Here is a 54996-nt window from a genome sequence, read left to right on the forward strand (position 1 = left end):
ATCGCTTCAGCTTTCTCACGCGCTTTTTTCTCGGACGGTTTCTCGAAATGCTGCTTGAGCTTCATTTCACGGAAAACGCCCTCGCGCTGGAGCTTCTTCTTCAGGGCACGAAGCGCCTGATCGACGTTGTTGTCGCGAACACTAACCTGCATGTGGTTTTCACCACCTTTCTAAGTTGGAGTTGCAAGGAATTGCAGGAAGCCGCCGTATAGCAAAGTGTCGCGATATTGTCTAGTAGGGTGTGAGGACGCTGCCAGCGGGAGGGTGAGATGAGCCAAGACCACGATCACGCACAGGATCACGCCGAGGGAGACCTCAAGGAAAAACTGCTGGATGCGGCGCTGTTGCACGTGCCGTTCGATGGCTGGTCCGAGGCCACCTTCCGCGCCGCCTGCCGGGATGCGGAGGTGCCGGAGGTGCTGGCCCATGCGGTCTGCCCGCGCGGCGGCGTGGACCTAGCGCTGGCCTATCATGCGCGCGGCGATTCGGCGATGCTGGCCCGGCTTGCGACGGAGGATCTGTCGGGGCTGCGGTTTCGCGACAAGGTGATCGCGGCGGTGCGCTTCCGGTTGGAGGCGGTGGACGACAAGGAGGCGGTGCGGCGTGGCACCACGCTGCTGACGCTGCCGCAATATGCGCCGGATGGGGTCAAGGCGATCTGGGGCACCTGTGATCTGATCTGGGAAGCGCTGGGCGACGGCTCGGACGATCTCAACTGGTACACCAAGCGCGCGTCGCTGGCCGGGGTCTATTCGGCCACGGTGCTCTACTGGCTGGGCGACGACAGCCCCGGCCACCAGGCGACCTGGGATTTCCTGGAGCGGCGGATCGAGAACGTGATGGATTTCGAAAAGCTGAAGGCGGGCCTGCAGAAGAATCCGTTGCTGAAGCCGCTGCTGGCCGGGCCGAACTGGCTGGCCGAGCAGATCAAGCCGCCCAAGGGGCGCGATGATCTGCCGGGGTCGGTCAACCCGCGCCGCTGAGGGGGCTCCTGCGCCTGTCTTTGCGGTTTGCGCTGCCAACCCCGGATGCTAGGCAGGGGGCAGGATCAGCAGGAGGCAGCCCGATGACACAGATGATGCGCGCAGTGGAAATCACCAAACCCGGCGGGCCGGAGGTCTTGCAGCTGTGCGAGCGCCCGGTGCCGCAGCCGCGCCACGGCGAGGTGGTGATCAAGGTGGCCTATGCCGGGGTGAACCGCCCCGATGCGCTGCAGCGGGCCGGGGCCTATGATCCGCCCAAGGGTGCCAGCGATCTGCCGGGGCTGGAGGCCGCAGGCGAGGTGGTCGCCGTCGGCGCCGGCGCCGAAGGGGTCGCGGTGGGCGACCAGGTCTGCGCGCTGTTGCCGGGCGGCGGCTATGCGGAATTCGTGGCCACCCCGGCGGCGCATTGCCTGCCGGTGCCCGCGGGGCTGGATCTGAAACAGGCGGCCTGCCTGCCGGAGACCTTCTTTACCGTCTGGTCCAATGTCTTCGGGCGTGGTGGGCTGCAGGCGGGGGAGCGGTTCCTGGTGCATGGCGGCTCCTCCGGGATCGGTACGACGGCGATCCAGCTGGCGCGCGAATTCGGCGCGCGGGTCTTTGCCACCGCCGGGTCCGCAGCCAAATGCCAGGCCTGCCTTGCGTTGGGGGCGGAGCGGGCCATCAACTACCGCGAGGAGGATTTCGTCGAGGTGATGCGCGCGGAGGGCGGCGCCGATCTGGTGCTGGACATGGTCGGCGGCGACTATATCCCGCGCAACATCAAGGCGATGGCGGATGACGGGCGGCTGGTGCAGATCGCCTTTCTGCAGGGGCCCAAGGTGGCGCTGAACTTTGCCCAGATGATGACCCGGCGGCTGACGCTGACCGGCTCGACCCTGCGCCCGCAAAGCGATCTGGCCAAGGCGCGGATCGCGCAGGATCTGCGTCAGAAGGTCTGGCCGTTGCTGGCGGCGGGCCGGGTGGCGCCGGTGATGGACAGCGAGTTCGCGCTGGCAGAGGCCGATGCGGCGCATGCGCGGATGGAGGCCTCGGGGCATATCGGCAAGATCGTCCTGAAGGTCGGCTGAGGCACGTGATCAGGCAGGCAGGGGCGGCCGGTGGCTCGCCCCTGCACGCATGTTGCCGGCGGGATGCGCCTGCAGGTGGCCGTGGCGGTTATTTCACCGCGCGACGGTAGAGATGCCAGGTGGCATGCCCCAGCACCGGGACCACCACGATCAGACCTGTCAGCAGCGGGATCGCGCCGATTGCCAGCGCGGTGCCGACCAGGATGCCCCAGGCCAGGCAGACCACGGGGTTCCTGCGCAGCACCCGCATCGAGGTCGCGACGGCCACGGGCAGACCGACATGGCGGTCCAGCAGCAGCGGGAAGGACACCAGGCTCATCGCCAGCGCGGCGAGGGCGAACACCGCGCCAACCAGCCCGCCGCCGATCGCCATGATCCACCCCTCGCGGGTGGTCAGAACGGCATTGGCGAAACTGGCGATCGAGGCCGGTGGTTCCGGCCCAAGCGTGCGGCTGTAGATCATGTCCGCGGCCACCAGCCACAGGATAAACAGGGCCGCCAGATACAGCCCCAGCACCACGATCGCGCCAAAGGCGGGGGAGCGTACCACCGCCAGCGCATCGATCCAGCGCGGTTCCAACCCGGCCTCGCGGCGGGCCGACATTTCATAAAGCCCCACCGCCGCCACCGGACCGACCAGGGCAAAGCCCAGGATCACCGGGACGATCAACGGCAGCAGGTTCAGTGACAGCCCCATCGCGATCAGCAGCACCCCGATGACCGGGTAGATCAGCACCAGGAACATCGCATCGCTGCGGCAGGCGGCAAAGTCCTCGAAGCCGCGGCGCAGCGCATATCCGAGATCGCTGAATGTCAGCCGGTTCACCTCGGGCAGGCTGTGAACGCCTGTGCTGCCCAGTTCCTCGACGGTGCGACCGAGATGCGTGCCCGTGGTTTCCGCGCCTTGCAGAAGCCAGCTGAGCGGGTTTCCGATTGTCTTAGCCATGGCTGTACCTCCTCGCTGACCAGACGGACGTGCCGTGGGAGGCGGAGCCAGCGACGGCACGCAGGAGTAATACTAGCACGAAATCGGGAAAAATCCGCTGCCGGGGCCATTTTGGGCCCCGCGCTGCGTCGCTCTACACGATTTTTGGGTCCCGCCTCTAGCGGATGGGCGCGAACCGGGCGTTTTCCAGGGTGCAATCGCGGATCACGTCGCGTCCGCAGGGCACCGGCTCCAGCGATTTGGACAGGCAGATACGGGCTTCCTGAATGGCGCCGTCGCGGCAGGTGATGGTCACGCTGTCACGGGTCAGCGCGGGGTTGGCCTGCAGGAAGGCTTCCTCGACCAGCGAGGCCGGGAGGGTCACCGGTTTGGTCAGCTTGCGGAAGATGGCAGGGCGGGTGATGCGGTTGTAGGCCTCGCGCATCAGGGCGTAATAGGCCTGCGCGCTCAGTCCGGCGCAGGTGCCGTGTTTCTTCCACTGGTGCCAGGCGAGACCGGGGCTGCCCATGATGTCGGCCATGTCACGGCTCATGGCGCGGCTGGGAGGGGCGACGGCGGTGCGGCAGTAGCTGGGCCAGCCGCGGTGGAATTGCGGCCACAACCCGTGCAGGGTCCAGCCATGATCGTGGCGCGGATGACACTGGTCGGCCTTGCGGGCGTCGCCCTCCTGGGCGCACCAGTTCGGAGACCAGCTGAGCGCCAGCACGTAGTAGTCGAACTCGCCCGCGGGTTCGCCCTCGGCGGCGACAGGGGCCGCAAGGCAGGCAAGCAGGGCAATCAGCCCGCAAAACAACTTCGGCATTGGCCTCTTTCCTTATGCGTCGATGCCGACTATATAGGGCTGAAGTTCCCCGACAACGGAAACCTGCCCCGCCAGCCGGGGACGCCATTTCAGGCGGCGGGAGAGATGTATCCGGGGATCAGGTGTTATAAGGAGATGAGCACATGGCAAAACCGTTGATGGCCAAGGCAACCGCCGTGTGGCTGGTGGACAATACCACGATCAGCTTCAAGCAGATCGCCGATTTCGTCGGCATGCACGAGCTGGAGATCCAGGGCATCGCCGACGGCGAAGTTGCAGTGGGCGTCAAGGGCTTTGACCCGATCGCCAACAACCAGCTGACCCAGGAAGAGATCGACAAGGCCGAAAACAACCCGCTGCACAAGCTGAAGCTCAAGTTCAACCCGGCAGCCGCCGGTGAGGAAAAGCGCCGTGGCCCGCGCTACACGCCGCTGTCCAAGCGTCAGGACCGTCCGAACTCGATCCTGTGGCTGGTCAAGTTCCACCCGGAACTGAGCGACGGTCAGATTGCCAAGCTGGTGGGCACCACCAAGCCGACGATCCAGTCGATCCGCGAGCGCACCCACTGGAACATCGCCAACATGCAGCCGATCGACCCGGTGGCGCTGGGCCTGTGCAAACAGTCCGAGCTGGACGCCGCGGTGCAGAAGGCAGCGGCCAAGAAGGCGGCCGAAGGCGGCGTGATGAGCGACGACGAGCGCCGCAAGCTGGTCTCCACCGAGCAGTCGCTGGAGATGGAAGCGGAGCCGAAGATCCCGACCGCGATCGAAGGGCTGGAGACATTCACACTCGGTGGCGGCTCTGCCGACGAAGAGGAGAAGCCGGAGGCCGACATCCTCGACGCGGACAGCTTCTTCAACCTGCCGTCGGATGGCGATGCCGACGAGGACGAGGACGAAGATTCCCGCAGCTGAGCGCTGCGGCACGTGGCTGGGGCTGGCTGAGCCCCGTTGCGTCGCTGAAGTATCCTTAAAATGCCACGGATCCGCCCGTTCGGACCCGTGGCATTTTTTGTTAGTCTGACAGGGCAGCGCGGCCGACGGCGCGTTTGCGATCCCTGCGGGGGCGACCGTGGTCTCGTCGCGGTCGGGCCGGTGTCAGGGGTATTGTGTTGACTGTATCGCCAGCCGGGCACGCGTGATCGGCCCTGGGGCTGGCAGGAGTGCGAGTGATGAGTGAAGCAATGGTTGCGGCGCCGGGTGGCGGCGCGGAACCGGACCCCTGGGCGCTGCTGGGCGGCAGGGCGTATTGCGAGGCGCTGGTCGAGCAGCTGTCGCGGCAGTTCGGCGCCGACTTCGTGGCCATCGGCGACCGCCGGATCGGCGCGGTCGACCGGGTGCGGTGCCTGGTCAGCCGCTTTGATGGGCTGCCGGTGGATGATCTGGACATGGAGTGCGAAGCGACCGCGGCGGGAGAGGTGCTGCGGCAGGGGCGCGTTCAGGTGACGGCGGACGGCGTCCGGGCCCGTTTCCCGCGGGATGAGATTTGCGCCGAGGAAGGGATCCAGAGCTATGTCGGCGTGGCGCTGTGCCGCGCAGATGGTGAGGCCATGGGCCTGATTCAGGCGGCGTGGCGGCGCGCGGTCCCTGCCGACCTCTGTCAACAGGTGGCGGCCCTGATGGACGCCCATCGGCCACGGCTGGCCGCAGAAGTGGCCGCGATGCAGGTCGAGGCCGCGCTGGCGGCCTTGGCCGTCGGTTGCGACGGGGCGGGCACGGCGGAGACCTTTGGCTGGCTGGCGGAGCAGCTCCAGCGGGCCTTCAATGCGCGCGCGGCCTTCATCGCGGAGCGGCGGGAGGAGACGACCGACAGCTATCGCGTTCTGGCCTGCTGCGCCGGGGGGCTGCGGCTGCCGGTGGCGGCGGATGCGGTGGTGTCCTTTGCGGGCGCGCCTTGCGCCAGCCTGCGTGACCAGCCGGAAGCCCACGCGGCCCGCGATGTGCTGGAGGCGGGCGATTGGCAGGTCTCCTTTGCCGCGGGCGGCGCGGAGGAGATATGCGCATTGCAGAGCTATCTCGGCTTCGCGATCCGGGACGCTGAAGGCCAGATGATCGGCCATTTCGCCCTGCTGCATGACCGGAAGCTGGAGCGCGCGGGTCTCGACAATCGGCTGATCGAGGTCTTCCTGGCCCGCATCGGGCGGGACCTGCGCCGCCGCCGCGATGACCGGCGCCGCAACGAGGAGGAGCGGGCCGCGCCGGTTGCGCCCGAGGCGCGCAGCTTTGATCAGCTTGCAGGCACGGTCGCCCATGAATTCAACAACGTCCTGGCGGCCATGCAGGGGCGCACCGAGCTGGCCCTGGCCTGCCTCGGCGGCGGTCATCCGGCAGAGCGCCACGTTGAAGTGGTGGCCGAGGGGGTGCAGGCGGCGACCGGCCTTGTGCGCCAGCTGCTGTGCGCCGGGCGCGAGGGCGGGGATGCGCCGCCTGAGATCGCGCCCGAGACCGCGACTGAGACCGCGCCGGATCCAGCCGCCCGGGACGCAGCGCCGCCGCCGTCGATGGCGGACCGGCGGCGCATCCTGGTGGTGGACGACGAAGAAACCGTACGCCGGGCGGTGGCTGGGCTGCTGAAGCTGCGCGGGTGCGACGTTTCCCTGGCGGATGGCTGCGACGCGGCGCTGGCGCTTCAGGGAAGCGGCGGGCCGTTCGACGGGGCGGTGATCGACATGAACATGCCCGGGCGGGGCGGCTGGGAAACCCTGTCGCAGCTGCGCGCCGCGCAGCCGGGGCTGAGTGCGGTGATGATGAGCGGTTTTGCCATTAGCGCCGCCGATGCGGGTTTTCCGGCGCTGGCGGATGTGCAGGTGCTGGACAAGCCCTTCACCAAGGAACATCTCTACCAGGCGGTGCTTGGCTGACTGGCGAGGCGGCCGTCGGAATGGCTGGGGTCAGATTTCCTTGCGGGCGCGCAGGGCCGCGGAGATGGTGCCGTCGTCGAGGTAGTCCAGCTCGCCGCCGATCGGCACGCCCTGCGCCAGCGAGGTCAGCTTGACCTTCCCCTGCAGCTGGTCGGCGATGTAATGGGCGGTGGTCTGCCCGTCGATGGTGGCGTTCAGCGCCAGGATCACCTCGGTGATGCCTTCGGTGGACACCCGGTCGATCAGCCGCGGAATGCGCAAATCCTCGGGCCCGACCGCGTCCAGCGCCGACAGGGTGCCGCCGAGCACGTGGTAGCGGCCCTTGAACACCAGCGCGCGCTCCATCGCCCAGAGGTCGGAGACATCCTCAACCACGCAAAGTTCGCCGTTGGCGCGCTCCTCATCGGTGCAGAGCGGGCAGATCTCGGCGGTGCCGATGTTGCCGCAGTTGAGACATTCGCGCGCGGTGGCGGCGACTTCGGCCATGGTTTCGGCCAGCGGCGCCAGCAGCAGGCCGCGCTTGCGGATCAGGTGCAGAACCGCGCGGCGTGCCGAACGCGGCCCGAGGCCCGGCAGTTTGGCCATCAGGGCAATCAGGTCTTCGATGTCGCTGGTCGAGTTGCGGATCATGTGCGCGGGCCTTTGTTCTGCCTCTCATATAGGCTGATGCCGCGGGGGGAGCGCAAGGGCACGGCGGCAAAATGTTCGGCTTTTGTTTGCGCCGTGGGCGGGCCGCGGTCACGGAAAAGGCGGCCCCGTCGGGACCGCCCTTTGCAGAGGTATGGCGCCGTGTTCAAAACGGCAGCTTGATGTCCTTGGGCAGGCCCATGCTTTCGGTCAGCTTGGCCATTTCTTCCTTGGCCTTCTCCGCGGCCTTAGCCTGGGCGTCCTTTATCGCGGCCAGGATCAGGTCCTCGACCACTTCCTTGTCGTCGCCGTTGAAGATCGAGGGGTCGATGTCCAGCCCCTTGAGGTCGCCCTTGGCAGAGGCCGTGGCCTTGACCAGACCCGCGCCGGCCTCGCCGGTGACCATGAGGTTATGCAGCTCTTCCTGCATCTCGGTCATCTTGGTTTGCAGTTCTTGAGCCGATTTCATCATCTTGGCCATGTCGCCAAGACCGCCGAGGCCTTTGAGCATGTGATCTCTCCTGAGAATTCCGGTTTGCCCCGCTAGATACGGGGGCAGGGGCCATGAAACAAGGGGCAGCTTCGCCGCGCTGCCGCGGTCAGCCCTCCTCGAAGGGGTCCCACTCGTCCTCGACCTCGGGCAAGGCTTCGGCGGCCACTTCGGCGGCAAGCTCCTCGGGGGTGCGGATGCGGGTGATCTTGGCCTTCGGGAAGCTTTCCAGCACCGCCTGCACCAGCGGGTGTTCGCTGGCCTTGGCGCGCAGGGCGTTTTCGGCGGCATTCTCGCGCTCGCTGATGGTTTCGCCGCCGCCCTCGCTGACGATCGAGAAGAACCAGTTGTAATGGGTCCAGGCCTTCAGCTGCTCGCTGAGGCGCTTGGTCAGGTCGCGCGGTGCATCCTCGGTGAGCTGGAAGGTGATGCGCCCGGGCTGATAGGCCACCAGCCGCACGTAGCTTTTGACATACTCCAGCAGCAGGCCGTCGCGGCGGCTGCGGATCAGCTCGACGACATGTTCAAACGTCGGATAGCGGGCCAGAGCGGCATCAACCTGTGGCGCCAAAGCGGCCATGGTGCCGCCACCGCCATGGGCCATCGGCCCGCTGCCGGGGCCGCCCGGACCGGGCTCCGGCTGGCCATAGCCGACCGGGGCGCCCGAGGCCGGTGCCCCCGGGGCGCTGCCCATGCCACCCATACCGGCCATCGCGCCACCGCCGGGGCCATTTGGCGGCAGGGGCGGCGGGGTTGCGTCCTTCAGCTTGCGCACCAGTTCCTCTGGGGTGGGCAGGTCGGCCACATGGGTCATGCGGATCACCGCCATCTCGGCGGCCATCATCGCGTTGGGGGCGGCGGCCACTTCCTCCAGCGCCTTCAGCAGCAATTGCCACATCCGGCTGAGCACCCGCATGTGCAGGGTTTCGGCCATCGCCAGGCCGCGGGCGCGCTCGTCCGGGCTGACGGTGGGGTCCTCGGCGGCGTCGGGGGTGATCTTGACGACCGAAACCCAGTGGGTGATCTCGGCCAGGTCGCGCAGCACCGCCAGGGGATCGGCGCCTTCGGCATATTGCGCGCTGAGCTCGGTGAGGGCACCTGCGGCGTCGCCGCGCAGGATCATGTCCATCAGGTCCAGCACCCGGCCGCGGTCGGCCAGGCCCAGCATGGCGCGGACCTGATCGGCGGTGGTCTCGCCCGCCCCGTGGGAGATCGCCTGGTCCAAGAGCGAGGTCGCATCGCGGGCCGAGCCTTCGGCGGCGCGGGTGATCAGCGCCAGCGCGTCATCGGCAATCTCGGCCCCTTCGGCGGTGGCGATCCGGCGCAACAGTGAGATCATCACCTCCGGCTCGATGCGGCGCAGATCAAAGCGCTGGCAGCGCGACAGAACGGTGACCGGCACCTTGCGGATCTCGGTGGTGGCGAAGATGAACTTCACATGCGCCGGCGGCTCCTCCAGCGTCTTCAACAGGGCGTTGAAAGCGGAGGTCGACAGCATGTGGACCTCGTCGATGATGTAGATCTTGTAGCGCGCGGAGGCGGCGCGGTACTGCACCGAGTCGATGATCTCGCGGATGTCGCCGACGCCGGTGCGGGAGGCGGCGTCCATCTCCATTACGTCGACGTGGCGGCCTTCCATGATCGCCACGCAATGTTCGCACTTGCCGCAGGGGTCGGTGGTCGGGCCGCCGGTGCCGTCGACGCCGATGCAGTTCATGCCCTTGGCGATGATCCGCGCGGTGGTGGTCTTCCCGGTGCCGCGGATGCCGGTCATGATGAAGGCTTGGGCGATGCGGTCGGCGGCAAAGGCGTTCTTCAGCGTGCGGACCATGGCGTCCTGGCCGACCAGGTCGGCAAAGGTCTCGGGCCGGTATTTGCGCGCCAGTACCTGGTATTGGGATGGGCCGCTTTCGCTGGGGGTGTCGCTCATGGTGTCTCGTGCCGGATTCGGATTGGTTATGCCGCGTATCGCGCAGGGTATTGGAGCGCGCCCGGTTCGTCCACCGCAGAAGGGCGGCGCGGGGCGGCGGAAAAACCTTTTGGGATTTGCGGCTGGCGCGGCTAGACTCGGTGGTAAGGCCCGGGTGGGATCGGGCGGGGCGCGCGCAGGCAGGGAGGCGCCATGCATTCTGACAAAACCTCTGGCGTGGCGGAGCAGCCGACGCCCGCGCCGATGGCGGCTCACGACCCCGTCAATCTGACCCTTCACGCCCTGTCGGTTGGCGGCGGTCTGCTGGCCCTGTGCAAGTTGCCGGGGAGCGGTGGCGATTATGTCGGTGATCTCGCCCAGATCAACGCGTGGAAGCCGGGGCTGGTGATCTCGATGACAACGGAGGCGGAGCAAGTCGCCGCGGGCGGTGTGCGCCTGGGCGCGGATCTGCAAAGCATGGCCTGTCGCTGGATCCACTTGCCGGTGGCGGACTTCGACACCCCGTCGAGGCGGGTGGCCTTGAAATGGCCGACCGCCAGCCGCAAGGCGCGGCGCGCGCTGGCCGGAGGCGGTCGGGTGCTGGTACATTGCAAGGGCGGCTGCGGGCGCTCTGGCATGGCGGTGCTGCGGCTGATGATCGAAGCCGGCGAGCTGCCGGCGCAGGCGCTGGCGCGGCTGCGCAGCTTGCGCCCCTGCGCGGTGGAGACCCAGGCCCAGATGGAATGGGCCTACGCCGGTCGCATGCGGCTGCGGCGCCCCAGCTGAAGACATGCAGCAGCCGGGGCCGGACCGCCAACGGCGCAGGTCGCGAGCGCGGTAGCGGGGGCCGGGAGGCGTCAGCCGAGCGGAACCTGCGTTGCGGCTTGTGCGTGGGCGGGGTTCGGGATCGCCTCGATCAGGGCGCAGGGGCGCGCCGTTGCCGCGGTGGCAGCAAAGCCACTGTCGCCGGCGCCGAACATGGCATCCGCAAAACGGTCGAGCCCGGCCCGCGGGGTCTGGGCCTCGACACCGCAGTAGATGCGGATCCTGTCATGGCTGGCGGCGAATTGCGCCGGGCAGGACTTGGGGCAGCCGTCCAGCACGGTGTTGCCGGTGATTTCAAAATCCTCCTGCGTCAGCGGACGCGCCTGCGTCAACGCCGCCGCTAACCGGGTGATCATGCGTTCCGCTGCCGGGCAGGGACGGCCCAGGTCGGGACAGTCGGTGGCCGTGTAGCCGTGGGTCTGGTCGCTCCAAATCATCAATGCGCCCTCCGCGCGTGGCGGGGCAGAGGGGCAGGGGGAGAAGCGGTGCCAGTCCGCCCGTCGCCGGGCAACCGCAGCCGTCAGACCCTGCCCGGACGCCCCGTCCGGGTTCGAGTTTCACATGTGATGGCAGGTCTCCTGACTTGCGGGTCGATGCTGATCCGGTCCTTCCCGGCCCGAGGGCCAGTGGATTGTCCGGGGTCGCTCGCCGCTTACAGTTGCGGGGGCAGTTGCGGACTTGTCCGGCCCGAGGCCGGACGCACCGCATTCCCTTTTCATCCCGGCCACGATCCGTCGCGGCGCGGGAACCATCCCCTTAGCGGTAGCGGCTGCGGACCCGGCGCGTCAATCGCAAATCCGCATCCGCCGCCGGAGGAACGGAGCGTAAGGCGACCGCGCGGCGGCCGCAGGTCTGCCTGCAATGGACTTGCCAATGGGGCGCCAGCCGGGGCTGTCGGGCGATGCGATCAGGCGGTGCTCTTCAGCCGCGCCTCGGTCAGGCCCGCGTAATCGGCCAGGCGCAGTTTGAAGCGACGGTTGAGGTTGTTGCGCGCCAGTTTCAGAGACTGCAGCAGCAACCGTCCGGTCAGGGTGCTTGCCTCCAGTTTCAGCCGGACCGAGAGGCGGGTGCGCTGGGGGGACAGGGGCACCAGCTCCACCTCCATGCGGCCATCCAGACCGCTGCCACCGCCGGTGATGGTCATGCCGGTCACCGGCGAATAGTCGGCCAGGACCAGCCGGGCCTCACGCTGCTTGCCGCGGAAGGCAAAATTCAGATCCCAGGTCAGCCCCGCCTCGGGGTGGGCAGGATCGCCGGTGCGCTGCACCTCGATGCTGCGGCGCAGGGCGGAGCGTTCCATCAGTTCAAAGTCGGAGATCGCCCCAAAAACGTCCGCAATAGGTGCTTCGATATCTTCGTTGCCTTTGAATTCCATGCTCGCCTGCCTGTCCCGAATGTCTGATGTGCGTGCCTGTTGTACCCCGTGCGGTGACAGGGGGGAGCGTGCCTCTCGCGCTGGACACAAATATGCGCTCTAGTCCAGCGTGTCCGCAAGCCAGTTCTTGAGCAGAAAATGCGCAATTGCGCCCTTTCGGGCCGGTTTGATCAACGGGTGTTCGCCAGCAAAGGCCGTCATCATCTCCTGGCGGCTGACCCAGAGCGCGTCTTCGATCTCGGCCGGGTCGATGGTGATGTCGCGGCTCAGCGCGGTGCCGGCGCAGCCGAACATCAGCGACATCGGAAAGGCCCAGGGCTGGGAGGCAAGGTAGCTGACCGCGCCGACCTCCACGCCGGTCTCCTCCAGCACCTCGCGCCGGACGGCGGCTTCCAGCGTCTCGCCCGGTTCGACAAAACCGGCCAGCAGCGAATACATCCCCTCGGGCCAGCCGGGCGAGCGGCCAAGGAGCACGCTGTCGCCATGGGTGATGAGCATGATGACCACCGGATCGGTGCGCGGGAAATGCGGCGCCTTGCAGGCAGGGCAGAGGCGTTGCCAGCCCGCCTGCGCGATGACGCTGGGCGCGCCGCAGCAGGCGCAGAACCCGTGGCTGCGGTGCCAGGCCAGAAGCGCCTTTGCCGTGGCGGCCATTTCGGCTTCCAGCGGCGTGAGCATGGTCATGATGCGGCGCAGTTCGGCAAAGACGTGGCCCTGCGGCAGTTCCGGGTGTTGCTGTTCGCTGGCGTCGCTGAAGGCCTCGAGCGACGCTGCGTCCAGATCCGCGGGCTGCCAGTCGCCGAGGTCGCAGGCAAAGCGCGGTGCACCCTGCGGTGTCAGGCCAAGGAACAGGGCCGTGTCGCGCAGGGGGGCGACAAGCGGGTGATCGGGGGCCGTCAGGGCAAGCCCCTGTGGCGGAGCCTCTGCCTGTGGGCGCCGGGTCAGCGGTTTGCCGCGCCACAGCAGCAGCACGGCTGCATCGGCTGCGCGCCAGGCTGCGTCCAGCGCTACAGCGTCGGTGCGCAGATGGGCGGCGCGGTTCAGCGCACCGCCACCGAAAGTCACCTGTTCTGCATGTTTCATGGCGGTCTCCCGAGGCATCTTGCGGTTTCCTTGCCAGCCCGGTTGGCCGGGAGCCAGCCATGTTGCGCGATCCGGGCTTGCCTGTCACTGCAACGCAACACCGCCCGATCGGAGCAAGGCGCTCGCGGGGCAAAAAGGCAGGGTGCAAAATGTCTTTGGCGGCAGAGCATGTCACGGCGGCGCTCAGAAAAATGTCGCAGCACTCAAAAGGTGCCTTTGCAAATCGTTAAAACGCTGATTCAAATGGGGCGGAGAAACACGCGGTAAAGCGTAGCCTACAGAAGCGGACCCTAAGTGCCGACACGGGAGCAGACATGACGGTTGCGGTGGACAAGCCCCCCGCCCGGACCTCCGGGCGGCTGCGCGTGCTCGCCACGACGGATCTGCACTGTCACCTGCTGGGGCACGACTATTATGCCGACCGCGCCGATCCGGCCGTCGGGCTGTCGCGCGTGGCCAGCCTGATCGCCGAGGAGCGCGCCGAAGCCGCGGCACGCGGCGAGGCCTGTTTGCTGGTCGACAATGGCGACGGTTTCCAGGGCGCGCCGCTCGGCGATATCGAGCCGGGCAGCACCCGACCGCATCCGCTGGCGGTGGCCTTTGACGTGCTGGGGTATGACGCGGTCGGGCTGGGCAACCACGACTTTGATATCGGGCTGGAGCGGCTGTCGCGGGTGTTGGCAGACGTGCGCTGCCCGGTGCTGTGTTCGAACCTGCGGGCGGCCCGGCCCGGGCTGCACCTGCCTTTTGGAGAGGCGGCGATCCTGGAGCGGCAACTGGACAGCTGTCCCGATCTGCCGCCTGTGCGCATCGGGTTGCTGTCGGTGCTGCCGCCACAGACGCTGGTCTGGGGTGGTCGCGGGCTGCAGGGGCAGCTGCGCGCCACCGGGATCGTCGATACCGCGGCCGAGCAGGCCTGGCGCCTGAAGACGGAAGGCTGCGATGTGGTGCTGGCGCTGGCCCATACCGGGCTTGGCGATGACGGCGGCGCGCTTTCGGCGGCGGGCGGCGGCGACAGCACGGAAAATGCGCTGGAGCAGCTGGCGGCCTTGCCGCCGATCGATGCGCTGGTGGGCGGTCATACCCATCTGACGCTGCCGGATCCGGCGCATCCGCTGGACAAGCCCGTGGTGATGCCCGGCGCCCATGGCTCGCACCTGGGCGTGCTTGACCTCGACCTGCGGTACGGGGACGGGGGCTGGCGGCTGGTCTCGGGACAGGCGCGGTTGCGGCCGGTGGCCTGCAAGGGCAATGCCGGCGCGATCCAGTCGCTGGCCGCGGAATCCCCCGAGCTGGTGGCGGCGTTGTCGCAGGACCATCAGCGCACCCAGGAGCGCATGCGGCAGCCTGCCGGTTCCTCGGACGTGGCGATGCATTCCTATTTCACCTTCTTTGCGCCGGACCGCGGTCTGGCGCTGGTCGCGGCGGCGCAGGCGGCGGCGGTTCGGCCGCTGCTGGCGCAAAGTGCCGCGGGAGAGCTGCCGCTGCTGTCAGCGGTGGCGCCCTGCAAGTTCGGCGGTCGCGCCGGGCCGCAGTTCTACACCGATATTTCCGCCGGGGACCTGAGCGCCCGCAATATCGCCGATTTGCAGATCTTCCCCAATGAGTTGCGCGTGGTGACCGTGAGCGGCGGCCAGTTGCTGGACTGGTTGGAGATGTCGGCGGGGCTGTTCAACCGGCTGACACCCGGGCGCAGTGGCCAGCTGCTGGCGGATCCGGCCCGCGCGGGGCACAATTTCGACGTGATGTTCGGATTGCAGTACCGCATCGACCCGTCGCAACCGCCCCGGTTCTCGGCCACCGGAGAGCGCATCAACCCGCAGGCCCGGCGCATTCGCGAGCTGCGGTGGCGCGGCCATCCGGTGGATCCCGAACAGAAGTTCGCGGTTGCCGCCAACAGCTACCGGGTGCGGGGCGGCGGCAGTTTCCGGATGTTGCACGAGGCCGAGGAGCTGTCCCTGCCGCCGCTGCTGATCCGGGACGCGGTGCGTGATTACCTGCAGGGACGGCTGAAGACCGACCCGCTGGAGGCCGCGCCTTACCCGTGGAAGCTGGCGTCCCTGCCGGGTGCGCGCGCGGTTGCGGTGACCGGTCCGGGCGCGGCGCGCCACCTGGCAGAACTGCCTGCCGGTCTGGCGGTGCCACGGGGGTTCAATGAGCAGGGATTCTGGGAACTGGAGCTGCATCTCTAGTCCTGTCTGGCGGGTGTGCAGCTGCCCTTGTCATTCCGGATTATGCCCCTTATATCGGGATTCGAGAGGTTGGCGCGGGCAAGCGCCTCGCCAACCTGGTCAGGTCCGGAAGGAAGCAGCCACAACGAGCCCCGCTTGGGTCGATGTCCAGCCTCTCACTTTAACTCCCCCCCCCCACACACGCACTCGAAAATTATCCGCCCGACATGGGCGTGCGACAGTCATTTCGGTGTGCCAGAGCGGCCGCGTCGCTAGAACGGCGGTATGGCCTGCACGAGGTTGCTGCCCGCGCGGACGCAGGCAGGGAGGCTGACTTGACCGGTGTTTGAAGCCGTGGCGCGACCGGGGGCGACTGCCGAAATCGTGGCGTCAGAACCGGCCGTGGTTGGCCGGGTAGACGCCCAGAACCTCGACGTTGGTGGTGAAATACTTCAGCTCATCCATCGCCAGCTGCACATTGGGATCTTCGGGGTGGCCTTCGATATCGGCATAGAACTGGGTCGCCGTGAAGGAGCCGTCGACCATATAGCTTTCCAGCTTGGTCATGTTGATGCCGTTGGTGGCAAAGCCGCCCATCGCCTTGTAGAGCGCGGCGGGAATGTTGCGTACCTGGAACACGAAGCTGGTGATCATGCTGTGGGTACCGCGACGGCGGTAATCCGGTTCCGGCGCCATGATCAGGAAGCGGGTCGTGTTGTCGCCATTGTCCTCGATGTGGCGCGCCAGCACCTCCAGACCGTAGATTTCGCCGGCCAGTTCGCTGGCCAGGGCCGCCACGTGCTTGTCGCCGGCCTCGGCCACGTCACGGGCCGCGCGGGCGTTGTCGGGGCTGACCCGGCCCTGGATGCCGTGTTCGCGCAGGAAGGTGCCGCATTGCGGCAGCAGCACCAGGTGCGATTTCGCCTCGCGGATGTCTTCCAGCTTGGCCCCCGGCACGCCCAGCACGTTGATGTGCACCCGCACGAAGGCCTCGTCGATGATGTGCAGCCCGCTGTGGGGCAGCAGGCGGTGAATGTCGGCCACCCGCCCGTAGGTCGAGTTCTCGACCGGCAGCATCGCCTGTTCCGCCTCGCCGCTCTTGACCGCTGCGATGGCGTCTTCAAAGGTGCGGCAGGGCAGCACCTCCATGTCGTGGCGCGCGTTGCGGCAGGCCTCGTGGCTGTAGGAGCCCAGCTCCCCCTGAATGGCGATCTTGCGGGTCATGGGTGTGTTTCCGGTGCAAAACTTCAGCAAATGGGCGTTTCGTCGCGCTGTCTATACCTTGCCACTGGCGAGGGGAAGCCTTAGACACCCCCCCAGACAGCTAAATGGACCCGCGATTCATGTTTGACACAATGACCCTTACCAAAGCGACCGCAGGTTTCTGTGGCGCGTTCCTGGTATTCCTCCTGGGCAAATGGGCCGCAGAAGAACTGTATCACGTGGACAGCCACGGAGAGGCTGCCTACGTGATCGAAGTCGCCTCCGCCGATGACGCGGCCAGCGACGAGCCGGAGGTCAGCTTTGACGAGCTGATGGCCTCGGCTGATGTCGCCAAAGGCGCAAAAGTATTCAAGAAGTGCTCGGCTTGCCACAAGCTGGAAGATGGCGCTAACGCCACGGGTCCCTATCTGTATGGGGTTGTTGGCCGTGATATCGCCTCGGTTTCCGGTTTCGGCTATTCGGGTGCTCTGACCGCCCTGGCGGACAAGGACTGGACGCCGGAAGAGCTGGATGCCTTCCTGGCCAAGCCGTCGGCCTATGCTTCCGGCACCACCATGTCGTTCTCCGGGCTGAAGAAACAGTCGGATCGGGTGAACCTGATCGCCTATCTGGACAGCCTCGACGACTGATCCGTCGCTGTCCCAGCTATCCGAAAAAGCCGCTGCCCCGGGCAGCGGCTTTTTTGCCGTTTGGGCAAGTGTTTGCCGTGTGGCCGAGCGCTGGGCGGGGATTGTCCTGATTGTGACGGATGGTGATGGAAATCCTCCAATCTCAACTTGAAAGTGACCGCGGGCGGACATTAGCTTGGGATGGCAGAAAACTCCGGCGGCAGGCACCGGGCAACAGGAGGTCAAGGCAGATGAAAACGGCTCAGGCTGTGGCGCGGGCAGGCGTGAAGGAACGGGCGTATCCGATGCAGACCGCAGTGATGTTCGCGCAGATGTTGGCGCTGTCGCTGATCCTGGCGCTGACGGCGACGTTGGCGCAGGCAGAGGGCACGCCCGAGGCGGAGGCCGCTGACAAGGTCATCACCAGCCACGGGTATTCCTATTTCGGCAATCTCGACTACCCGGCCGATTTCGAGCATTTTGCCTATGTGAACCCGGATGCGCCCAAAGGGGGCGAGATTTCGCTCGGGGCGTCGGGCACCTTCGATTCGCTCAACCCCTATTCCCGCAAAGGTCGCGCCGGGGCGCTGACCACGATCCAGTATGACAGCCTGCTGGTCAGTTCCGACGACTCCATCGGCCAGTACTACGGCCTGCTGGCCGAGAGCCTGGAGTATGACGAGGGCCGCAACTACGTGATTTTCCACATGCGCCCCGAGGCACGGTTCTGGGATGGCACGCCGGTGACGGCCCATGACGTTGTCTACAGCCACAAGCTGTTCATCACCCAGGGGTTGCCGTCCTATGCGCAGGCGGTGGGCCATATGGTGACCAGCGCCGAGGTGCTCGACGACCTGACGGTGAAATTCACCTTCCACCCCGATGTCAGCCGCCGCAGCCTGATCGAGACCGTCGGCAATACCACCGTGTTCTCCAAGGCGTGGTTCGAGGAAGACCCGGAAAACCGCCGCCTGGATGAGCCGCGCCTGGAGGTGCCGGTGGGCTCGGGCCCCTACAAGCTGGAGAGCTTCGACGTCAACCGTCGCATCGTCTACACCCGCCGCGATGACTATTGGGCCAAGGATCTGCCGGTGAACCGCGGCCGCTACAACTATGACCGCATCCGGGTGGAGTATTTCGCGGACCAGACCGCCGCGTTCGAGGCCTTCAAGGCGGGCGAATACACCTTCCGCCAGGAAACCGACGCCAAGCGCTGGGCCTCGGGCTATGACTTTCCGAAGCTGGCGGCGGGCAGCGTGGTGATGGATGAAATCCCGGATGGCAGCCCGCCATCGCCCTCGGGGTTCGTGTTCAACCTGGCCAAGCCGCAGTTTGCCGACAAATCCGTGCGCAAGGCACTGGCGCTGGCGTTCAACTTTGAATGGGTGAATGAATCGCTGCTGTTCGGTCTCAGCACGCAGCGCGACTCCTTTGTCGAAGGCACCCACCTGGAGGCCACCGGCGTGCCCGAAGGCGCGGAACTGGCGTTCCTGCAGAGCCTGGGGGACGTGGTGCCGGCAGAGGTGCTGGAAAATGAAGTGGTCACCACCCATACCTCGAAGCCGGATCGGCTGAACGACCGCCGCAACCTGCGCAAGGCCTCGCAGATGCTGGACGAGGCTGGCTGGCCTGTGGGCGATGGTGCCTTGCGGCGCAATGCGCAGGGGCGGACGCTGAAGGTGAACATCCCTTATCCGTCCAACATGACGGGATCCGTCGCCACCATGATCGAAACCTATGTTCAGAACCTGCAGGCCATCGGCGTCGATGCCTCGGCGGAGAAGGTCGATCCGGCGCAGTTCACGCTGCGCAGCCGGGAACGGGATTACGACATGGTCTATACCGACCGGTATGGCGCGTTTCTGACCACCGGTGGCGGTCTGACGCAGATGTATGGCTCCAAGGAGGCGGAGTTCAGCCTGTTCAACCCCGCGGGCCTCGCCAGCCCGCTGGTGGACGCAATCCTCGAGGGGTCCTTCGACACCACCAATCAGGAAGAGCAGGACGCGGCGCTGATGGCGCTGGACCGCGCCTTGCGCTACGAGTTCTTCGTGATCCCCGACGGGTATGTCGCGGAATATTGGACCGCTTACTACGACATGTATGCCTATCCCGAGACGCTGCCGCCCTTCACTTTGGGCTACCTGGACCTGTGGTGGGTGGACCCCGAACGCGAAGCGGCGCTGAAGGCGTCCGGCGCGCTGAGGTAACTCCCCGACATGGCAGCCTATATTCTTCGACGCCTGCTTTTGGTGATCCCGACGCTGTTCGGCATCATGGTGGTGAATTTCGTGCTGGTGCAATTCGTGCCCGGCGGCCCGATCGAGCAGATCATCGCCCAGCAGCAGGGCGCCGGTGACGTGTTCGAGGGCTTTGCCGGTGGCAGCGGCGCCGAGATCGAATCCGGCGGCGCCACGGATCGCTACGCGGGCGCCCAGGGCCTGCCGCCCGAGTTCATCGAGGAGCTGGAACGCGAATTCGGGTTCGACAAGCCGCCGCTGGAGCGGTTCATCAACATGATGTGGAACTACGTACAGTTCGATTTCGGCGAGAGCTATTTTCGCAAGATCGGCGTGACCGAGCTGGTGCTGGAAAAGATGCCGGTATCGATCTCGCTTGGCCTGTGGTCGACGCTGATCGCCTATCTGATCTCGATCCCGATGGGCATTCGCAAGGCGCTGACGGATGGCTCGCGGTTCGACACCTGGACCAGCGGCGTGATCATCGCGGCCTATGCGATCCCGTCGTTCCTGTTTGCAATCATGCTCCTGGTGCTGTTTGCCGGTGGCTCCTACTGGCAGATCTTCCCGTTGCGCGGGCTGACCTCGGACAATTGGGAGGATCTGAGCCTGTTGGGCAAGGTGGCCGATTATTTCTGGCACATCGCGCTGCCGGTGCTGGCCTCGACCATCGGTGCCTTTGCGACGCTGACGCTGCTGACCAAGAACTCTTTCCTTGATGAGATCAAGAAGCAGTATGTGATGACCGCCCGCGCCAAGGGGCTGAGCGAGAACCGGGTGCTGTACGGCCATGTGTTCCGCAACGCGATGCTGATCGTGATCGCGGGTTTTCCGTCGGTGTTCATCGGTATCTTCTTTTCCGGTTCGCTGATCATCGAGACGATCTTCTCGCTCGACGGTCTGGGGCGGCTGGGGTTCGAGGCCGCGGTGGCGCGGGATTACCCGGTGATCTTCGGCACGCTGTTCATCTTTGGCCTGATGAGCCTGGTGGTCGGGATCATTTCGGACCTGATGTATGTGCTGGTCGATCCGCGCATCGACTTTGAAAAGCGGGAGGGCTGAGCCATGGCACTTTCCCCCCTGAACCAGCGCCGCTGGAACAATTTCCGCAAGAACAAGCGCGCCTACTGGTCGCTGATCATCTTCTCGGTGCTGTTCACGCTGTCGCTGTTCGCCGATTTCCTGGCCAATGAAAAACCGATCCTCGCCAGCTACCGCGGCGAGCTGTACACGCCGATCTTCAAGTTCTACCCGGAGACCGAATTCGGCGGCGATTTCCAGACCGAGGCGCCCTACCGCGACCCGGAGGTGGAATGCCTGATCCGCTCCGGCGGCATCGAGGATTGCTTTGACGATCCCGAGGGCATCCTGGAGCAGATCGATGCGGGCACCTATCAGGCCGAAGGGTTCTACGAAGGCTGGACGCTGTGGCCGCCGATCCCCTACAGCTACAACACCTCCGTCGACCGCCCCGGCGCGGCGCCCCTGCCGCCCAACAGCCAGAACTGGCTGGGCACCGACGATACCAAGCGCGACGTGCTGGCGCGGGTGATCCACGGCTTCCGCCTGTCGATCCTGTTCACCCTGATCGTGACCGGCGCGGCGACGGTTCTGGGCATCATCGCAGGTGCGGTGCAGGGCTATTTCGGCGGCTGGCTCGACCTGATCTTCCAGCGCGCGATCGAGATCTGGAGCGCGACGCCGACGCTCTATGTCATCATCATCATGTTCGCGGTGCTGGGGCGCAGTTTCTGGCTCCTGGTGTTCCTGATGGTGCTGTTCGGCTGGACCGCGCTGGTGGGCGTGGTGCGGGCCGAGTTCCTGCGCGCGCGCAACCTGGAATACGTGCGCGCGGCCAAGGCGCTGGGGGTCGGCAACATGACGATCATGTTCCGCCACATGCTGCCCAATGCGATGGTGGCGACGCTGACCATGATGCCCTTCATCGTCACTGGCACGATCTCGTCTTTGGCGGGGCTGGATTTCCTCGGCTTCGGGCTGCCGTCCTCGGCGCCGTCGCTGGGCGAGATGACGTTGCAGGCCAAGCAGAACCTGCAGGCGCCCTGGCTGGCCTTCACCGCGTTCTTTACCTTCGCAATCATGCTGTCGCTGCTGGTGTTCATCTTTGAGGGCGTGCGCGATGCCTTCGACCCGCGGAAGACGTTTTCATGAGGGTAATTTTGGAGACAAACGCGAGGGCTGTGCCTGCCTGGGCGGGCGCAAATGCGCCTGCCGAGGGGCAGGCAGGCGCAGCCCGGGCCGCAAACGTCCCGGGCGGAAACTGGGTTACCGGAGACGCAGAATAAATGACCACGACAAACGCTCCCCTTCTGAACGTCCAAAACCTCCGCGTCTCCTTCCGTCAGGACGGCAAGCTGACGGAGGCCGTGCGCGGCGTCTCCTTTTCCGTCGGCCGCGGCGAGACCGTGGCGCTGGTGGGCGAGTCGGGCTCCGGCAAATCGGTTTCGGCGCTGTCCACCGTGTCGCTGCTGGGTGACAGCGCGATAGTCGAGGGCTCGGTCACCTACGACGGGCAGGAGATGGTCGGCGCGGATGAAAAGCACCTGATGCAGGTGCGCGGCAATGACATCAGCTTCATCTTTCAGGAGCCGATGACCTCGCTCAACCCTCTGCACACGATTGAGCGCCAGCTGGCGGAATCACTGGCGCTGCACCAGGGGCTGGCAGGCAAGGCGGCGCGGGCGCGGATTCTGGAGCTGCTGGACAAGGTCGGCATCCGCGATGCGGAAAACCGGCTCAGCGCCTATCCGCACCAGCTGTCCGGCGGCCAGCGGCAGCGGGTGATGATTGCCATGGCGCTGGCCAACAAGCCCGACATCCTGATCGCGGATGAGCCGACAACGGCGCTGGACGTGACCATTCAGGCGCAGATCCTCGACCTGCTGGCGGAGCTGAAGAAAAGCGAGGGCATGGGGCTGTTGTTCATCACCCATGATCTGGCCATCGTGCGCCGCATTGCCGACCGGGTCTGCGTGATGAAGAATGGCGAGATCGTCGAGGAAGGCCCGGCAGCGGAGATCTTTGCCGCGCCCAAACATCCGTATACGCAGAAACTGCTGGCGGCGGAGCCTTCGGGCCAGCCGAAACCGGTGGCACCGGACGCGGAGGAGCTGGTCTCGGCCCGCGACCTCAAGGTCTGGTTCCCGATCCAGCGCGGGCTGCTGAAACGCACCGTGGGGCACGTCAAGGCGGTGAACCCGATGTCGCTGCGGGTGCGCGCGGGCGAGACCCTGGGCATCGTCGGCGAGAGTGGTTCGGGCAAGACCACGCTGGCGCTGGCGATCATGCGGCTGATCGCGTCCGAGGGCGCGGTGACCTTCTGCGGCCAGGACCTGCGCAAATGGTCCACCCGCGAGCTGCGCCGCCTGCGCAAGGACATGCAGATCGTGTTCCAGGACCCCTTCGGCTCGCTCAGTCCGCGGATGACCTGCGCGCAGATCATTGCCGAGGGGCTGGCCATCCACAAGGTGGACCAGCACCGCAAGCCGCGCGAGCTGGTGGCGGAGGTGATGCGCGAGGTCGGCCTCGACCCGGCGGCGATGGACCGCTACCCGCATGAATTCTCCGGCGGCCAGCGCCAGCGCATCGCGATTGCCCGCGCCATGGTGCTGCGCCCCAAGCTGGTGGTGCTGGACGAGCCCACCTCGGCGCTGGACATGACGGTGCAGGTGCAGATCGTCGAGCTGCTGCGCGATTTGCAGGCGCGGCACGGGCTGGGCTACCTGTTCATCAGCCATGACCTCAACGTGGTGCGGGCGATGTCGCACAGCGTGGTGGTGATGAACCAGGGCGACGTGGTCGAGGCAGGGCCGGCGGCGGAGCTGTTTGCCAACCCGAAGGCCGAGTACACCCGCAAGCTGCTGGCCGCGGCCGGGGGCTGAGGGGGGCTGAGCCGCGCCGCCAGGTCAGCTGCGGCAGCAGGGCGCAGCGGGCGACCGGCATTAATCCGGGCCGCCCCGATTGAGCTTTGTGGCTGCTTCCACTAGGTTGTGGCCGACAGGCCAAGGCCTGCCTTGACCCAGATCAAACGGGATCCTCTCATGAATGCGCCTGTCCTGTCCCAGTCCAGATGCGCCGACTGCCCGATCCGTCACCGTGCCGTTTGCGCCCGCTGCGACGCTGATGAGCTGGAGCAGTTGGACGCCATCAAGTACTACCGCAGCTATGAAGCCGGCCAGCCGGTCATTTGGTCCGGCGACCAGATGAGCTTCGTTGGCTCGGTCGTCACCGGTATCGCCTCGCTGACGCAGACGATGGAAGATGGGCGGACCCAGATGGTCGGGCTGCTGCTGCCGAGTGATTTCGTTGGCCGTCCGGGACGCGATGGCGCCGCCTATGACGTGGTCGCCACCACCGACCTCGTGATGTGCTGTTTCCGCAAGAAGCCCTTTGAGGATCTGATGGAGCGCACCCCGCATATTGCCCACCGGCTGCTGGAGATGACCCTGGACGAGCTGGATGCCGCGCGGGAGTGGATGCTGGTGCTGGGCCGCAAGACCGCCCGGGAGAAGATTGCCAGCCTGCTGGCCATCATCGCTCGCCGCAACGCGGCGTTGACGCCGGGGGGCGACACCGACACCGCCGAGTTCGATCTGCCGCTGACCCGCGAGGCGATGGCCGATTATCTCGGCCTGACGCTGGAGACGGTCAGCCGTCAGATGTCGGCGCTGAAGCGCGACGGTGTTATCCAGTTGGCGGGCAAACGCCATGTCACGGTGCCGGACATGACGCGCCTGCTGGACGAGGCAGGCACCGACAGCGAAGACTGATCCCGGATGCCGCCAGGGCGGCCGCATCGGGCTGTGACAGCGCCCTCGCCGCCGGGCCTTGTGGTCACGGTTGCGCGGTTTGCGACCGTGATGGGCTGACCGCAGCGAGGGCCTGTGCTCTACTGCCACTTGTGCAACGCTGAGGAGGCCGCAATGGAGTTTGGAAGTCTTATCGGGATGTTGATCGTCGGCGCGCTGGCCGGTTGGCTGTCGGGCAAGATCATGCAGGGGCGCGGGTTCGGCCTGCTGGGCAATATCATCGTCGGCGTGGTTGGCGCGTTTCTGGCCGGTGTCATCTTTCCCGCCCTTGGCTTTGCCGCGGGGGGCGGTTTCTTCTGGTCGCTGGTCCATGCCACGATCGGCGCCGTGATCCTGCTGTTCCTGATCGGTCTGATCCGCAAGGCCAGCTAACCCTGAAGGCGCCCCGTGACAGGGCGCCTTGCTGACCGGCTGGATGCCAAGCGGGATTGAAACCGCCGTGGCGGTCAGTGCGCCATCAGCACCGGCACGCGCGCCTGCTCGAGCATGTTGCGGGTCGCGCCCCCCAGGATCGCCTCGCGAAAGCGCGAGTGCCCGTAAGCGCCCATGACGATGAGGTCGGCGGCGGTGTCGGCGGCGTGGCGGTTCAGCACATCGGACACCCGTGGCAGGGTCTTGCTGAGCACGTCGATTTCGCAGGTGACGCCGTGGCGGGCCAGCATCTGCGCCAGCAGGCCGCCGGGGTCCGACCGCTCGCTGCTGTGCTGGGGCGGGTCGATCACCGCGAGGCGGACGAGATCGGCCTGCCGCAGGAAGGGCAGCGCATGGCGCACGGCTGTCATCGCTTCGAGGCTTTCGTTCCAGGCCACCACGACGGTTCCGGGCTGCCGCAGCGGTGCCTGCGCATCCGGCACCACCAGGACCGGGGCGCGGCCTTCGAACAGGGCGGCCTCGACGATGGGTTCGGCCTCGGCGCGTTTGCCTTCCCCGTAGGGCTGGCCGAGCACGACCAGATCCGAGAACCGGGCCCGGCGCGCCACATGGCGGCCAAGGTCCGCCATTTGAGCGACGCCCGTGTCGGTGGAAAAGGGCACGGCCGCGGCCTCCAGCGTGGTTATCGCCATGGCTTCGAGCGCCTTGGCCTCTTCGCTGGCGCGGGCCAGGCTTTCCTGCAACACCAGCGCATTGGCCCCGGCATAGTAATAGCCGGTCTGGGTGCGATCAACGCCCAGGCACAGCGCCTCTGCGTGGCCTCCAAAGGCGTCGGCCAGCGCGGCCGTTTGGGCCAGCGGTGCCGACGCGCTTTCGGCGGCGGACAAGACGGTTAACACGGATTTGTAGGCCATTTCGCACATCTCCTGACGGGCCGACGCCAGCCGCTGCGAGGGGCCGGGCGCGACATTTCACTGCACCTGTACAAGTGTCACATGTCGCCTTCTGACGTCTTGATGCAGATCAAGGCGGCAAGGATGCGCCTGCGGCATCAAGGGCACGGTCAAAACATGCCTCCGGGGCGCAAGATTCGCGGAGTGCAGGCAAAGGGACGCAAGATGTCTAATTATATCAAGCTGATAGCGCTTGGGTTGGTCACGCTGTTTGCGATGATCGGCACCAACTACGCGCGCGATCTGGCCTATCAGGTGCATGCGGTCATTGTGATGATCGTGGCTGGAGGGCTGTTTCTTTACACGCTGCGCCAGACCGGAGAACCGGTCCCCGCGACGGCGGCGCATCCGCAAAACGAGTACTTTGACAGCGTGATCCGCGCTGGCACGATCGCCACCGCCTTCTGGGGCGTGGTGGGCTTCCTGGTCGGCACCTTCATCGCCTTCCAGCTGGCTTTTCCTTCCCTGAACTTCGAGTGGGCCGAGGGGCTGGCGAACTTCGGCCGCCTGCGGCCGCTGCACACTTCGGCAGTGATCTTTGCCTTCGGGGGCAACGCGCTGATCGCCACCTCGTTCTACGTCGTGCAGCGCACCTGCGCGGCGCGGCTGTGGGGCGGTAACCTGGCGTGGTTCGTGTTCTGGGGCTACCAGCTGTTCATCGTGCTGGCGGCGACCGGCTACCTGTTCGGCTCCACCCAGTCCAAGGAATACGCCGAACCGGAATGGCACGTTGACCTGTGGCTGACCATCGTCTGGGTCGCCTATCTCGCGGTCTTTCTGGGCACGGTCATCAAGCGCAAGGAGCCGCATATCTATGTGGCGAACTGGTTCTACCTAGCCTTTATCGTCACCGTTGCCATGCTGCATGTGGTCAACAACATGACCATTCCGGTGTCGATCTGGGGCTCCAAGTCGGTGATCGTCTGGCCGGGCGTGCAGGATGCGATGATCCAGTGGTGGTATGGCCACAACGCCGTGGGCTTCTTCCTGACCGCGGGCTTCCTGGGCATGATGTATTACTTCATTCCAAAGCAGGCCGAGCGTCCCGTCTTCTCCTACAAGCTGTCGATCATCCACTTCTGGGCCTTGATCTTCCTTTATATCTGGGCCGGCCCGCACCACCTGCACTATACCGCGCTGCCGGACTGGGCCTCGACGCTGGGCATGGTGATGTCGGTGATCCTGTGGATGCCCAGCTGGGGTGGCATGATCAACGGGCTGATGACCCTGTCGGGCGCCTGGGACAAGCTGCGCACCGATCCGGTGATCCGCATGATGGTGATCTCTGTCGGCTTCTACGGCATGTCCACCTTTGAAGGGCCGATGATGTCGATCCGCGCGGTGAACTCGCTGTCGCATTACACCGACTGGACCATCGGCCACGTGCATTCCGGTGCGCTCGGCTGGAACGGCATGATCACCTTTGGTGCGCTGTACTACCTGGTGCCGGTGCTGTGGAAGCGGGAACGCCTGTATTCGCTGTCGCTGGTCAGCTGGCACTTCTGGCTCGCCACCATCGGCATCGTGCTCTACGCCGCGTCGATGTGGGTCACCGGCATCATGGAAGGCCTGATGTGGCGCGAAGTGGACGCCAACGGCTTCCTGGTGAACTCCTTTGCCGACACCGTCGCCGCGAAATTCCCGATGTATGTGGTGCGCGGTCTGGGCGGGGTCATGTTCCTCGCGGGCGCAATCATCATGTGCTACAACCTCTGGATGACTGTCCGGAAGGCACCGGCCAAAGAGGCCAGCCTGACGGCACCGGTCCCGGCTGAATAAGGAGCCAGGAAACCATGTCTATTCTCGACAAACACAAGATCCTCGAGACCAATGCGACCCTGCTTCTGGTGTGCAGTTTCCTGGTCGTCACGATCGGCGGGCTGGTGCAGATCACGCCGCTGTTCTACCTGGAAAACACCATCGAGAAGGTGGAGGGCATGCGCCCTTACACCCCGCTCGAGCTGGCGGGCCGGGAGGTTTACATCCGCGAGGGCTGCTATGTCTGCCACAGCCAGATGATCCGCCCGATGCGCGACGAGGTCGAACGCTATGGCCACTATTCTCTGGCGGCGGAGTCGATGTATGACCGGCCGTTCCAGTGGGGCTCCAAGCGCACCGGGCCGGACCTTGCCCGTGTTGGCGGACGCTACTCGGACGAGTGGCACGCCGACCACCTGCGCGACCCGCAGGCGGTGGTGCCGGAGTCGGTGATGCCGAAATACGGTTTCCTCGAGGAGACGCGTATCGATGGCAAATACATCGGCGAGGTGATGGCGACCAACGCCATGCTGGGCACCCCGTACACCGAGGAGATGATCGCGCAGGCGCAGGCCGACTTCCGCGCCCAGGCCGATCCTGACAGTGACTATGACGGGCTGCTCGAACGCTATGGCGAGGACATCAACGTGCGCAACTTTGACGGCCGACCGGGGGTTTCCGAGGCCGATGCGCTGATCGCCTATCTGCAGATGCTGGGCACGCTGGTCGATTTCTCGACCTTCACCCCGGACGCAAGCCGGTAAAGGGGGCGGAGATGGAGTTCTATACGCTGCTGAGGCAATTCGCAGACAGCTGGATGATGCTGTTCCTGCTGAGCTTTTTCATCGGGGTGGTGATCTGGGCGTTCCGGCCCGGCAGCACCAGGGTCTACCGCGACACCGCCAATATTCCGTTCCGGCATGACGACGCGCCAGCGCCCGCCGGTCCGGCTGACGCCGCTGCCAAGAAGGAGGCAAAGGCATGAGCAAGAAAGCACAGAAATTCGACGGCGATCCAAATACCACCGGCCACGAGTGGGACGGGATCGAGGAATTCGACAACCCGATGCCGCGCTGGTGGCTGTGGACCTTCTATGCCACCATCATCTGGGGGCTGCTCTACACCGTGGCCTATCCGGCCTGGCCGCTGATCAATGGCGCCACGGCGGGGGTGCTGGGCTGGTCGACGCGCGCAGATGTCGCCGCCGAAATCACCGCGGTCGAGGAAGCCAACGCGCCGATGAATGCGCGGCTGGAAGCGGCCGATCTGACGGCCATCGCCAGCGACAGCGAGCTGGGGCCCTATGCGGTCTCCGCCGGTTCTGCTGTCTTCAAGACCTGGTGCGCGCAGTGTCACGGCTCGGGCGCGGCGGGGGCCAAGGGCTATCCGAACCTGCTTGATGACGACTGGCTGTGGGGCGGGTCCATGGAGGAGATCCATGTGACCGTTGCCCATGGTATCCGGAACGAGGACAGCGACGAGGCGCGCTATTCAGAGATGCCCGCCTTCGGCCGCGACGAGCTGCTGGCGAAGGAAGAGATCTCGCAGGTGGTCAATTTCGTCATGTCGCTGTCGGGGGAGCCGCAGGATGTATCCGAGGTTGCTGCCGGGGCAGAAGTCTTTGCGGAGAATTGTGCCTCCTGTCATGGGGCTGACGGCACTGGCGACCGCAGCCAGGGCGCGCCGAACCTGGCGGATGCGATCTGGCTCTATGGTGGCGACTACGCGACCCTGACCGAGACCGTGGCAAATTCGCGCTATGGCGTGATGCCGGCCTGGAACACCCGGCTGACCGAGGCGCAGATCCGCGCGGTGTCGGCCTATGTGCATCAGCTGGGCGGCGGCGAGTAGGTTGGTCACCGCAATCGTGACAGAAAGGGCCATCCCGCGCGGGTGGCCCTTTTTCGTGCTGCCCTTGGTGGGCTGAAGCGATCCGCGGATCACCCCATGGAGGTCGCGGTCCCGCGCAGATGTGCGCGTCGGCTGTCGCTCCAGGTGCTCCAGGCGCTGATCCCGCCCCACAGAGCCACGTAGAAGGCGCCGGTGGCCAAAACCAACTCGCCTGGGAAGGGGCCGATGTCGGCACGGTTGACGGCCTGTTCCAGCGAGGTCACGGCGGTGGGATGCACCGCGATCTTGCCGGCATAGGCAAGGGTCTGGATCAGCAGGATCCAGAAGTAGTTGCGCCGGATCCGCCGCCCGATCGCCGTCATCTGGCTGACGTGGTATTCTGGCCGCAGGTAGTCCCGGGCCAAAACGGCCTGCCAGTTTTCTTCCAGATGCAGGTCGCCTTCGGTCAGCATCGGGGCATAGAAATGCGTCTCCATCCAGCGGGCACGGGCGCGAAATACGTTGAAATAGCGGTAGCGGCGGGCTTCCAGCATCAGGAAGAAGATGATCAGCACCCCGACCAGGATCAGTGGAAGCGGCGAGGCTTCGGGCGAGGAAAAGGAGATCGACAGCGCCACCCCCAGCGTCACCACCGCCCAGTTGGTGGTGGTGTCCAGCCGGGTGCGCCAGATCGTGCTGCGGTAGATTTCGCCCCGGTAGAGATGCGCCAGTGCGCCCACCTCTGCCGCGCTCAGCGGTGCGCGGTGGGTGTCCGGATGCGGTGCCGTTTTACTTGTGCCCATGATTTGAGCGTAGGTGCCTTGCCCGGGCAGGGCAAGTTTTTACCCGGTTCGGGCAGGCGGTTTGATCAGGATCAAATCGCGCGGGCAGCCGGGGCGGTAAAGGTGATCGAGACACCTGATTGCCGCCCCTCCATCCCCCTTCAGGGGTGGCATGTGATCCCGCCCGGCAGACGTGCAGGCCCGGCGGGCGCTGCGCCGGCTTTCCGATCTGTTCGCGCGTTTCTGGGAAAGCCGGCGCTTTTTGCGTTTGCCGCGTGGGGTTTGGAGGGCGCGGCGGCAGTGCGGGACCTGTCGTTACCGGCTTTGGTCTGGGGGGGCGTGATGCGGGTCGCGGTGAAGAGGCTCTGGGCAAGAATACCGATCATGTGTGGGCCCTCCTTGGGCAAGTGGCTGGGTCTTTCGACCCTTGTATCCTTGCGCGGGGGCGCGATTCCTGCCAGTTAAGAAAAATCAGTATCTGTAAGTTTGGCTTACATATGGATTGGAAGGTCATGCCGCCTATGGCGGGGCTGCGCGCGTTCTGCGCCTTTGCCGAAAGCGGCAATCTGGTGCAGGCGGGACAGGCGTTGAATGTCAGCCACGCTGCCATCAGCCAGCAGTTGCGGGCGCTGGAAGCGCATCTGGGGGTCGCGCTGGTGGATCGCTCCGGGCGGTCTCTGGCGTTGACCGCGGAAGGTGAGCATCTGGCGCGCGCGCTTTTGCTGGGCTTTGGCGCGATGCAGGCGGCGGTGCAGGAGTTGACCGGTGCGAGCGCCGCGCGGCCCCTGCATGTGACCTGCACCCCCAGTTTCGCGGCGCAATGGCTGGTGCCGCGATTGCCGGGCTTTCAGGGCGAACACCCCGAGGTCGAGCTGATGCTGGACCCGACCGGCACGCTGGTCGAACTGAAGCCGGGCGGCGTCGAGATCGCGTTGCGATACGGTGATGGCCAGTGGCCGGGGCTGGAGGCGGAGTTGCTGCTGGTCTCTCCGATGGTGGTGGTGGCGGCGCCGCAGCTGCTGGCGGGGCGTCGGGTCGACACTGCGGCGGATCTGCTGGATCTGCCTTGGCTCGAAGAGCTGGGCACCAATGAGGCAAGTCGGTGGTTCCGCTCGCAAGGGGTCGAGGACAGTCTGCGTGGCCCACGCACCCGGTTGCCCGGCAACCTGCTGATGCAGGCCGTTCGGGCCGGGCAGGGGGTGGCGGTCAGCGTGCAGAACTTCGTCGAGGAAGACCTCGCCGAGGGGCGCCTGCTGGCCCTGTTCACCGAAGCGGAGGGCAGCGGCTATCACATCGTCACGCGCCCCGGTGTTCTGCGCCCCGAGGCCCGCGCCTTCATCGCGTGGTTGCGGCGCGAACGGGGGCGGGCGCAATAGCCGCAGGTCCGGGGGAGGCGCTGCGGCATCGTGCCTCTGGCGGCGGGTTGCGCACAGGCATAGGTGGCGGATTGCCTGCGGGACATCAGGTTCGGCGCGAAAACATGATTGTGTGATGCCTTTTTTGATCCACGTCAAAGTTGCCGCTCGCCGCATCTGGGACAAGGGCGCAAGACAGCCATAATCCGGAGTGAGTCCGTGAGCGATTCAGAACCCGCCCCCAGCCTGTATGCCGCACGTGAGCCGATCTTTCCGCGGCGCGTCTCCGGCAAGTTTCGGAACCTGAAGTGGTACATCATGGCGGTGACGCTGGGTATCTACTACCTGACGCCCTGGATCCGCTGGGACCGCGGCCCCAGCCTGCCGGACCAGGCGGTGTTGCTGGATCTGGCCGGGCGGCGGTTCTACTTCTTCTGGATCGAGATCTGGCCGCATGAGTTCTATTTCGTCGCCGGTCTTCTGATCATGGCGGGGCTGGGGCTGTTCCTGTTCACCTCGGCGCTGGGGCGAGTCTGGTGCGGTTATGCCTGCCCGCAGACGGTCTGGACCGACCTGTTCATCCTGGTGGAACGCTGGATCGAGGGCGACCGCAATGCCCGGCTGCGGCTGCATCGCCAGCAGGGCTGGGATCTGCGCAAGGCGCGGCTGCGTCTGACCAAATGGGTGGCGTGGCTGCTGATCGGCCTTGCGACGGGCGGCGCCTGGGTCTTCTACTTTGCCGATGCGCCGACCTTGCTGCGCGATCTGGTGACGCTGAATGCGCACCCCGTGGCCTATACGACGATGGCGATCCTGACCTTGACCACGTTCCTCTTTGGCGGCTTCGCGCGCGAGCAGATCTGTATCTACGCCTGCCCCTGGCCGCGCATCCAGGCGGCCATGATGGACGAGGACACCTTAACCGTCGGCTACCGCGACTGGCGCGGTGAGCCGCGCGGCAAGCTGAAGAAGGCACCCGCCGCCGCAGTTCCGGAGCCGCAGGGTGACTGCATTGACTGCATGGCCTGCGTCAACGTCTGCCCGATGGGTATCGACATCCGCGACGGCCAGCAGATGGAATGCATCACCTGCGCGCTGTGCATCGACGCCTGTGACGACGTGATGGCAAAGATCGGCAAACCACGCGGGCTGATCGACTACATGGCGCTGTCCGATGAGGCCGAGGAGCGCGCAGGAAAGCCGCCCAGGAAAGTCTGGACGCATATCCTGCGGCCGCGCACGGTCATGTACACGGCCCTGTGGGGGCTGGTCGGGCTGGGGTTGCTGTTTGCCCTGTTCATCCGCTCCGACGTCGAACTGACAGTGGCGCCGGTGCGCAACCCGACGTTTGTCACCCTGTCGGACGGTTCGATCCGCAATACCTACGACGTGCGACTGCGCAACAAGCACGGCGAGGCGCGGCCCTTCGCGCTGTCGATCAAGGGCGGCGAGGGCATGAGGATCGCGCTGGAGGGCGTGGACGGCACCATCGTCGAGGTGCCCGCCGATACCGCGCTGCTGCAACGGGTTTACATCGTCGCCCCGTCACAGGCGCCTGCCTCTGCTGCGGCAACGAGCCCGGTGCGGATCTGGGTCGAGGATCGCGACAGCGGGGAGCGGGCCTACAAGGATACCACTTTCAACGGACGGGGGAACTGAGCCATGGTGAAGCGAACACGGGAATTCACCGGGAAACATGCGCTGATGGTGTTCTGCGGCGCCTTTGCGGTGATCATTGGCGTCAATATTGCGCTGGCGGTAAACGCGGTACAGACCTTTCCGGGGCTGGAGGTGAAGAACTCCTACGTGGCCAGCCAGCAGTTCGACCAGCGCCGCAGCGCGCAGGAGGCGCTGGGCTGGTCGGTCTATGCATCGGCTGCGGGCGACGCGGTGCGGCTGGAGATCACCGATGCAGATGGCCAGCCGGTCGAGGTGGCCAAGCTGACCGCGACGCTGGGCCGGGCGACACATGTGCAGGATGACCAGCAGCCGCAGTTCACCTTTGACGGCACCGCCTATGTGGCCGCGGCCGATCTGGGGCCGGGTAACTGGAACATCCGCATGGTGGCGCGGGCCAGGAACGGTACCGAGTTCACCCAGCGGGTGATCCTGCATGTGAAGGGCTAGGGCCATGACCGTCCAACCCCGTCCCTCGCTCGCCGCCTGCCCGGCCTGCGTTGCCGCCCCGCAGGTCCCCGTCGAGGCCCCCCCGACCGAGGCCCGTCTGGCGCTGTCCCTGCCGGGCATTCATTGCCAGGCCTGCATTTCGACGGTGGAGCGCGCGCTGAACGCCCACCCAGCCGTGCATTCGGCGCGGGTGAACCTGACCCTGAAGCGCGCCCTGATCGAGGCCGAGCCCGAGTTGCGCGCGGCCGACCTGATCCCGGTGCTGGCGAAGGTCGGGCATGAGGCGCATGAGTTGGATCTCGCCGCGCTTGCCACCACCGGAAGCGACCGGGCAGGGCGCGATCTGCTGATGCGGCTGGCGGTGGCCTTCTTTGCCTCGATGAACGTGATGCTGCTGTCGATTTCAGTCTGGTCCGGGGCATCGGACGCGACCCGTGATCTGTTCCACTGGATCTCTGCCGCGATTACCTTTCCGGCGGTCATCTTCTCGGCGCAGCCGTTTTTCGTGAACGCCTGGAGTGCCTTGCGGGTGGGGCGGCTGAACATGGACGTGCCGATCGTACTCGCCCTGGTGCTGGCGCTGGTGACCTCGCTGTGGGAGACGGCGCTGTCGGGTGAGCACGCCTATTTCGACGCGGCGCTGACGCTGACCTTCTTTCTGCTGGCCGGGCGCTATCTGGATTACCGCACCCGCGCGGTGGCGCGCTCTGCGGCGGAGGAACTGGCGGCGCTGGAGGTGCCCCGCGCGCTTCGACTTGGCGATGGCGGCGCGCAGGAGGTGCCCGTGGCGGAACTGGCGGTCGGCGATCTGATCCTGGTGCGCCCGGGCGGGCGGATGCCGGTGGATGGCGAAATCATCGACGGCCAGTCGGAGCTGGACCGCTCCTTGCTGACGGGCGAGACGCTGCCGGTCTATGCCGCCCCGGGTCTTGCGGTGTCGGCGGGCGAGGTGAACCTGACCGGCCCGCTGACCATCCGCGCGACGGCGGTGGGAGAGGACACCTCACTGCACCGGATGGCGGATCTGGTGGCCATCGCCGAGTCGGGCCGCTCTCGCTATACCTCGCTGGCGGACAGCGCGGCCAAGCTCTATGCGCCCGGCGTTCATATCCTGTCGGCGCTGGCCTTTGTCGGCTGGTACCTCTGGACCTTTGACATCCGCATGGCGCTGAACATCGCCGCGGCGGTGCTGATCATCACCTGTCCCTGCGCGCTGGGGCTGGCGGTGCCTGCGGTGACCACCGCGGCCTCGGGGCGGCTGTTCAAACGCGGCATGCTGATCAAACACGCCACCGCGCTGGAGCGGCTGGCGGAGGTCGATACCGTGGTCTTTGACAAGACCGGTACGCTGACGGCGGGCACGCCGCAGCTGACCAACCTGCAGGAACATGCCACGGAAGATCTTGCGGTTGCGCTGGCATTGGCCGAGGCCTCGGCGCATCCGCTGTCGGTGGCGCTGGCCCGTGCGGCGCGGGACGCGGGCATTGCTGCGGCCGATGTGCAACAGATTGCCGAGGTGCCCGGCCATGGCACCGAGGGGATGTATCGGGGGCGGGTGGTGCGCTTGGGACGCGCGGCCTGGGTCGGTGCCGTGCAGGGCCGTCAGACGGCGGCCTGGCTGGATGTCGGCACCGGAGAGGCAAAACCGTTTCTGTTCACCGATGCGCTGCGCCCCGGCGCGGCGGAGGCGGTGGCCGCCCTGCGCGCAGCAGGCAAGGAGGTGCTGCTGATCTCGGGCGATACCGTCGGGGCGGTCGAGGAGCTGGCCGCGCGTCTGGGGATTTCCAAATGGGTTGCCGAGGCCCTGCCGGACGAAAAATCCGCCCGCGTGCAAAAGCTGACGAACCGCGGGCACAAGGTGCTGATGGTGGGTGATGGGTTGAATGACACCGCGGCGCTGGCGGCGGCGCATGTGTCGATCTCGCCCGCCTCGGCGCTGGATGCGGCGCGGGTGGCCTCGGATATCGTCCTGTTGGGGCAGGATCTGACGCCCATCGCCGAGGCCTGCAGCGTGGCGCAGAAGGCGACCCGCCGCATCCGCGAAAATTTCCGCATTGCCACGCTGTACAACGTGGTCGCCGTGCCGCTGGCGGTTGCCGGACTTGCGACGCCCCTGATCGCGGCCCTGGCCATGTCCACGTCTTCGATAACGGTGTCGCTGAACGCCCTGCGCCTACGCTAGGCGCGGCCAAGCAGGAGCTGAGCCTCATATGAGTGTGCTTGCCTATCTGATCCCGATTTCGCTGTTTCTCGGCTCGGTGGGGTTGATCGCCTTTGTCTATACGGTGCGCAGCAACCAGTATGATGACCCTGAAGGGGACTCGCGCCGGATCCTGAACGACGACTGGGACGACAAGCCTCGCCCGGACTGACCGCGCCCCGCCCAGGCCTTTCGGCAGCGCCCCCTTGTGAGAGGCCAGTCAGTGTCGGCGGGCGGTTCGCCGCGGTGGCGCGGAGACCGGGAGCGACCGGCCTCTCGCCAATGATCCGCTCAGGACTTTTCTTGCTGGGCTGCCTCTGCCAGCGCGTCGCGCAGTTCGTCCTCATTGCGATAGCCGATCAGGATTCCCACCTGTGCCTCTCCCAGGCTTGCATTCCGGCTCGCGATCACCGCATCGGAAATCGTGGTGCGCTGAGAGGTTCGCCGGGTCCAGTCGAAGAACAACCTCTCCATCCGCGCGATTTCGTCAGCGTGGGACGGATCGGCCCCAAGATCCTTCAGTTCGTCAGGATCGGTTTCGAGATCAAAGAGCATCGGCCGGAACCCTTCGGCAAAGATGTATTTCCACCGACCGTCGAACAGCATGGTCAGCTTGGCATCCTTGACCGCGACGCCGAGACGCTTGCGGACATCGCGCATCGAATAGTCGTATTCCGAAACCGCGACCTCGCGGACCTTCTCGGCCTGTCCATGCAGGATCGGAGAAAGCGACCGCCCCTCTATGATGTGGGGCACCTGTTCGCCGCCGAAATAGTCGAGGATAGTGGGCACCACGTCGATCGCTTCGACAAGCGCCGCGGAGCGCAGGCCGCGGGTGGCGTCGGCCTGCGGGCGGGGATCGACCACGATCAACGGGATGCGGGCGGATGCATCGTGGAACAGCTCCTTCTCGCCCATCCAGTGATCGCCGAGGTAGTCGCCGTGGTCGGAGGTGAAGACGATCATCGTGTCGTCGGTCAGGCGCTGCTCATCGAGGAAGGCCATCAGTCGCCCGATCTGGTCGTCGAGTTGCTTGATCAGCCCCATATAGGCGGTCAGGACGCGGGTGCGCGTGCCCTCGTCGGTGAAGGCACGGGAGACGCGCTCTTCCATGAAAGCGCCGAAAACCGGGTGCGGAGCAGCGCGCTCTGCTTCGTCGCGCACCGGTGGCAGATGCGTTTCGGGGCCGAACATGTCGTGGTAGGGCGCTGGCACGATATAGGGCCAATGCGGCTTGATGTAGCTCAGGTGCAGGCACCAGGGCGTGTCACCTGCCTCGCGGATGAAATCCATCGCCCGGCTGGTGGTGTAGGGGGTTTCACTGTCCTCTTCGGCGACGCGGGCCGGTTTGTCGGCATGGTCGAGGAACCAGCCGCTGAGAATGTTGCCGTCGGCATCCTCGGCGCTGTTGGCGACGCTTTGCCAAGGGTTTTCATCGGGCCAGCCGCGCTGTTTCATGTGCTGGTCATAGGCCGGGTTCCGGGGGTAGCGCGGGCCATCCGGGTGCAGCCCGTCGTCGCGCTCGTAGGGCTCAAAGCCGCATTCCGCAACACGCACCCCGATTTCGCTGTCGGGGGCCAGGCCCAGCCGCCGCATGCCTTCGACATCCGCGGTCATGTGGGTCTTGCCGACAAGCGCAGTGCGCACACCCAGCGGGCGCAGGTGGTCGCCCAGCGTCATTTCCCCCACTTTCAGCGGAATGTTGTTCCAGGTGGACCCGTGCGAGCTGACATAGCGTCCGGTGTAAAACGACATGCGCGACGGCCCGCAGATCGGTGATTGCACATAGGCCCGGTCGAACAGCACGCCCTTTTCGGCGAGTCGGTCGATATTCGGGGTGGGCAGGTGGGGATGACCGGTGCAGGACAGATAGTCCCAGCGCAGCTGGTCGCACATGATGAAGAGAACGTTTCGAGGCATGGTGACAGCTCACTTTCAGGCAGGCGAGGCGCGCAGCGCGCGCGCCCTGGGACGTTGGGGTCAGGCGCGGGCAATCTAGGGGATGGTCACACCCAGCTCCTCAAGCACACGGCGTGCCCGATCGGTGTTCCGACACCGGGGGCAGCGCCAACGTTGCGCCTTGCTGAAAAGGTATTGAACAGGTTCACTGTTGTCGAATAGGTGTTTCATCAGGTGGAACGCAGCATGATGAAACTGAACCGCTCGATTGACAGGGGGCTGACCGTGCTGGAGACGGTCCAGCGCTGCGGCACCTGCTCTCTGGCGGAACTGGCCGACCGCACCTCATTACCCAAGGCAACCCTGCTGAGGATCTGCGCCACGCTGGAGGCGCGCCGCTGGTTGGCCCGCCGCAGCAGTGACGGCAGATACCAGGTTGGCTCGGCCTTCCCGCAGGAAGAGCGGGCCGAGGGATACGCGGATTTGATGGTGGCTGTCGGCAAGGAAGAAGTGCTGGCGGTCAGTCGGGACACCGGGCTGGCCGTCGATCTGGCCGTGGCCGTTGGTGGCGGCAGGATCGAGATCGTCGACACCTCACGGAACTTCAATATGCATGGGGTGCACCCCGACACGGTGGGCTATCGCCCGTCGCCGGTTCTCTCTGCGCTGGGCACGGCCTATCTGTCCGCGCTGTCGGGGGAGGACCGGGTGGTTGCCCTGCGGGAGCTGTTCGGGCGCCTGCCCCGCGAGGACGCGGAGGCCTTTCCCCGCCTTGCGCAAATCCTTGGCCAGATTGCCGAGCGGGGTTATGCAGTGCGCCCATCCGGATATTGGGGGCGCGCAGTCGATTACGGCGCGCTGCCGGCTGCAATCGCGGTGCCGGTCATTGCCGGGGGCACGGCCATTGGGGCGATGAACCTGGTGTGGAATGCCAGTGACTACAGCGTCGAGGAGGTGGCAGACAAACACCTGGCCCGGCTGAAACTGGCCGCGCAACGGATCGGCGCAGCCTTTGCGAGCGTTGGGTAAGGTTTGCACCGCAGGGGAATGCGAGTGCCGCGCCGATCTGACGGCTAGTACAGCCCGGCCTCGCGTGCGGCCAGCGCCGCCTGCGTGCGGTTGGTAACCTCCAGCTTTCGGTAAAGCGTTTTCATGTGCAGCTTCACCGTGGGTTCGGAAATCTCCAGATCCCGGGCAATTTCCTTGTTGGACTTGCCCTCGGTCAGGCCTTTCAGAACCTGACGCTCGCGCGGGGAGAGCTTTTCCGCCAGAGGATGGATTTCCTCGGTTTCCGTCGCAGTCATGAAATCGATGGGGGCATATTGCTCTCCCATGGCCATGAACTTGACCGCGTTGATCATCGATTTCGCGGACAGGGTCTTGGGAACGAATCCTGCCGCCCCGGCCTCCAGCGCCTGCTCGGCGATCTGGCGGGTTGCGGTGCCGGACATCAGGGCGACCCGTTGCCCATCCTTCAGCTCCATGGCCCGCTTCAATCCGTTCAGCCCGTCCATGCCGGGCATGTTGAGGTCCAGAAGCACAAGGTCGAAAGGGTCCTCGGTCTCGATCAGTTTGCAAGCCTGGTCCAGATCCGCAGCGGTTCTGGTGGTGATGGATCCCTGGCCTTCAAGGAACAGGACAAGTGTATCGCGCAACAGGTCGTGATCGTCGGCAATCAGTACTCTCATCTCAAGCTCCTTGCTCTCGCCCTACAAGACGTAACCGGTGTTTGCGGCGCTTGCACGGCAAAATTGGCACGTATTCGTCACAGCTTGGCGGGAAATCGGCGGCACGGCAAGCGGGGTATCGGACAGCGGGGCGCGGCTGTGCCTATTCGAAAGGATAGGGGGGTATCCGTCTAACCTTTTGGCCCTGTCCTGCCCACGTGCGATACGTGGGACAGCTCAACCAAGGAAGGTCATGACATGCTTCGCCGCGCGCTCCAGACGATTGCCATTTCCATGTTGGCCATGCTGCCCTTTGCGGCCGCCAGCCAGGCAGACCCCGCCGGGGAGGTGCTGTTGACCGTAACCGGCCCGATGGCAGACCAGGCGGAGGCCGAGGCGGTGCAGTTTGACCTTGAGATGCTGCAAGAGCTGGGCACCGTCGAATTCGAAACCTCCACCATCTGGACGCAGGGGGTGCAGACTTTCGAGGGGGTGCCGCTGAGTGCGTTGGTCGAGAACCTGGGGATGTCCGGCACCACGCTGAGAGCGACCGCGATCAATGATTATGCGGTCGATATTCCGATCAGCGATGCGGTCGAAGACGGGCCGATCATCGCGTATAAGCTCAACGGTGAGGAAATGTCAGTGCGCGACAAGGGGCCGCTGTGGATTGTTTACCCTTACGACAGCAAAAAGGAATATCAATCAGAAGTGGTTTATTCCCGCAGCATCTGGCAGCTGGACCGGATCGAGGTGATCGAATAGCGACACGCGGGGGTGCGGCATCGGTGCCCCTGGCTACCTGCACTTGAGGAAGATGGCGATGGTCGGCAAAATGCGCAGCATGCTCGGGTTACGGCTCGCAGTCCTGCTCGTGGCCGCCGTAGTGGGGCTGGTGGCAATTGCGCTGCTGGCCTTCAACGTTTCGCGTGATCTGCGACAGCTGAGCTCGGCCAGTTCGGACAATATCCAGTGGACATTGTCGCAGACCGAGGTCGAATTTCTTCACTTCCGGCTGGCCCTGGCGCAGGTGCAGACGAACGAAGTGCCCGATATCCGCAGTCTGCGGCGCAAATTCGATGTGTTCTACAGCCGGATCCGGACGCTGGGACAGGCGTCAATCTATCACGAGCTGCGTCAGGTGGAGGAGTTTGCCCGGCACCTGGCGACGGTCGGTGACTATCTGGATCGCGCGGTTCCGATCATCGACAGCGATATCACTGCATTTCAGGCCGCACTGCCTGCGTTGCGGGCCGAGACGACGGCCATCCGCCCGAGCGTTCGGCGGTTGTCGGTCTCGGGGCTGAATTTCTTTGCCGAGGATTCCGATTTTCGTCGCAACGCCCTGTCGAACACGTTGAAGCAACTGGCCTGGGCCATTGCCGTGCTGGTTGCGGCGCTGGTGGTTCTGGTGTGCTACCTTGCGGTTCTGAACGCGCAGAACGTTCGGCGGCGGACGCAGGCGATCGAAGCCAGTGAGCGGATGAATATCGTCACCGGCACGTCGCTGGACGCGGTGATCGTTGCCGACACCTGGGGGCGAATTCTGGATTTCAACGCCGCCGCCGAGCAGATATTCGGCCATTCCGCCGATGCGGCGATCGGTCAGGACCTCGGGAAGCTGATCGTCCCGGAGCAGTACCGGGCCGCGCATGAGGCAGGGATGGCACGGCTTCGGGAGCGTGGGGAGAAACGCGTTGTTGGCAGTGGCCGTTTCAAACTGGAAGCCCTGCGCGCGAACGGGGACGTGTTTCCGGTCGAACTGGCGATTCAGTCGGCCGACACCAAGGACGGGGAGATTTTCATTGCCTTCCTGCGGGACATTTCCAGCCAGGTGCAGGCCGAGGCGGAGCTGGTGCTGGCGCGCGACAGGGCGATGGCGGGCGAAAAGGCGAAAACCGATTTCCTGGCGACAATGAGCCACGAGATCCGCACGCCGCTGAACGGGCTTCTGGGCAACCTTTCGCTGCTTGAGGACACGCCGCTGAGCGACAAGCAGGCGCGCTACGTTCGGAACATGCAGATCTCGGGCAAGTTGCTGAAAAACCATGTGTCCGACGTGTTGGACATTACCAAATTCGATGCCGGAAAACTCCTGCTGCACCCGGCGGACATGAACGTCAGCACGCTTTTGCAGGACATTGTCGACAGCCAAGGCGGCGCCGCCGCGGGGCACGGAACCAGTCTGGACTGGGCATGGGAGGGGGCGCCGGTGCATTGGATCCATGCAGACCGGGACCGTTTGCAGCACATCCTGATGAATATCGTGGGCAATGCCGTCAAATTCACGAAGAACGGCAGTATCCGGATCACGGCCAAGGCGGACCCCGGCCCGGATGACACCATGAACCTGCGGATCTCGGTGCGCGATACCGGCATTGGCATCGACCCGGAGCTGCTGCCACGGATCTTTGACGACTTCACCACCGGTGACACCTCCTATGATCGGGACGTGGGCGGCACCGGCCTTGGGCTGGGCATTGCGCAGCGGTTCATCAAGGCGCTGGGCGGCAGTATCTCCGTCGACAGCAATCCGGGCGCTGGCAGTGTCTTCCACATCGATCTGCCGGTCCAACCCATCGCGGAACCCATCGCGGACCGGCATGCGCAGTCTTCTGGCCACGGCGCGCGGAAGGCCCATGTCCTGCTGGTGGAGGACAATGAGATCAACCGGGTGGTGGCGCGCGAAATGTTGATGGCGCAGGGCCACTCGGTGACCGAGGCCCACAACGGGCGGGAGGCGGTGGACCTTGCGGAAGATACCGCGTTCGACATCATCCTCATGGATATCAGCATGCCGGTGATGGATGGGCGCAGCGCCGCAAGGGCGATCCGCGCAGGGACCGGGGCTTCGTCGCAGGCGCCGATCATCGCGGTGACTGCAAACGCCATGGCTTCGGAACAGGAGGCCTTCATGGCCGACGGGATGAACGGGGTTCTGACCAAACCGCTGACGCGGGACGGTCTGTTACAGCTGGTGGCCGATCATGTACCGGCATCTCCGCAAGACGCTGCGCCGGAAAGCCCGCGCTCCCAGTACCTTGATGATCTTGCCGAAGCCGTCGGGAGTGAGGCGCTGCAAACCTTGCTGAACCGATTCACAACGGAGCTGGATGCCTTTCTGGAGAACCTTGACGCCGGGCAGGATCCGGTTGCCGCGGAAACCGCGGTGGAGGCCCATCGGATCGCCGGAAGCGCCGCGACCTTCGGGCTTGCGGAGGTGCGCGAAGCGCTGGTGGGCCTGGAACAGGCCGCGCAGGAGCAGGATGTGGCGGCGGCAGAGGCGGCCATCCGGTCCCTGCGGGAGATCTGGGTCAGTGGCAAGCCGACGCTCAGCCTTACCTGACGCAGCTGGCCAGTGATTGGGGCGGCCGGCGTCGCCCGACATGCCGGATGGTTTGAGGGCCGGGCTTGGTTCCAAGGCGCGTGTTCCGGGCGGCTCAGTCGAGAAACAGCCCGAAATAGTCCTGCGCCTCGGACAGTTTGCGGACGCGTTGCCCGGCCGCTTCGCCCAGTTCCGTGCTGACATCCTGTAGCAGCAGGTTCAGCCCTGTGGTGATGCCCTGGGGCATGGCCAGAAAGAAATGAGTCTCGGCGGGATAGCGCAGCACATAGGGGGTGATGCCGCTGGCCCAATCGCAGAATTCATCCGCGAGGATCACGACCTCGATGCCGCGCTCCTTGGCCAGCTGTGCAAGCTGCGGACCATGGGCGCCGTAGCGGTAGATGTCCATGATGATGAGAACAACCCGTTCGCCCGGCTCTGGCAGAAGCCCGGCATAGACGCCGTCGATGCCATCCACGATGTGAACCCGGTCGCGCAGGTACGACAGGCGGCGACAGAACCCGTCGGCCAGATAGTACATGGTCTGAAAACCCGTCACATGCACCGCGTCGCAGGTGCCGACGAGTGCCACGATCTCCTGCCAAAGAGGCGTGCTTCTGAACTTGAAAGCCGCCTCGATCGAGGCGCGGCCCAGTTCGATGTAGCGGGCATCATCCGAGGTCTGGCGCTGCGAAAAACTGTCCTGGAAGCGTTGGTCGACGCGGTCATTCCCGGGGCCATAGCTACTGCGGATCGCCTTGCTGCGTGCATCCGCGGTGTCGTCGAAACCGAGTTTTCGGAAGAAGCGGGTCAGCGTCATGGGGCTGAGGTCCAGCTTTTTCGCGATATCGGCGTTCTTTTCCACGATCACCGCATCGGGCCGGGCCAGAAAGTAGGCCGCGATGCGCCGTTCCTTTTGGGTCAGCTTTGATTCCGCGGCAGCGATAGCGGCGGCCAAGAGGTCTCGGTCTTGCGGCATTTTACGCTCCCATCTCTGCTGTCATACGCGGCGCAGTTTCTAATTATTGAACACAATCAAAATAGTTATGCAAAATGTTAGTCCAAAATCTATAACATCGCAAATGTTTACTTGATAACAAAATCGGCTTTCGCTATCAGATTCGCCAGTGTGCTGCGGTGTCTCGTCTGACCCAAGGGGGCTCTCGCGGGGGACCTGGTCTGCGCGATTTTTCCGCCGTGGCCTGCACCAAGAAAACGCTTATTCAACGGGAAGGATCGCTTCATGAAAAACAAGATTTTGGCCGCCGCCGCGCTGCTGATGTCCACTGCCCTGGCCGTGCAGGCAGAGCCGATCAAGCTGGGCTACAACGGTGCTCCGGACGCAAAGAAGAACGCGGTGCATTACTTCGCGGAAACGCTGGAAGCGATCGTCGAGGAAAAGACCGACATCGAGATCGAGCTTTATCCAAATTCGCAGCTGGGCAGCGAACAGGAGCGGATGGAAAATACCCTGGCGACACCATCGCTGAACGTGGCGAGCTTTGCCGGTCTGTCGCCGGTGGTGCCGGAGAGCTTTGTCTCCAACACGCCCTTCATGTTTACCTCGCCCGAGGAAGCGCGCCGTTTCTTTGACGAAGGCAAATACTGGTCCATGGTCGAGGATGCCTTCCGCGAGCGCACCGGCGGCTCGGAAATTCTCGCCGTGGTCGAAGAGGGCGGTTTCCTGGCCTTCACCAGCACCGACAAGCCGATCCATTCGCCTGCGGATTTCGAGGGCATGAAGTTCCGCGCGATGGATCCCTCGCAGGTGGCCCTGTACGAGGCGATGGGCGCGTCCGGCACCCCGATCCCGTGGACCGAGGTCTATTCCGCGCTGCAGACCGGCGTGGTCGAAGGCCAGATGAACCCGCCGCTGTACATCATCCTCGGCTCGCTGAACGAGGTGCAGAAATACATGACGCGGGCAAACGTGCAGTATTCCATGCAGTTCCTGGTGGCCAACGGCGAATGGCTGGCCTCCCTGTCCGACGAGGACCGCAAGGTGCTGGAGGAGGCCGTGGCCGAAGCCAACGCCAAGACCCGCGAAAAGGTTCAGTCCTCGGTTGAGGAGCGCGTGACCTGGCTGGCGGAGAATGGCATGGAGGTCATCACCCCGACCGCCGAGCAGATGGCCGAATTCCAGAAGATCGGCCAGCCCAGCTTCATCGAATGGCTGGGCACCCAGAGCATCGACCAGAGCTTCATTGACGCGGCCTTTGCCGATCTGGGCAAGTCCGATCTGCTCAAGTAATGCTTGCGCTTGTGCAAAAATGGCTGGCACGCCTCACCATGGGCGTGTCGGCTTTGCTGATCGCCTGGGTGGCGCTGTTCATCCTCTACGGCGTGGGCGCGCGCTACATCTTGGGTTCGTCGCCGATCTGGTTTGATGAGCTGGCCCGCTACAGCATCATCGCGGCGGCGATGATCGGGGTTGGCGCGGTCTGGGTCGAAGGCGCCCATATGCGGGTGTCGGTTGTCGAGGACCGCGCGCCCGCGGCGCTGCGCCGGGCCATCATCCTGTACCAGTGGCTGTTGACGCTGGGCCTGACCGGGGCGATGGCCTGGTTCTCCTATGAATATGTGGGCAAGGTCGGGTTCTTCAAAACCCAAGGCCTGCAAATCTCGCGCTCGGTGCCGGTGGCCATCCTGCCGGTGGGCTTCGGCCTCTTGTTCCTGATGGTGCTGTTGCACGGCCCCAGGGCGCTGCGCGCACAGACGGTCGAGGATGACGAATGATCTCTGTTATGCTGGCGGTGATGCTGATCAACGTGGTGATCGGCCTGCCGCTGTTCCTCAGCCTCATGGCCACCGCCGTTGTGGGCTTTGCCTTCGTCGGCTTTGATCAGATGAGCCGGATCATGCCGCAGCAGGCGTTCGGCGGCATCGACGCCTTTTCGCTGATGGCGATCCCGCTGTTCATTCTGGCGGGCAACCTGATGAACAATGGCCAGATGACACCGCGGTTGCTGCGGCTGGCTGACCGGCTGGTGGGCCACCTGCGCGGCGGGCTGGGCCATGTGAACGTGGTGGCCAGCGTCTTCTTCGCAGGCATCAATGGCTCTGCTGTGGCGGATACCTCGGCGCTGGGGACGCTCCTGGTGCCGGGCATGCGCAAGGCGGGCTTTCCGGGGCCCTATGCCGCCGGGCTGACCGCCGCCAGTTCACTGATCGGGCCGATCATTCCGCCGTCGATTTTCATGATCCTCTATGCCAGCCAGACCGGCACCTCTGTCGGCAGCCTGTTCCTCGGTGGCATCCTGCCGGGGCTGGCGCTGGGTGTGGCCTTCATGGGGATGAATGTCGTTTATGCGCGCGCCTATGGCGTGACCAAGAACGCCGCCCGTGCGCGCCTGATGGAGATCGCCTGCGCCGCCTATGCGGCGCTGCCCGCGCTGATCGCCCCGGTCATCATCGTCGCCGGGATCGTATTCGGCGTGGTGACGCCCACGGAATCCGGTGCGCTGACGGTGGCCTATGTGCTGCTCTGGGGGCTGGCGACCGGCAACCTGAACCTGGCCAGCTTGTGGGCCTCGCTGCGCGACACTGCGGTGCTGACCTCGGCGGTGTTTGTCATCATCGCGATCTCGTCGATCATCTCCTGGCAGCTGGCCTATGCCGATGCGCCAGAGGCCTTTGCCGATCTGCTGGCGCCCTTTGCGCATAGCCCGGCGCTGACGCTGGTCGCGATCTCGCTGGTGACCTTCGTGACCGGCATGTTCATGGAGGAGGTCTCCGCCCTGATGTTGCTGACGCCGATCTTTCTGCCGGTGGCACAGGCGACCGGGATCGACCCGGTGCATCTGGGGATCGTCATCACCCTGAACATCACCATCGCGCTGATCACCCCGCCGATGGGCGCCTGCGTCTTTGTCGCCTCGGCCGTGGGCAAGGTTGATATCGCGCGGTTGTTCGTGGCGATCTGGCCGTTCATCGCGGTGGCGCTTGGCGTGCTGCTGATCATCATCCTGGTGCCGGGCATGACCACCTGGCTGCCTTCGGTTCTGAACTGACATGAGTGCAAAGCAGCAAGAGGCGCTGGACTGGAGCGCGGCGGCGCAGATCGTGCCGGGGACCAGTGAAGAGCCGCTGGTCCCGGCGTCTCCCTGCCCGCATTGGATCACCTGGCCGGTCTACTACAAACAGGGGCTGGCCGGTGCCTTGCCCGAGGTCTGGCTGCGGCAGGGGGTCTATGATCGGCTGCTCCTCGCCGCCCGGGCGCTGCCCGGGGATGTGCAGCTGGTGCTGCTGGACGGCTGGCGCCCGAAGTCGGTGCAGATGCAATTGTTCGAGGACATCCGCCAGCAGGTGGCGCTGGACAACCCCGGCCTTGAGGCTGCGGAGGTCGAGCGCATCACCCTGCAGTTCGCGGCGCGGCCCTCGGATGACCGGCAAAGCCCCAGCCCGCATATTACCGGCGGTTCCGTGGATGTTACGCTGGCGGACCGCGAGGGGCGGATGCTGGACATGGGCAGTCGGTTCGACGAACCCAGCGAACGCAGCTGGACCGCCGCGGATGTCGGTGCGGCACAGCGGCAGCGTCGGCGCATGCTGGCAGAGGCGATGGGGCAGGCGGGCTTTACCAACCTGCCCAGCGAATGGTGGCATTTCGATTACGGCAACTGGGTCTGGGCCTGGTACAGCGACCAGCCTGCCGCCCTTTATGGTCCGGCGTCACTGGCCTGATGGCCTGACCGTCCGGCTTTTGGTCTGCAGAGTTTTACGGGCGCCTGCATTGTTGCGGGCGCCCGTTCTTTTGGTCCCGTCTCAGATCCACAAACCGGAGAAGATAACCGCCAGACCTGCAGCGCAGAAGCCGATCGTCGGCAGCGGTTTGCGCGCGCCAATCAGCCCGGTGGAAACCAGGGTCAGCCCGACGGCCATCCGCACAAGGTCGCTCAGCGCCGCCAGTGGCGCGGTTGCAAGGTTCAGAAGGTCCGGATTGGCGACCATCCCCAGCGGGATCAGGTACAGGCCGACCCCCAGCGACATCGCCGTCAGCGCTACTTTCAGCCAGCTCTCGCCGATCATGCCCGCCGCGATGAAGACCGCGCCGCAGACCGGCGGGGTGATGGTGGACAGAAGCGCGAACCAGAACACGAAGAGATGCGCCTGCAGCGGCTCCAGCCCCAGCTGGGTCAGCGCAGGACCGGCAACCGACACGCAGATCACATAAGCCGCGGTGGTCGGCACCTCCATGCCCAGCACCAGGCAGGCAATGGCGGTCAGGATCAGCGAGGGCCACAGCAGCCCGCCGGAGCCCTGGATGATCAGCGAGGTGATCTTGACCCCCAGACCGGTGATCGACAGAACTCCGATGATGATCGAGGCGCAGAGGATGATGGCCGCAATCATCGAGACCTGCCGCGCCGCGTTCAGCAGCGCATTCGCGGCGCGCTCGGCGATCTGCTGCTTGTCGAATGTCAGCTGGCCGTTGAACAGCAGCAGGCCCGCACCCGCGATCACCGCCAGCGCGGCGGCGTATTCGGGGGTGAAGCCGACGCCGAACATCGCCCAGAGCAGCACGCTGAAGGGCACCAGGAAGAACAGCGAGGTCACGATCACGTCGCGGCGCTTGGGGCGGTCCTCCTCGGGCACGCCTTTCAGGTCGAACCGGCGGTTGTAGGCGTTGATGCCGACCCAGACGGCGAGGAAATACAGGAGGGCAGGCAGGAACGCCGCCGCCATGATGGAGGTGTAGGGTACGCCCGTCAGCTCCACCATCACGAAGGCACCGGCCCCCATCAGCGGCGGCATGATCTGCCCGCCGGAGGAGGCCACCGCCTCTACCGCTGCCGCAAGGCGCTTGGGGTAGCCCAGCCGTGTCATCGCGGGCATGGTGATCGCCCCGGTCGAGGCCACATTGGCCGAGGCCGAGCCGGAGATCGAGCCGAACAGTGCAGAAGAAATCACCGACACCTTGGCCGCACCGCCCTTGAGCCGCCCGGCGGCCGCGCCCGCGACATTCATGAAACCCTGTCCGGCCTCGCCCGCGTTCAGCACCGCGCCGAAGATCACGAAGATCGACACGACGCCCACGGAAACCCCGGTGAGCGAGCCCCAGATGCCGCCCTCGGCAATGGTCAGCGTGCCGAGGAAGCTTTGCAAGGGCGTGCCTGAATGGCCGAATTCGCCGGGGATATGCTGGCCGAACAGCCCGTAGAGCAGCGCCAGAGCCGCCACCACCGGCAGCGGCCAGCCGATGGCGCGGCGGGCGGTTTCCAGCACCACCGCCAGCAGTACCAGCGCGATCACTTCTTGCTGGCGTCCTTCAAGAAACCCGTACTGATCCCCCAGCGCATCCGCGTTCATGGCCACCCAGATCGCCGCGGAACAGCCCAGCACCGCAAGTACAATGCCGGACCACAGCTGCCCGCGGTGCGTGACCCCGTACACCAGCGCGAAGGGCAGGATGAAGGCCATATGCAGCGGACGGCTGACAAGATTCGGCACGATGCCTGCAAAGACCAGCGCCAGGTGGTAGCCGACAAGGGCCGCCGCCAGCAGCAGCCAGAAACCGCCCGCGAGGCGGTGTTTGGAAAGGAGTGTCATCGGGGGGAATTCCAGAAATGAATTGGCCCCGCCCGGCCCTTGGAGGGCTCAGCGGGCGGGGCCGGTTCAGGTTGCGGCTTACTTCTGGGCGTCGCTCAGCGCGATGCCGACCTCTTCGTAATAGCGGATGGCGCCGGGGTGCAGCTTGGTGCTGATATGCGTCATCAGCTCAGGTGTGACACCGTTCCACCAAGGCGAGACATCGGCCATCTTTGCCTTCTGCTCCCAGAAGGTGCGGGTCAGCGCATAGGCCGTGTCGGCGTCCATCTTGGTGGTGGTGAAGGCGGCCACCGGCAGCGAGGTGGTGGTGATGTCCTCATCCTGTCCGGCGTAGGTACCCGCCGGGATCACCAGCGTTGCGCGTTTGGTTTCGGCGATCTCTTCCGCACTCAGCGACAGCACGGTAACGGGCGTGGAGGCGGCGGCCTCGACAACGTTCGGCGCCGGGAAGGAGCCAGCGGTCACAAAGGCGTCGATCTGGCCGTTTTTCAGCGCCGCGACCGCGTTGGACAGTTCCGCCTCTGCGATCTTGACCGAGTCCGCCAGTCCGAAGAGCGACAGGTATTTCTCGCCTTCGCGTGCGCCGAAGGAGCCCTTGCCCAGCAGGATCGTCTTGCCTTCCAGATCCTTCAGGGTGCCGGTGCCATCTTGGCCCGCCATCACGAAATGCATCGTCAGCGAGGGGATCGGGAACAGGGCGCGGATCTCGTCGAACTGCGGCGCGCTGCGGTCCTTGAACGGGCCCTTGCCCTCCTGCGCGAGGCCGATCAGCGCGGGCGGCGTTGTGAACACATAATCACCGCCGCGGGCGCGTACTTCCATCACGTTCTGGGTCGAGCCCTGGCTTTCCTCGACGGTGACGATGATATCGCCGTTGGTGCCGGCTTTCATCGCTTCGGCCAGCTCCACACCCATCTGATAATAGGAAGAGCCACTCTTGGCGGATTTATAGGTGACGCGCGTTTCCGCCGCGGCGCCCTGGGCCATCAGCAGGCCCGCGGCCAGCGCGGCGCCGACAATGCGTTGAAACTTGGACATGGTGGTTCTCTCCCTTGCAGATCCGGTGACTTCCTTGCTGCTGTAAATGACGCCGCGCGGCTCCCCGCGTCAACCGCAAGAGCGCTGTGGAGGCTGGCAAATCTCCCCCTTTACAGGGGGCACTCACGGGTGCGCAGGGCGGCAGGTGTTTTTGTGCGCGATGCGCGCGAATGGCGGGCCGGAAGGGCGCGTTGCCAACCAAAAAATGGGGCCGCGTGCGGCCCCATCTATCTGGTTTCGCCTCTGCCGAGGACTGAGGGGTCAGGCCACCCGGTTTACAGAAGCCTGCAGCAGCTGGCTGGTGTAGTCGTGTTGGGTGCGGCCTGCGCGCATGTCCTCGATGCTGATGATCTCGACGATCTCGCCGTTGCGCATCACCGCCGCCTGATCGCACATATGCGCAACCACGGCGAGGTCGTGCGACACCATCACATAGGTCAGCCCGTGTTCGGCGCGCAGATCGCTGAGCAGGTTCAGGATCTCGGCCTGCACCGACACGTCCAGAGCTGAGGTGGGTTCATCCAGCAGCAGGATCTTCGGCTCCGACGCCAGTGCGCGCGCGATGGCCACCCGCTGGCGCTGGCCGCCGGACAGCTGGTGCGGATAGCGGAAGCGGAACGCCGGGCCGAGGCCCACGTCCTGCAACAGCCGTTCGATCCGGCTGTTGATGTCGCTGAACCCGTGGAGTTGCAGCGTCTCGGTCAGCACCTGATCCACCGACTGGCGCGGATGCAGCGAGGCATAGGGATCCTGGAACACCATCTGCACGGTCTTGTAGAAAGTCCGGTCGCGTTTGTGGCCCAGTTCCTTTCCCGCGACGCTCATGTGGCCCTCCCATTGCGGGGCGAGGCCGGTCAGCGCCTTAAGGATGGTCGACTTGCCAGAGCCGCTTTCCCCCACGAGGCCAAAGCTTGCGCCCTTGTCGACCGTGAAGCTGGCGGATTTCACCGCCTGGAACAGGTCGTGGTGGTCGCCGAAATAGACGCTGAGGTCGTTGATCTCCAAAGCTGCCGTCATGTGCTGGCCTCCACGCTGGGGGCGTCGCGCCAGGCCGGGTCTCGGTTCAGCACCTCGAGCCGTTTGCGCGGCGCATCAAATTGCGGCAGGGAGCCGAGCAGCCCCTGCGTGTAGGGGTGCCTGGCTTCATGCAGCTTGTCCGCATCGCAGACCTCGACCACGCGGCCGGCATACATGATCAGCACCCGGTCGCAGAACTGCGACACCAGGTTCAGGTCGTGGCTGATGAAGATCAGCCCCATGCCGCGGTCCTTGACCAGCTTGTCCATGATCGACAGCACCTGCCCCTGTACGGACACGTCCAGCGCCGAGGTGGGCTCATCCGCGATCAGGATTTCCGGGTTCGGGATCAGCATCATGGCGATCATGATCCGCTGGCCCATGCCGCCGGACATCTCGTGCGGGTAGGCTTTCATCACCCGCTCGGGGTCGCGGATCGATACCGCCTCCAGCATCTCCAGCGCCTTGGCGCGGGCCGCGGCCTTGCTGGCGCGGTTGTGCAGGCGGTATGCCTCGATGATCTGGTCGCCGATGGTCATCACCGGGTTGAGCGAGAACTTGGGGTCCTGCATCACCATCGAGATCTGCTTGCCGCGTACCTTTCGCATCTGCCGCTCGGACAGATCCAGCAGGTTCTGCCCGTGCAGCGAGATGTGATCGGCCTCGATCAGGCCGGGCTTGCGGATCAGTTGCAGGATGGCGCGGCCGGTCATGGATTTGCCGGAGCCGCTTTCGCCGACGATGCCCAGCCGCTCCTTGCCGAGCGAGAAGCTGACCCCGCGCACGGCGTCGAAAATGCCGTTGCGGGTGGGGAATTTCACCCAGAGGTTCTTTACGTCCAGAAGCGTGCTCATGAGGTGCTGTCCTTCGGATCCAGCACGTCGCGCAGCCCGTCACCCAACAGGTTGAAGGCCAGCGAAACGGCAAAGATGGCAAGGCCGGGCATGGTGGCCACCCACCAATGGTCCAGGATGAAACGGCGCCCCTCGGAGATCATCGCACCCCATTCCGGGCTGGGCGGCTGTGCGCCAAGGCCAAGGAAGCCAAGCCCCGCGGCGGCGAGGATGATGCCCGCCATGTCCAGTGTCACCCGCACGATCAGCGAGGAGATACAGAGGGGCCAGATGTGCTTGATGATGATGCGCAGCGGTCCCGCGCCCTGCAGTCGGATGGCGCTGATGTAGTCCGACGAACGGATGGTCAGCGTCTCGGCCCGCGCCATGCGCGCATAGGGCGGCCAGGCGGTCAGGCTGATCGCCAGCACCGCGTTTTCAATCCCGGCCCCCAGTGCGGCGACAAAGGCCAGCGCCAGCACCAGCCGCGGGAAGGCGAGGAAAATGTCGGTGATGCGCATCAGCACCATATCGGTCACCCCGCCGGCATAGCCGGAAATGGTCCCCACCAGCAGCCCGGCCACCGGCGCGATCAGCGCGACCAGCGCGACGATGTAAAGGGTGATCCGCGCGCCATGGATCAGACGGCTGAGGATATCCCGCCCCAGCGAGTCGGTGCCAAGAACATGCCCCTCGGTGCCCAGCGGCTGCAGCCGATTGCCAAGATCCTGAACAAAGGGATCGTGCGGCGCAATCCAGGGCGCAAGCAGGGCGATCAGCACCAGCGCCAGGATGATGGCAAGACCAGCCATCGCCATGTGGTTGGATTTCAGTGAGAGCCAGCCCTTGTAGATGGCGGCCCAGCGGGCCTGGCGGCGCGACGTCGGGGTCTCCGACGTGAGCCAGGCGTGCAGTGACGTAGATTGACTGCTCATTTGGACCTCGGGTCGAAGATTTTATAGAGAAGATCGGAAAAGACGTTGAGGCAGATGAACACGAGGCCCACCACAACCGTGCCGCCCAGCACCGCGTTCATGTCCGCAGACAGAAGCGCCGTGGTGATATAGCTGCCGATCCCCGGCCAGGAGAAGATGATCTCTGTCAGCACCGAGCCTTCGAGCAGGTTGGCATAGGACAGCGCGATGACAGTGATCAGCTGCACCCGGATGTTCCTGAATGCATGGGTCCAGATCACCGCCCATTCGCTCATGCCCTTGACGCGGGCGGTGGTGACATATTCCGCCGACAGCTGCTCCAGCATGAACGACCGCGTCATCCGGCTGATATAGGCAAGGCTGTAATAGCCCAGCAGCGAGGCGGGCAGGATGATGTGGGAAAACGCATCCCAGAAGGCGCCCCAGTCGCCAGCGATGAGCGAATCCAGCAGGATCATGCCGGTGACGGAGGGGATCATGTCCTCGTAGAAGATGCCCTGCCGACCCGGTCCGCCGACCCAGCCCAGAATGCCGTAGAACACCAGCAGGCCCATCAGCCCGAGCCAGAAGATCGGCATCGAGTAGCCCACCAGTGCCACAACGCGGGCGATCTGGTCGATCCAGGAACCGCGGCGCACCGCTGCCATCACGCCCAGCGGCACCCCCAGCACGCAGCCAAGGAAGATGCCGATGGTGGCCAGTTCAAAGGTCGCGGGAAAGACGCGGGCGATGTCTTCGGCCACCGGTCGCGCGGTCAGCAGCGAGGTTCCGAATTCGCCGCGCAGCACATCCGCGACATAATAGAAAAATTGCACGATCAGCGGCTTGTCGAGGCCCAGCTCGAGGAAGACCGCCTCATATTGCTCCTGGCTCGCGCGTTCGCCGACCACGGCCAGCACCGGGTCGATCGGCATCACCCGCCCGATCAGGAAGGTGACGAACAGAAGACCCAGCATGGTAATCGAAACGGAGAAGAGGGAGACAATCAGCCCTCGCACCCAGTGGGGAAGAGGCAGCCGGGGCTGCCTCTTCACAAAGTTGCGTTGCATTTGCATCTTACTTGGTCACGTCCCAGTAAGCGGCGGCGGTGATCGCACCACCGAGGTTGAGGCCCTCGACATTCTCGGCAATGCCGACCTGCTCCACCTTTTGGAACATGATGGCAAAGGGCGAGGTCTCGCGGAATTCGGTCTGGATTTCCTGATAGAGCTTCGCGCGAGTCTCGGTATCGCCCTCAACGACGGCGGCGGCGGTCTTTTCGGTCAGACCACCGGTGTCCCAGCTGTTGCGCCAGGCCAGAAGTCCGGTGGCGTTGGCCTCGTCGGAGTTGTCCGGGTTATAGGCGAAAGTGCCGGCGTTGGTCTGTGGATCGGGGTAGTCCGGCCCCCAGGCGCCAAGGTAGATGTCCAGCTCGCGGGCGCGGTATTTTCCAAGGATCTGTTTGCCGGTGCCGACTTCCAGGTTCACCTTGATGCCCGCCTGGCCGAAGGTGTTCTGCAGCGACTGGGCGATCTCCAGCCGCTCCTGCGCTTCGCGCACGCCGATGGTCAGCTCCATGCCGTCCACGCCTGCCTCTTCCAGCAGCGCCTTGGCCTTGTCCAGATCCAGCGAGAAGGGGTTTTCATCCACGGCGCCGAGGTAGGTCTTGGGCAGGAAATTCTGGTGCTTCACATAAGCGCCCTTGAGGAAGCTGTTTTCCATCCCGTCATAGTCGATCAGGTACTTCAGCGCCTGGCGCACCTGCGGCTTGGACAGATCGGGGTGCTTCTGGTTGGCAGAGATATACATCAGGCGACCGCGCATCTCTTCGAGGATCTCGACACCTTCGGCGGCGCGCACGCCCTCGACGTCAGAGGGGTTCAGGTCACGGGCCACGTCGATGTCGCCACGTTCCAGCATCAGGCGCTGGGTGGCGGATTCCTGTACGTGCCGCACGATCACCCGCTTCATCGCCGGCGCACCGTCGTAATAGTCCTCGTTGGCGGTCAGGGTGACGCTTTCCTTGGGCTTCCAGCTGGCCAGGCTGTAGGGGCCTGAACCGGCCGAGTTGGTGGCGAGCCAGGCATTGCCCATGTCGCCATCGACCTCGTGCTCCATCACCAGTTTCTCGTCGACGATGGCGCCGATGGTGGCGGTCAGGCAGTTCAGCACGAAAGAGGTCGCGTAGCGTTTGTCGGTGGTGATCGACACGGTATTGCCATCGACCACGATGGTTTCATCCACGTTTTCCGGGGTGAAGCCAAACTGGGTGATGATGAAGGACGGGGTCTTGTTCAGCAGCACCGCGCGCTTCAGCGAAAACGCGACGTCCTCGGCG

Annotated in this window: 51 protein-coding genes, 1 other RNA gene and 1 riboswitch (2 of these 53 running past the window's edge); of the genes, 30 read left to right on the plus strand and 22 right to left on the minus strand. The window is 65.2% G+C overall.

Annotated features, from left to right (window positions below; translation table 11 throughout):
• Positions 1-152: the 5' portion of a 30S ribosomal protein S21 gene (rpsU, locus tag ACZ52D_RS09965; protein ID WP_005614280.1), read on the minus strand. The gene continues 55 nt to the left of window position 1, outside the view; 152 of the gene's 207 nt are visible here — the first part of the coding sequence; its start codon is at positions 150-152; the stop codon falls past the left edge of the window.
• 117 nt (positions 153-269) lie between these two features.
• Between rpsU and ACZ52D_RS09970 the strand changes: the two genes are divergently transcribed.
• On the plus strand, positions 270-983 hold the full coding sequence (locus tag ACZ52D_RS09970) for a COQ9 family protein (protein WP_369928792.1): 714 nt from the start codon (positions 270-272) through the stop codon (positions 981-983).
• 83 nt (positions 984-1066) lie between these two features.
• Positions 1067-2050: an NAD(P)H-quinone oxidoreductase gene (locus ACZ52D_RS09975; protein ID WP_464441214.1), complete on the plus strand. Its 984-nt coding sequence runs from the start codon at positions 1067-1069 to the stop codon at positions 2048-2050.
• An 88-nt stretch (positions 2051-2138) separates the two neighbouring features.
• On the opposite strand, the gene ACZ52D_RS09980 is transcribed toward ACZ52D_RS09975, so the two are convergent.
• Entirely contained in the window at positions 2139-2996 is an 858-nt protein-coding gene (locus ACZ52D_RS09980; protein ID WP_222454739.1) for a DUF2189 domain-containing protein, read from the minus strand.
• Positions 2997-3153: 157 nt separating this feature from the next.
• Positions 3154-3798: a ribonuclease T2 family protein gene (locus ACZ52D_RS09985; RefSeq protein ID WP_464441215.1), complete on the minus strand. Its 645-nt coding sequence runs from the start codon at positions 3796-3798 to the stop codon at positions 3154-3156.
• A 143-nt stretch (positions 3799-3941) separates the two neighbouring features.
• Here ACZ52D_RS09985 and ACZ52D_RS09990 point away from each other — a divergent pair, with 143 nt between their 5' ends.
• Both ACZ52D_RS09990 and ACZ52D_RS09995 read left to right on the plus strand, forming a co-directional pair.
• Positions 3942-4712, plus strand: coding sequence for a DUF1013 domain-containing protein (locus ACZ52D_RS09990; protein WP_369928786.1), 771 nt, complete (start codon positions 3942-3944; stop codon positions 4710-4712).
• 257 nt (positions 4713-4969) lie between these two features.
• Entirely contained in the window at positions 4970-6658 is a 1689-nt protein-coding gene (locus tag ACZ52D_RS09995) for a response regulator (RefSeq protein ID WP_464441216.1), read from the plus strand.
• A gap of 30 nt (positions 6659-6688) precedes the next feature.
• Here the strand turns inward: ACZ52D_RS09995 and recR are convergent, their stop codons facing one another.
• The 3 genes from recR to ACZ52D_RS10010 all read right to left on the minus strand — a co-directional run bounded on the left by recR (position 6689) and on the right by ACZ52D_RS10010 (position 9705).
• Complete coding sequence (gene recR / locus ACZ52D_RS10000) at positions 6689-7288, minus strand: recombination mediator RecR (RefSeq protein WP_222454743.1); 600 nt, start codon at positions 7286-7288, stop codon at positions 6689-6691.
• Positions 7289-7451: 163 nt separating this feature from the next.
• Complete coding sequence (locus ACZ52D_RS10005) at positions 7452-7796, minus strand: YbaB/EbfC family nucleoid-associated protein (protein ID WP_222454744.1); 345 nt, start codon at positions 7794-7796, stop codon at positions 7452-7454.
• Between the two features lie 88 nt (positions 7797-7884).
• Complete coding sequence (locus ACZ52D_RS10010; protein WP_417473101.1) at positions 7885-9705, minus strand: DNA polymerase III subunit gamma/tau; 1821 nt, start codon at positions 9703-9705, stop codon at positions 7885-7887.
• 243 nt (positions 9706-9948) lie between these two features.
• Here ACZ52D_RS10010 and ACZ52D_RS10015 point away from each other — a divergent pair, with 243 nt between their 5' ends.
• Positions 9949-10470 (plus strand): protein-tyrosine phosphatase family protein, encoded by a 522-nt coding sequence (locus tag ACZ52D_RS10015; RefSeq protein WP_369928869.1) that lies wholly within the window; start codon positions 9949-9951, stop codon positions 10468-10470.
• A 71-nt stretch (positions 10471-10541) separates the two neighbouring features.
• Here the strand turns inward: ACZ52D_RS10015 and ACZ52D_RS10020 are convergent, their stop codons facing one another.
• From ACZ52D_RS10020 to nudC, 3 genes are all read right to left on the minus strand, one after another.
• Entirely contained in the window at positions 10542-10946 is a 405-nt protein-coding gene (locus ACZ52D_RS10020) for a hypothetical protein (RefSeq protein ID WP_464441217.1), read from the minus strand.
• A 114-nt stretch (positions 10947-11060) separates the two neighbouring features.
• Positions 11061-11277: riboswitch (cobalamin riboswitch) on the minus strand.
• A gap of 139 nt (positions 11278-11416) precedes the next feature.
• A complete protein-coding gene (locus tag ACZ52D_RS10025; RefSeq protein ID WP_417473099.1) occupies positions 11417-11884 on the minus strand; it encodes an SRPBCC family protein in 468 nt (155 codons plus the stop codon).
• A 99-nt stretch (positions 11885-11983) separates the two neighbouring features.
• On the minus strand, positions 11984-12967 hold the full coding sequence (gene nudC, locus ACZ52D_RS10030) for an NAD(+) diphosphatase (protein ID WP_464441218.1): 984 nt from the start codon (positions 12965-12967) through the stop codon (positions 11984-11986).
• A 314-nt stretch (positions 12968-13281) separates the two neighbouring features.
• Here nudC and ACZ52D_RS10035 point away from each other — a divergent pair, with 314 nt between their 5' ends.
• Together ACZ52D_RS10035 and ffs are read left to right on the plus strand one after the other, a co-directional pair.
• On the plus strand, positions 13282-15159 hold the full coding sequence (locus tag ACZ52D_RS10035; protein ID WP_222454750.1) for a 5'-nucleotidase C-terminal domain-containing protein: 1878 nt from the start codon (positions 13282-13284) through the stop codon (positions 15157-15159).
• A gap of 62 nt (positions 15160-15221) precedes the next feature.
• Positions 15222-15320, plus strand: an RNA gene (gene ffs, locus ACZ52D_RS10040) — signal recognition particle sRNA small type.
• Between the two features lie 208 nt (positions 15321-15528).
• Here the strand turns inward: ffs and ACZ52D_RS10045 are convergent.
• Positions 15529-16362: a prephenate dehydratase gene (locus tag ACZ52D_RS10045; RefSeq protein ID WP_369928768.1), complete on the minus strand. Its 834-nt coding sequence runs from the start codon at positions 16360-16362 to the stop codon at positions 15529-15531.
• A 119-nt stretch (positions 16363-16481) separates the two neighbouring features.
• On the opposite strand from ACZ52D_RS10045, the gene ACZ52D_RS10050 reads away from it, so the two are divergent.
• From ACZ52D_RS10050 to ACZ52D_RS10080, 7 genes are all read left to right on the plus strand, one after another.
• Positions 16482-16991 (plus strand): c-type cytochrome, encoded by a 510-nt coding sequence (locus ACZ52D_RS10050; protein ID WP_369928766.1) that lies wholly within the window; start codon positions 16482-16484, stop codon positions 16989-16991.
• 230 nt (positions 16992-17221) lie between these two features.
• On the plus strand, positions 17222-19180 hold the full coding sequence (locus tag ACZ52D_RS10055; RefSeq protein WP_464441219.1) for an extracellular solute-binding protein: 1959 nt from the start codon (positions 17222-17224) through the stop codon (positions 19178-19180).
• A 9-nt stretch (positions 19181-19189) separates the two neighbouring features.
• Positions 19190-20272, plus strand: a complete 1083-nt coding sequence (locus ACZ52D_RS10060) for a microcin C ABC transporter permease YejB (RefSeq protein WP_222454754.1) — start codon at positions 19190-19192, stop codon at positions 20270-20272.
• A 3-nt stretch (positions 20273-20275) separates the two neighbouring features.
• Positions 20276-21382: an ABC transporter permease gene (locus ACZ52D_RS10065; protein ID WP_222454755.1), complete on the plus strand. Its 1107-nt coding sequence runs from the start codon at positions 20276-20278 to the stop codon at positions 21380-21382.
• Positions 21383-21516: 134 nt separating this feature from the next.
• Positions 21517-23112 carry an ABC transporter ATP-binding protein gene (locus ACZ52D_RS10070; protein ID WP_464441220.1) on the plus strand — a complete coding sequence of 532 codons (1596 nt, stop codon included), beginning with the start codon at positions 21517-21519 and terminating at the stop codon, positions 23110-23112.
• A gap of 159 nt (positions 23113-23271) precedes the next feature.
• The gene (gene fnrL, locus ACZ52D_RS10075; protein ID WP_464441221.1) at positions 23272-24000 is read left to right on the plus strand and encodes a transcriptional regulator FnrL; all 729 of its coding nucleotides are present in this window, start codon (positions 23272-23274) and stop codon (positions 23998-24000) included.
• 153 nt (positions 24001-24153) lie between these two features.
• Positions 24154-24411 (plus strand): GlsB/YeaQ/YmgE family stress response membrane protein, encoded by a 258-nt coding sequence (locus tag ACZ52D_RS10080; RefSeq protein WP_222454758.1) that lies wholly within the window; start codon positions 24154-24156, stop codon positions 24409-24411.
• A 74-nt stretch (positions 24412-24485) separates the two neighbouring features.
• Here the strand turns inward: ACZ52D_RS10080 and ACZ52D_RS10085 are convergent, their stop codons facing one another.
• Positions 24486-25325, minus strand: coding sequence for a universal stress protein (locus tag ACZ52D_RS10085; RefSeq protein ID WP_464441222.1), 840 nt, complete (start codon positions 25323-25325; stop codon positions 24486-24488).
• Positions 25326-25529: 204 nt separating this feature from the next.
• On the opposite strand from ACZ52D_RS10085, the gene ccoN reads away from it, so the two are divergent.
• From ccoN to ccoP, 4 genes are read left to right on the plus strand one after another with little or no spacing between them, the layout of a single operon-like run.
• Positions 25530-27143: a cytochrome-c oxidase, cbb3-type subunit I gene (ccoN, locus tag ACZ52D_RS10090; protein ID WP_222454760.1), complete on the plus strand. Its 1614-nt coding sequence runs from the start codon at positions 25530-25532 to the stop codon at positions 27141-27143.
• 14 nt (positions 27144-27157) lie between these two features.
• Complete coding sequence (gene ccoO / locus ACZ52D_RS10095; protein WP_464441223.1) at positions 27158-27886, plus strand: cytochrome-c oxidase, cbb3-type subunit II; 729 nt, start codon at positions 27158-27160, stop codon at positions 27884-27886.
• Positions 27887-27897: 11 nt separating this feature from the next.
• A complete protein-coding gene (locus ACZ52D_RS10100) occupies positions 27898-28107 on the plus strand; it encodes a cbb3-type cytochrome c oxidase subunit 3 (RefSeq protein WP_222454762.1) in 210 nt (69 codons plus the stop codon).
• Complete coding sequence (gene ccoP / locus ACZ52D_RS10105) at positions 28104-28973, plus strand: cytochrome-c oxidase, cbb3-type subunit III (protein WP_464441224.1); 870 nt, start codon at positions 28104-28106, stop codon at positions 28971-28973. Before ACZ52D_RS10100 ends, ccoP begins: the two co-directional genes overlap by 4 nt.
• 89 nt (positions 28974-29062) lie before the next feature.
• Here ccoP and ACZ52D_RS10110 read toward each other — a convergent pair whose 3' ends face one another.
• Positions 29063-29755 (minus strand): DUF2270 domain-containing protein, encoded by a 693-nt coding sequence (locus ACZ52D_RS10110; protein WP_464441225.1) that lies wholly within the window; start codon positions 29753-29755, stop codon positions 29063-29065.
• 476 nt (positions 29756-30231) lie between these two features.
• Between ACZ52D_RS10110 and ACZ52D_RS10115 the strand changes: the two genes are divergently transcribed.
• From ACZ52D_RS10115 to ccoS, 5 genes are all read left to right on the plus strand, one after another.
• Entirely contained in the window at positions 30232-31110 is an 879-nt protein-coding gene (locus tag ACZ52D_RS10115; protein WP_369928746.1) for a LysR family transcriptional regulator, read from the plus strand.
• 198 nt (positions 31111-31308) lie between these two features.
• On the plus strand, positions 31309-32748 hold the full coding sequence (gene ccoG / locus ACZ52D_RS10120) for a cytochrome c oxidase accessory protein CcoG (protein WP_464441226.1): 1440 nt from the start codon (positions 31309-31311) through the stop codon (positions 32746-32748).
• Positions 32749-32751: 3 nt separating this feature from the next.
• Positions 32752-33216, plus strand: coding sequence for a FixH family protein (locus ACZ52D_RS10125; RefSeq protein ID WP_222454767.1), 465 nt, complete (start codon positions 32752-32754; stop codon positions 33214-33216).
• A gap of 4 nt (positions 33217-33220) precedes the next feature.
• Positions 33221-35398, plus strand: a complete 2178-nt coding sequence (locus ACZ52D_RS10130) for a heavy metal translocating P-type ATPase (RefSeq protein ID WP_464441227.1) — start codon at positions 33221-33223, stop codon at positions 35396-35398.
• Between the two features lie 28 nt (positions 35399-35426).
• Positions 35427-35588: a cbb3-type cytochrome oxidase assembly protein CcoS gene (ccoS, locus tag ACZ52D_RS10135; protein WP_369928738.1), complete on the plus strand. Its 162-nt coding sequence runs from the start codon at positions 35427-35429 to the stop codon at positions 35586-35588.
• Positions 35589-35707: 119 nt separating this feature from the next.
• On the opposite strand, the gene ACZ52D_RS10140 is transcribed toward ccoS, so the two are convergent.
• Entirely contained in the window at positions 35708-37336 is a 1629-nt protein-coding gene (locus ACZ52D_RS10140; protein ID WP_464441228.1) for an alkaline phosphatase family protein, read from the minus strand.
• Positions 37337-37561: 225 nt separating this feature from the next.
• Here ACZ52D_RS10140 and ACZ52D_RS10145 point away from each other — a divergent pair, with 225 nt between their 5' ends.
• A complete protein-coding gene (locus ACZ52D_RS10145) occupies positions 37562-38344 on the plus strand; it encodes an IclR family transcriptional regulator (RefSeq protein WP_464441229.1) in 783 nt (260 codons plus the stop codon).
• 44 nt (positions 38345-38388) lie between these two features.
• On the opposite strand, the gene ACZ52D_RS10150 is transcribed toward ACZ52D_RS10145, so the two are convergent.
• Positions 38389-39003 (minus strand): response regulator transcription factor, encoded by a 615-nt coding sequence (locus ACZ52D_RS10150; RefSeq protein ID WP_464441230.1) that lies wholly within the window; start codon positions 39001-39003, stop codon positions 38389-38391.
• A gap of 237 nt (positions 39004-39240) precedes the next feature.
• On the opposite strand from ACZ52D_RS10150, the gene ACZ52D_RS10155 reads away from it, so the two are divergent.
• Complete coding sequence (locus ACZ52D_RS10155) at positions 39241-39747, plus strand: putative pterin-binding protein (protein ID WP_464441231.1); 507 nt, start codon at positions 39241-39243, stop codon at positions 39745-39747.
• 58 nt (positions 39748-39805) lie between these two features.
• Complete coding sequence (locus ACZ52D_RS10160; protein ID WP_464441232.1) at positions 39806-42328, plus strand: ATP-binding protein; 2523 nt, start codon at positions 39806-39808, stop codon at positions 42326-42328.
• A 94-nt stretch (positions 42329-42422) separates the two neighbouring features.
• Here ACZ52D_RS10160 and ACZ52D_RS10165 read toward each other — a convergent pair whose 3' ends face one another.
• Entirely contained in the window at positions 42423-43286 is an 864-nt protein-coding gene (locus tag ACZ52D_RS10165; protein ID WP_222454777.1) for a MurR/RpiR family transcriptional regulator, read from the minus strand.
• A 264-nt stretch (positions 43287-43550) separates the two neighbouring features.
• Here ACZ52D_RS10165 and dctP point away from each other — a divergent pair, with 264 nt between their 5' ends.
• The 4 genes from dctP to ACZ52D_RS10185 are packed head-to-tail and all read left to right on the plus strand — an operon-like array spanning position 43551 to position 46990.
• The gene (dctP, locus tag ACZ52D_RS10170; protein WP_222454778.1) at positions 43551-44558 is read left to right on the plus strand and encodes a TRAP transporter substrate-binding protein DctP; all 1008 of its coding nucleotides are present in this window, start codon (positions 43551-43553) and stop codon (positions 44556-44558) included.
• Complete coding sequence (locus ACZ52D_RS10175) at positions 44558-45043, plus strand: TRAP transporter small permease (RefSeq protein ID WP_222454779.1); 486 nt, start codon at positions 44558-44560, stop codon at positions 45041-45043. Before dctP ends, ACZ52D_RS10175 begins: the two co-directional genes overlap by 1 nt.
• Entirely contained in the window at positions 45040-46317 is a 1278-nt protein-coding gene (locus ACZ52D_RS10180) for a TRAP transporter large permease (RefSeq protein ID WP_222454780.1), read from the plus strand. The genes ACZ52D_RS10175 and ACZ52D_RS10180 overlap by 4 nt, the downstream gene beginning before the upstream one ends.
• Before the next feature lies 1 nt (position 46318).
• Positions 46319-46990, plus strand: a complete 672-nt coding sequence (locus ACZ52D_RS10185) for a M15 family metallopeptidase (protein ID WP_464441233.1) — start codon at positions 46319-46321, stop codon at positions 46988-46990.
• Positions 46991-47071: 81 nt separating this feature from the next.
• Here the strand turns inward: ACZ52D_RS10185 and ACZ52D_RS10190 are convergent, their stop codons facing one another.
• The 7 genes from ACZ52D_RS10190 to ACZ52D_RS10220 all read right to left on the minus strand — a co-directional run.
• Complete coding sequence (locus ACZ52D_RS10190; protein WP_464441234.1) at positions 47072-48856, minus strand: TRAP transporter permease; 1785 nt, start codon at positions 48854-48856, stop codon at positions 47072-47074.
• Between the two features lie 78 nt (positions 48857-48934).
• On the minus strand, positions 48935-49894 hold the full coding sequence (locus ACZ52D_RS10195) for a TAXI family TRAP transporter solute-binding subunit (protein ID WP_222454783.1): 960 nt from the start codon (positions 49892-49894) through the stop codon (positions 48935-48937).
• Between the two features lie 261 nt (positions 49895-50155).
• A complete protein-coding gene (locus tag ACZ52D_RS10200; protein ID WP_464441235.1) occupies positions 50156-50911 on the minus strand; it encodes an ABC transporter ATP-binding protein in 756 nt (251 codons plus the stop codon).
• The gene (locus ACZ52D_RS10205; RefSeq protein ID WP_464441236.1) at positions 50908-51765 is read right to left on the minus strand and encodes an ABC transporter ATP-binding protein; all 858 of its coding nucleotides are present in this window, start codon (positions 51763-51765) and stop codon (positions 50908-50910) included. Before ACZ52D_RS10205 ends, ACZ52D_RS10200 begins: the two co-directional genes overlap by 4 nt.
• Positions 51762-52679: an ABC transporter permease gene (locus ACZ52D_RS10210; protein ID WP_417473054.1), complete on the minus strand. Its 918-nt coding sequence runs from the start codon at positions 52677-52679 to the stop codon at positions 51762-51764. The genes ACZ52D_RS10205 and ACZ52D_RS10210 overlap by 4 nt, the downstream gene beginning before the upstream one ends.
• Positions 52676-53734: an ABC transporter permease gene (locus tag ACZ52D_RS10215; protein WP_464441237.1), complete on the minus strand. Its 1059-nt coding sequence runs from the start codon at positions 53732-53734 to the stop codon at positions 52676-52678. The genes ACZ52D_RS10210 and ACZ52D_RS10215 overlap by 4 nt, the downstream gene beginning before the upstream one ends.
• Before the next feature lies 1 nt (position 53735).
• Positions 53736-54996, minus strand: the 3' portion of a protein-coding gene (locus tag ACZ52D_RS10220; RefSeq protein WP_464441238.1) for an ABC transporter substrate-binding protein. It continues 335 nt past the right edge of the window; the window shows 1261 of its 1596 coding nt (coding positions 336-1596); its start codon lies beyond the right edge, outside the window — the gene reads right to left on this strand; the stop codon is at positions 53736-53738.

The organism is Leisingera sp. S2M4, from assembly GCF_055398055.1.

What these genes read in the sequence shown, in the direction of transcription:
- ACZ52D_RS09970 (WP_369928792.1), top strand. Translation starts at nt 270, where the DNA reads ATGAGCCAAGACCACGATCACGCACAGGATCACGCCGAGGGAGACCTC.
- ACZ52D_RS09975 (WP_464441214.1), top strand. Translation starts at nt 1,067, where the DNA reads ATGACACAGATGATGCGCGCAGTGGAAATCACCAAACCCGGCGGGCCG.
- ACZ52D_RS09980 (WP_222454739.1), bottom strand. Translation starts at nt 2,996, where the DNA reads ATGGCTAAGACAATCGGAAACCCGCTCAGCTGGCTTCTGCAAGGCGCG.
- ACZ52D_RS09985 (WP_464441215.1), bottom strand. Translation starts at nt 3,798, where the DNA reads ATGCCGAAGTTGTTTTGCGGGCTGATTGCCCTGCTTGCCTGCCTTGCG.
- ACZ52D_RS09990 (WP_369928786.1), top strand. Translation starts at nt 3,942, where the DNA reads ATGGCAAAACCGTTGATGGCCAAGGCAACCGCCGTGTGGCTGGTGGAC.
- ACZ52D_RS09995 (WP_464441216.1), top strand. Translation starts at nt 4,970, where the DNA reads ATGAGTGAAGCAATGGTTGCGGCGCCGGGTGGCGGCGCGGAACCGGAC.
- recR (WP_222454743.1), bottom strand. Translation starts at nt 7,288, where the DNA reads ATGATCCGCAACTCGACCAGCGACATCGAAGACCTGATTGCCCTGATG.
- ACZ52D_RS10005 (WP_222454744.1), bottom strand. Translation starts at nt 7,796, where the DNA reads ATGCTCAAAGGCCTCGGCGGTCTTGGCGACATGGCCAAGATGATGAAA.
- ACZ52D_RS10010 (WP_417473101.1), bottom strand. Translation starts at nt 9,705, where the DNA reads ATGAGCGACACCCCCAGCGAAAGCGGCCCATCCCAATACCAGGTACTG.
- ACZ52D_RS10015 (WP_369928869.1), top strand. Translation starts at nt 9,949, where the DNA reads ATGGCGGCTCACGACCCCGTCAATCTGACCCTTCACGCCCTGTCGGTT.
- ACZ52D_RS10020 (WP_464441217.1), bottom strand. Translation starts at nt 10,946, where the DNA reads ATGATTTGGAGCGACCAGACCCACGGCTACACGGCCACCGACTGTCCC.
- ACZ52D_RS10025 (WP_417473099.1), bottom strand. Translation starts at nt 11,884, where the DNA reads ATGGAATTCAAAGGCAACGAAGATATCGAAGCACCTATTGCGGACGTT.
- nudC (WP_464441218.1), bottom strand. Translation starts at nt 12,967, where the DNA reads ATGAAACATGCAGAACAGGTGACTTTCGGTGGCGGTGCGCTGAACCGC.
- ACZ52D_RS10035 (WP_222454750.1), top strand. Translation starts at nt 13,282, where the DNA reads ATGACGGTTGCGGTGGACAAGCCCCCCGCCCGGACCTCCGGGCGGCTG.
- ACZ52D_RS10045 (WP_369928768.1), bottom strand. Translation starts at nt 16,362, where the DNA reads ATGACCCGCAAGATCGCCATTCAGGGGGAGCTGGGCTCCTACAGCCAC.
- ACZ52D_RS10050 (WP_369928766.1), top strand. Translation starts at nt 16,482, where the DNA reads ATGTTTGACACAATGACCCTTACCAAAGCGACCGCAGGTTTCTGTGGC.
- ACZ52D_RS10055 (WP_464441219.1), top strand. Translation starts at nt 17,222, where the DNA reads ATGAAAACGGCTCAGGCTGTGGCGCGGGCAGGCGTGAAGGAACGGGCG.
- ACZ52D_RS10060 (WP_222454754.1), top strand. Translation starts at nt 19,190, where the DNA reads ATGGCAGCCTATATTCTTCGACGCCTGCTTTTGGTGATCCCGACGCTG.
- ACZ52D_RS10065 (WP_222454755.1), top strand. Translation starts at nt 20,276, where the DNA reads ATGGCACTTTCCCCCCTGAACCAGCGCCGCTGGAACAATTTCCGCAAG.
- ACZ52D_RS10070 (WP_464441220.1), top strand. Translation starts at nt 21,517, where the DNA reads ATGACCACGACAAACGCTCCCCTTCTGAACGTCCAAAACCTCCGCGTC.
- fnrL (WP_464441221.1), top strand. Translation starts at nt 23,272, where the DNA reads ATGAATGCGCCTGTCCTGTCCCAGTCCAGATGCGCCGACTGCCCGATC.
- ACZ52D_RS10080 (WP_222454758.1), top strand. Translation starts at nt 24,154, where the DNA reads ATGGAGTTTGGAAGTCTTATCGGGATGTTGATCGTCGGCGCGCTGGCC.
- ACZ52D_RS10085 (WP_464441222.1), bottom strand. Translation starts at nt 25,325, where the DNA reads ATGGCCTACAAATCCGTGTTAACCGTCTTGTCCGCCGCCGAAAGCGCG.
- ccoN (WP_222454760.1), top strand. Translation starts at nt 25,530, where the DNA reads ATGTCTAATTATATCAAGCTGATAGCGCTTGGGTTGGTCACGCTGTTT.
- ccoO (WP_464441223.1), top strand. Translation starts at nt 27,158, where the DNA reads ATGTCTATTCTCGACAAACACAAGATCCTCGAGACCAATGCGACCCTG.
- ACZ52D_RS10100 (WP_222454762.1), top strand. Translation starts at nt 27,898, where the DNA reads ATGGAGTTCTATACGCTGCTGAGGCAATTCGCAGACAGCTGGATGATG.
- ccoP (WP_464441224.1), top strand. Translation starts at nt 28,104, where the DNA reads ATGAGCAAGAAAGCACAGAAATTCGACGGCGATCCAAATACCACCGGC.
- ACZ52D_RS10110 (WP_464441225.1), bottom strand. Translation starts at nt 29,755, where the DNA reads ATGGGCACAAGTAAAACGGCACCGCATCCGGACACCCACCGCGCACCG.
- ACZ52D_RS10115 (WP_369928746.1), top strand. Translation starts at nt 30,232, where the DNA reads ATGGATTGGAAGGTCATGCCGCCTATGGCGGGGCTGCGCGCGTTCTGC.
- ACZ52D_RS10125 (WP_222454767.1), top strand. Translation starts at nt 32,752, where the DNA reads ATGGTGAAGCGAACACGGGAATTCACCGGGAAACATGCGCTGATGGTG.
- ACZ52D_RS10130 (WP_464441227.1), top strand. Translation starts at nt 33,221, where the DNA reads ATGACCGTCCAACCCCGTCCCTCGCTCGCCGCCTGCCCGGCCTGCGTT.
- ccoS (WP_369928738.1), top strand. Translation starts at nt 35,427, where the DNA reads ATGAGTGTGCTTGCCTATCTGATCCCGATTTCGCTGTTTCTCGGCTCG.
- ACZ52D_RS10140 (WP_464441228.1), bottom strand. Translation starts at nt 37,336, where the DNA reads ATGCCTCGAAACGTTCTCTTCATCATGTGCGACCAGCTGCGCTGGGAC.
- ACZ52D_RS10145 (WP_464441229.1), top strand. Translation starts at nt 37,562, where the DNA reads ATGATGAAACTGAACCGCTCGATTGACAGGGGGCTGACCGTGCTGGAG.
- ACZ52D_RS10150 (WP_464441230.1), bottom strand. Translation starts at nt 39,003, where the DNA reads ATGAGAGTACTGATTGCCGACGATCACGACCTGTTGCGCGATACACTT.
- ACZ52D_RS10155 (WP_464441231.1), top strand. Translation starts at nt 39,241, where the DNA reads ATGCTTCGCCGCGCGCTCCAGACGATTGCCATTTCCATGTTGGCCATG.
- ACZ52D_RS10160 (WP_464441232.1), top strand. Translation starts at nt 39,806, where the DNA reads ATGGTCGGCAAAATGCGCAGCATGCTCGGGTTACGGCTCGCAGTCCTG.
- ACZ52D_RS10165 (WP_222454777.1), bottom strand. Translation starts at nt 43,286, where the DNA reads ATGCCGCAAGACCGAGACCTCTTGGCCGCCGCTATCGCTGCCGCGGAA.
- dctP (WP_222454778.1), top strand. Translation starts at nt 43,551, where the DNA reads ATGAAAAACAAGATTTTGGCCGCCGCCGCGCTGCTGATGTCCACTGCC.
- ACZ52D_RS10175 (WP_222454779.1), top strand. Translation starts at nt 44,558, where the DNA reads ATGCTTGCGCTTGTGCAAAAATGGCTGGCACGCCTCACCATGGGCGTG.
- ACZ52D_RS10180 (WP_222454780.1), top strand. Translation starts at nt 45,040, where the DNA reads ATGATCTCTGTTATGCTGGCGGTGATGCTGATCAACGTGGTGATCGGC.
- ACZ52D_RS10185 (WP_464441233.1), top strand. Translation starts at nt 46,319, where the DNA reads ATGAGTGCAAAGCAGCAAGAGGCGCTGGACTGGAGCGCGGCGGCGCAG.
- ACZ52D_RS10190 (WP_464441234.1), bottom strand. Translation starts at nt 48,856, where the DNA reads ATGACACTCCTTTCCAAACACCGCCTCGCGGGCGGTTTCTGGCTGCTG.
- ACZ52D_RS10195 (WP_222454783.1), bottom strand. Translation starts at nt 49,894, where the DNA reads ATGTCCAAGTTTCAACGCATTGTCGGCGCCGCGCTGGCCGCGGGCCTG.
- ACZ52D_RS10200 (WP_464441235.1), bottom strand. Translation starts at nt 50,911, where the DNA reads ATGACGGCAGCTTTGGAGATCAACGACCTCAGCGTCTATTTCGGCGAC.
- ACZ52D_RS10205 (WP_464441236.1), bottom strand. Translation starts at nt 51,765, where the DNA reads ATGAGCACGCTTCTGGACGTAAAGAACCTCTGGGTGAAATTCCCCACC.
- ACZ52D_RS10210 (WP_417473054.1), bottom strand. Translation starts at nt 52,679, where the DNA reads ATGAGCAGTCAATCTACGTCACTGCACGCCTGGCTCACGTCGGAGACC.
- ACZ52D_RS10215 (WP_464441237.1), bottom strand. Translation starts at nt 53,734, where the DNA reads ATGCAAATGCAACGCAACTTTGTGAAGAGGCAGCCCCGGCTGCCTCTT.